At 37.5% G+C, this 48697-nt stretch carries 56 protein-coding genes and 1 pseudogene (1 of these 57 running past the window's edge); 54 read left to right on the forward strand and 3 right to left on the reverse strand.

Features of this window, described 5'->3' with window-relative positions:
* Positions 1 to 2537: the 3' portion of a DNA-directed RNA polymerase subunit beta gene (gene rpoB / locus ACOMA7_RS04050; RefSeq protein WP_034534412.1), read on the forward strand. The gene continues 1072 nt to the left of window position 1, outside the view; only the last 2537 of its 3609 coding nucleotides appear in the window; its start codon lies beyond the left edge, outside the window; the stop codon is at positions 2535 to 2537.
* Between the two features lie 17 nt (positions 2538 to 2554).
* On the forward strand, positions 2555 to 6217 hold the full coding sequence (gene rpoC / locus ACOMA7_RS04055) for a DNA-directed RNA polymerase subunit beta' (RefSeq protein WP_041152920.1): 3663 nt from the start codon (positions 2555 to 2557) through the stop codon (positions 6215 to 6217).
* Positions 6218 to 6255: 38 nt separating this feature from the next.
* On the opposite strand, the gene ACOMA7_RS04060 is transcribed toward rpoC, so the two are convergent.
* Both ACOMA7_RS04060 and ACOMA7_RS04065 read right to left on the reverse strand, forming a co-directional pair.
* The gene (locus ACOMA7_RS04060) at positions 6256 to 6495 is read right to left on the reverse strand and encodes a hypothetical protein (RefSeq protein WP_225349261.1); all 240 of its coding nucleotides are present in this window, start codon (positions 6493 to 6495) and stop codon (positions 6256 to 6258) included.
* A gap of 168 nt (positions 6496 to 6663) precedes the next feature.
* Positions 6664 to 6915, reverse strand: a pseudogene (locus ACOMA7_RS04065) (prepilin peptidase); the annotation flags it as partial.
* A gap of 172 nt (positions 6916 to 7087) precedes the next feature.
* Here ACOMA7_RS04065 and rpsL point away from each other — a divergent pair.
* From rpsL to ACOMA7_RS04260, 39 genes are all read left to right on the forward strand, one after another.
* On the forward strand, positions 7088 to 7501 hold the full coding sequence (gene rpsL, locus ACOMA7_RS04070) for a 30S ribosomal protein S12 (RefSeq protein WP_034531492.1): 414 nt from the start codon (positions 7088 to 7090) through the stop codon (positions 7499 to 7501).
* Between the two features lie 40 nt (positions 7502 to 7541).
* Positions 7542 to 8012 carry a 30S ribosomal protein S7 gene (gene rpsG, locus ACOMA7_RS04075; protein WP_034531493.1) on the forward strand — a complete coding sequence of 157 codons (471 nt, stop codon included), beginning with the start codon at positions 7542 to 7544 and terminating at the stop codon, positions 8010 to 8012.
* A gap of 108 nt (positions 8013 to 8120) precedes the next feature.
* The gene (gene fusA / locus ACOMA7_RS04080; protein ID WP_057198200.1) at positions 8121 to 10211 is read left to right on the forward strand and encodes an elongation factor G; all 2091 of its coding nucleotides are present in this window, start codon (positions 8121 to 8123) and stop codon (positions 10209 to 10211) included.
* 464 nt (positions 10212 to 10675) lie between these two features.
* Positions 10676 to 10984 (forward strand): 30S ribosomal protein S10, encoded by a 309-nt coding sequence (gene rpsJ / locus ACOMA7_RS04085; protein ID WP_034531495.1) that lies wholly within the window; start codon positions 10676 to 10678, stop codon positions 10982 to 10984.
* 34 nt (positions 10985 to 11018) lie between these two features.
* Positions 11019 to 11654 carry a 50S ribosomal protein L3 gene (gene rplC, locus ACOMA7_RS04090; RefSeq protein WP_034531496.1) on the forward strand — a complete coding sequence of 212 codons (636 nt, stop codon included), beginning with the start codon at positions 11019 to 11021 and terminating at the stop codon, positions 11652 to 11654.
* 17 nt (positions 11655 to 11671) lie between these two features.
* Positions 11672 to 12295: a 50S ribosomal protein L4 gene (rplD, locus tag ACOMA7_RS04095; protein ID WP_034531497.1), complete on the forward strand. Its 624-nt coding sequence runs from the start codon at positions 11672 to 11674 to the stop codon at positions 12293 to 12295.
* Complete coding sequence (rplW, locus tag ACOMA7_RS04100; RefSeq protein WP_034531498.1) at positions 12295 to 12582, forward strand: 50S ribosomal protein L23; 288 nt, start codon at positions 12295 to 12297, stop codon at positions 12580 to 12582. Before rplD ends, rplW begins: the two co-directional genes overlap by 1 nt.
* Before the next feature lie 25 nt (positions 12583 to 12607).
* Positions 12608 to 13447, forward strand: a complete 840-nt coding sequence (gene rplB, locus ACOMA7_RS04105; RefSeq protein ID WP_034531499.1) for a 50S ribosomal protein L2 — start codon at positions 12608 to 12610, stop codon at positions 13445 to 13447.
* Between the two features lie 63 nt (positions 13448 to 13510).
* On the forward strand, positions 13511 to 13786 hold the full coding sequence (rpsS, locus tag ACOMA7_RS04110; RefSeq protein WP_034531502.1) for a 30S ribosomal protein S19: 276 nt from the start codon (positions 13511 to 13513) through the stop codon (positions 13784 to 13786).
* A 16-nt stretch (positions 13787 to 13802) separates the two neighbouring features.
* A complete protein-coding gene (gene rplV, locus ACOMA7_RS04115; protein ID WP_034531503.1) occupies positions 13803 to 14150 on the forward strand; it encodes a 50S ribosomal protein L22 in 348 nt (115 codons plus the stop codon).
* A 12-nt stretch (positions 14151 to 14162) separates the two neighbouring features.
* Positions 14163 to 14834 (forward strand): 30S ribosomal protein S3, encoded by a 672-nt coding sequence (rpsC, locus tag ACOMA7_RS04120; protein WP_034531504.1) that lies wholly within the window; start codon positions 14163 to 14165, stop codon positions 14832 to 14834.
* Positions 14835 to 14836: 2 nt separating this feature from the next.
* Positions 14837 to 15271, forward strand: a complete 435-nt coding sequence (gene rplP, locus ACOMA7_RS04125; protein WP_034531505.1) for a 50S ribosomal protein L16 — start codon at positions 14837 to 14839, stop codon at positions 15269 to 15271.
* On the forward strand, positions 15261 to 15455 hold the full coding sequence (gene rpmC, locus ACOMA7_RS04130; RefSeq protein WP_034531506.1) for a 50S ribosomal protein L29: 195 nt from the start codon (positions 15261 to 15263) through the stop codon (positions 15453 to 15455). Before rplP ends, rpmC begins: the two co-directional genes overlap by 11 nt.
* Positions 15456 to 15479: 24 nt before the next feature.
* A complete protein-coding gene (gene rpsQ, locus ACOMA7_RS04135) occupies positions 15480 to 15740 on the forward strand; it encodes a 30S ribosomal protein S17 (protein WP_034531507.1) in 261 nt (86 codons plus the stop codon).
* A gap of 52 nt (positions 15741 to 15792) precedes the next feature.
* On the forward strand, positions 15793 to 16161 hold the full coding sequence (rplN, locus tag ACOMA7_RS04140) for a 50S ribosomal protein L14 (RefSeq protein WP_034531509.1): 369 nt from the start codon (positions 15793 to 15795) through the stop codon (positions 16159 to 16161).
* Between the two features lie 32 nt (positions 16162 to 16193).
* On the forward strand, positions 16194 to 16502 hold the full coding sequence (gene rplX, locus ACOMA7_RS04145) for a 50S ribosomal protein L24 (RefSeq protein WP_034531511.1): 309 nt from the start codon (positions 16194 to 16196) through the stop codon (positions 16500 to 16502).
* 28 nt (positions 16503 to 16530) lie between these two features.
* Positions 16531 to 17073 (forward strand): 50S ribosomal protein L5, encoded by a 543-nt coding sequence (rplE, locus tag ACOMA7_RS04150; RefSeq protein WP_034534416.1) that lies wholly within the window; start codon positions 16531 to 16533, stop codon positions 17071 to 17073.
* 18 nt (positions 17074 to 17091) lie between these two features.
* Entirely contained in the window at positions 17092 to 17277 is a 186-nt protein-coding gene (locus tag ACOMA7_RS04155) for a type Z 30S ribosomal protein S14 (RefSeq protein ID WP_034531514.1), read from the forward strand.
* A 33-nt stretch (positions 17278 to 17310) separates the two neighbouring features.
* The gene (gene rpsH / locus ACOMA7_RS04160) at positions 17311 to 17709 is read left to right on the forward strand and encodes a 30S ribosomal protein S8 (RefSeq protein WP_034531516.1); all 399 of its coding nucleotides are present in this window, start codon (positions 17311 to 17313) and stop codon (positions 17707 to 17709) included.
* A 31-nt stretch (positions 17710 to 17740) separates the two neighbouring features.
* Positions 17741 to 18280: a 50S ribosomal protein L6 gene (gene rplF, locus ACOMA7_RS04165; protein ID WP_054608320.1), complete on the forward strand. Its 540-nt coding sequence runs from the start codon at positions 17741 to 17743 to the stop codon at positions 18278 to 18280.
* A 54-nt stretch (positions 18281 to 18334) separates the two neighbouring features.
* Positions 18335 to 18691 carry a 50S ribosomal protein L18 gene (gene rplR / locus ACOMA7_RS04170; RefSeq protein WP_080695536.1) on the forward strand — a complete coding sequence of 119 codons (357 nt, stop codon included), beginning with the start codon at positions 18335 to 18337 and terminating at the stop codon, positions 18689 to 18691.
* Between the two features lie 20 nt (positions 18692 to 18711).
* Positions 18712 to 19215: a 30S ribosomal protein S5 gene (rpsE, locus tag ACOMA7_RS04175; RefSeq protein ID WP_034531520.1), complete on the forward strand. Its 504-nt coding sequence runs from the start codon at positions 18712 to 18714 to the stop codon at positions 19213 to 19215.
* Between the two features lie 14 nt (positions 19216 to 19229).
* Positions 19230 to 19412, forward strand: coding sequence for a 50S ribosomal protein L30 (gene rpmD / locus ACOMA7_RS04180; protein ID WP_034531522.1), 183 nt, complete (start codon positions 19230 to 19232; stop codon positions 19410 to 19412).
* A 25-nt stretch (positions 19413 to 19437) separates the two neighbouring features.
* Complete coding sequence (gene rplO / locus ACOMA7_RS04185; protein ID WP_034531523.1) at positions 19438 to 19869, forward strand: 50S ribosomal protein L15; 432 nt, start codon at positions 19438 to 19440, stop codon at positions 19867 to 19869.
* Positions 19870 to 21186: a preprotein translocase subunit SecY gene (gene secY / locus ACOMA7_RS04190; RefSeq protein ID WP_034531525.1), complete on the forward strand. Its 1317-nt coding sequence runs from the start codon at positions 19870 to 19872 to the stop codon at positions 21184 to 21186.
* Between the two features lie 30 nt (positions 21187 to 21216).
* Positions 21217 to 21867, forward strand: coding sequence for an adenylate kinase (locus ACOMA7_RS04195; RefSeq protein WP_277813699.1), 651 nt, complete (start codon positions 21217 to 21219; stop codon positions 21865 to 21867).
* A gap of 159 nt (positions 21868 to 22026) precedes the next feature.
* Positions 22027 to 22245: a translation initiation factor IF-1 gene (gene infA, locus ACOMA7_RS04200; protein WP_034531529.1), complete on the forward strand. Its 219-nt coding sequence runs from the start codon at positions 22027 to 22029 to the stop codon at positions 22243 to 22245.
* A gap of 33 nt (positions 22246 to 22278) precedes the next feature.
* A complete protein-coding gene (gene rpmJ / locus ACOMA7_RS04205; RefSeq protein ID WP_034531530.1) occupies positions 22279 to 22395 on the forward strand; it encodes a 50S ribosomal protein L36 in 117 nt (38 codons plus the stop codon).
* Positions 22396 to 22422: 27 nt separating this feature from the next.
* Positions 22423 to 22788, forward strand: coding sequence for a 30S ribosomal protein S13 (rpsM, locus tag ACOMA7_RS04210; protein ID WP_034531532.1), 366 nt, complete (start codon positions 22423 to 22425; stop codon positions 22786 to 22788).
* Between the two features lie 23 nt (positions 22789 to 22811).
* Positions 22812 to 23201, forward strand: coding sequence for a 30S ribosomal protein S11 (rpsK, locus tag ACOMA7_RS04215; protein WP_034531534.1), 390 nt, complete (start codon positions 22812 to 22814; stop codon positions 23199 to 23201).
* A gap of 73 nt (positions 23202 to 23274) precedes the next feature.
* A complete protein-coding gene (locus ACOMA7_RS04220) occupies positions 23275 to 24225 on the forward strand; it encodes a DNA-directed RNA polymerase subunit alpha (protein WP_034531535.1) in 951 nt (316 codons plus the stop codon).
* Positions 24226 to 24246: 21 nt separating this feature from the next.
* The gene (gene rplQ, locus ACOMA7_RS04225) at positions 24247 to 24630 is read left to right on the forward strand and encodes a 50S ribosomal protein L17 (RefSeq protein WP_034531537.1); all 384 of its coding nucleotides are present in this window, start codon (positions 24247 to 24249) and stop codon (positions 24628 to 24630) included.
* A 176-nt stretch (positions 24631 to 24806) separates the two neighbouring features.
* Complete coding sequence (locus tag ACOMA7_RS04230; protein WP_421392214.1) at positions 24807 to 25634, forward strand: energy-coupling factor transporter ATPase; 828 nt, start codon at positions 24807 to 24809, stop codon at positions 25632 to 25634.
* A complete protein-coding gene (locus ACOMA7_RS04235) occupies positions 25604 to 26479 on the forward strand; it encodes an energy-coupling factor transporter ATPase (RefSeq protein WP_421392163.1) in 876 nt (291 codons plus the stop codon). The genes ACOMA7_RS04230 and ACOMA7_RS04235 overlap by 31 nt, the downstream gene beginning before the upstream one ends.
* Positions 26472 to 27266: an energy-coupling factor transporter transmembrane component T family protein gene (locus ACOMA7_RS04240; RefSeq protein WP_421392166.1), complete on the forward strand. Its 795-nt coding sequence runs from the start codon at positions 26472 to 26474 to the stop codon at positions 27264 to 27266. The genes ACOMA7_RS04235 and ACOMA7_RS04240 overlap by 8 nt, the downstream gene beginning before the upstream one ends.
* A 9-nt stretch (positions 27267 to 27275) precedes the next feature.
* Positions 27276 to 28076, forward strand: a complete 801-nt coding sequence (truA, locus tag ACOMA7_RS04245) for a tRNA pseudouridine(38-40) synthase TruA (RefSeq protein WP_421392169.1) — start codon at positions 27276 to 27278, stop codon at positions 28074 to 28076.
* Between the two features lie 121 nt (positions 28077 to 28197).
* On the forward strand, positions 28198 to 28641 hold the full coding sequence (gene rplM / locus ACOMA7_RS04250; RefSeq protein ID WP_034534424.1) for a 50S ribosomal protein L13: 444 nt from the start codon (positions 28198 to 28200) through the stop codon (positions 28639 to 28641).
* 13 nt (positions 28642 to 28654) lie between these two features.
* Positions 28655 to 29047 (forward strand): 30S ribosomal protein S9, encoded by a 393-nt coding sequence (rpsI, locus tag ACOMA7_RS04255; protein ID WP_034531546.1) that lies wholly within the window; start codon positions 28655 to 28657, stop codon positions 29045 to 29047.
* A 140-nt stretch (positions 29048 to 29187) separates the two neighbouring features.
* Positions 29188 to 29787 carry an ECF transporter S component gene (locus ACOMA7_RS04260; protein ID WP_421392173.1) on the forward strand — a complete coding sequence of 200 codons (600 nt, stop codon included), beginning with the start codon at positions 29188 to 29190 and terminating at the stop codon, positions 29785 to 29787.
* Between the two features lie 19 nt (positions 29788 to 29806).
* Here the strand turns inward: ACOMA7_RS04260 and ACOMA7_RS04265 are convergent, their stop codons facing one another.
* Positions 29807 to 30085 carry a hypothetical protein gene (locus ACOMA7_RS04265; RefSeq protein WP_034531550.1) on the reverse strand — a complete coding sequence of 93 codons (279 nt, stop codon included), beginning with the start codon at positions 30083 to 30085 and terminating at the stop codon, positions 29807 to 29809.
* Positions 30086 to 30325: 240 nt separating this feature from the next.
* On the opposite strand from ACOMA7_RS04265, the gene ACOMA7_RS04270 reads away from it, so the two are divergent.
* The 13 genes from ACOMA7_RS04270 to ACOMA7_RS04330 all read left to right on the forward strand — a co-directional run.
* A complete protein-coding gene (locus ACOMA7_RS04270) occupies positions 30326 to 30892 on the forward strand; it encodes a glycoside hydrolase family 73 protein (protein WP_421392176.1) in 567 nt (188 codons plus the stop codon).
* Positions 30873 to 31448 (forward strand): xanthine phosphoribosyltransferase, encoded by a 576-nt coding sequence (locus ACOMA7_RS04275; protein ID WP_053796770.1) that lies wholly within the window; start codon positions 30873 to 30875, stop codon positions 31446 to 31448. Before ACOMA7_RS04270 ends, ACOMA7_RS04275 begins: the two co-directional genes overlap by 20 nt.
* 106 nt (positions 31449 to 31554) lie before the next feature.
* Positions 31555 to 33816, forward strand: coding sequence for a DNA helicase PcrA (gene pcrA / locus ACOMA7_RS04280; RefSeq protein WP_421392180.1), 2262 nt, complete (start codon positions 31555 to 31557; stop codon positions 33814 to 33816).
* Positions 33817 to 33827: 11 nt separating this feature from the next.
* The gene (gene ligA / locus ACOMA7_RS04285; protein WP_421392183.1) at positions 33828 to 35846 is read left to right on the forward strand and encodes an NAD-dependent DNA ligase LigA; all 2019 of its coding nucleotides are present in this window, start codon (positions 33828 to 33830) and stop codon (positions 35844 to 35846) included.
* 18 nt (positions 35847 to 35864) lie between these two features.
* The gene (locus ACOMA7_RS04290; protein WP_421392186.1) at positions 35865 to 36965 is read left to right on the forward strand and encodes a CamS family sex pheromone protein; all 1101 of its coding nucleotides are present in this window, start codon (positions 35865 to 35867) and stop codon (positions 36963 to 36965) included.
* 62 nt (positions 36966 to 37027) lie between these two features.
* Positions 37028 to 37333 (forward strand): Asp-tRNA(Asn)/Glu-tRNA(Gln) amidotransferase subunit GatC, encoded by a 306-nt coding sequence (gene gatC / locus ACOMA7_RS04295; protein ID WP_034531556.1) that lies wholly within the window; start codon positions 37028 to 37030, stop codon positions 37331 to 37333.
* 5 nt (positions 37334 to 37338) lie between these two features.
* On the forward strand, positions 37339 to 38799 hold the full coding sequence (gene gatA, locus ACOMA7_RS04300; protein ID WP_421392190.1) for an Asp-tRNA(Asn)/Glu-tRNA(Gln) amidotransferase subunit GatA: 1461 nt from the start codon (positions 37339 to 37341) through the stop codon (positions 38797 to 38799).
* Positions 38799 to 40220: an Asp-tRNA(Asn)/Glu-tRNA(Gln) amidotransferase subunit GatB gene (gene gatB / locus ACOMA7_RS04305; protein ID WP_421392193.1), complete on the forward strand. Its 1422-nt coding sequence runs from the start codon at positions 38799 to 38801 to the stop codon at positions 40218 to 40220. The genes gatA and gatB overlap by 1 nt, the downstream gene beginning before the upstream one ends.
* Before the next feature lie 19 nt (positions 40221 to 40239).
* A complete protein-coding gene (locus tag ACOMA7_RS04310) occupies positions 40240 to 41220 on the forward strand; it encodes a diacylglycerol kinase (RefSeq protein WP_054608309.1) in 981 nt (326 codons plus the stop codon).
* 84 nt (positions 41221 to 41304) lie between these two features.
* Positions 41305 to 42672: a 23S rRNA (uracil(1939)-C(5))-methyltransferase RlmD gene (gene rlmD, locus ACOMA7_RS04315; RefSeq protein WP_421392196.1), complete on the forward strand. Its 1368-nt coding sequence runs from the start codon at positions 41305 to 41307 to the stop codon at positions 42670 to 42672.
* 121 nt (positions 42673 to 42793) lie between these two features.
* Positions 42794 to 43579 (forward strand): hypothetical protein, encoded by a 786-nt coding sequence (locus tag ACOMA7_RS04320; RefSeq protein WP_421392198.1) that lies wholly within the window; start codon positions 42794 to 42796, stop codon positions 43577 to 43579.
* 156 nt (positions 43580 to 43735) lie between these two features.
* Entirely contained in the window at positions 43736 to 48469 is a 4734-nt protein-coding gene (locus ACOMA7_RS04325; protein WP_421392201.1) for a type ISP restriction/modification enzyme, read from the forward strand.
* A partial coding sequence (locus ACOMA7_RS04330; protein ID WP_421392203.1) for a helix-turn-helix domain-containing protein occupies positions 48462 to 48697 on the forward strand: 236 nt, incomplete at its 3' end. The genes ACOMA7_RS04325 and ACOMA7_RS04330, both read left to right, overlap by 8 nt.

A 48697-nucleotide genomic window follows, 5' to 3' on the forward strand; every position in this document is an offset into this window, starting at 1 on the left:
AAGTACAATCAGAAAAAGACCCAGATCATGTTGTTAACATGATTGGAAACGACAACATCTCATTGGATTACCATCACATCACTCCAGCAGATATCATTTCTGCTATCAACTACTTCTTCAACTTGCAAGAAGGAATTGGTGAACCTGATGATATTGACCATTTAGGTAACCGTCGTATCCGTTCTGTTGGTGAATTACTACAAAACCAATTCAGAATTGGTCTAGCAAGAATGGAACGTGTAGTAAGAGAACGTATGTCAATTCAAGACACTACTACTGTTACTCCACAACAATTAATCAACATTCGTCCTGTAGTAGCTTCAATTAAGGAATTCTTTGGTTCATCACAATTGTCACAATTCATGGACCAAACTAACCCATTGGGTGAATTAACTCATAAACGTCGTCTATCTGCATTGGGACCTGGTGGTTTGACCAGAGACCGTGCCGGATACGAAGTTCGTGACGTTCACTACACTCACTATGGTCGTATTTGTCCTATTGAAACTCCTGAAGGTCCTAACATTGGTTTGATTAACTCACTTTCAAGTTATTCTAAGGTTAACAAGTACGGTTTCGTGGAAACACCTTACCGTCGTGTATCATGGGATACTCACAAAGTAACTGATAAGATTGATTACTTATCAGCTGACGAAGAAGATAACTTCGTAGTTGCTCAAGCTAACTCTCCATTAAATGAAGACGGATCATTCAAGAACGATGTTGTTATGGCAAGATACAAGTCAAACAATATTGAAACTAAGATTGAAAACGTTGACTACATGGACGTTTCTCCTAAGCAAGTAGTTTCAGTTGCCACTGCATGTATTCCTTTCTTGGAAAACGATGACTCCAACCGTGCCTTGATGGGTGCCAACATGCAACGTCAAGCTGTTCCTTTGGTTAACCCACATGCACCACTAGTTGGTACTGGTATTGAATACAAGGCAGCTCATGACTCTGGTGTTGCTTTAATTTGTAAACACCCAGGTACTGTTGAATACGTTGACGCTGACGAAGTACGTGTTAGAAGAGAAGACGGTTCATTAGATACTTACAAGCTAATGAAGTTCCAACGTTCAAACGGTGGTAAGAACTACAACCAACGTCCAATCGTTCGTGTAAACGACAAGGTTGACGCTGATGAAATTCTAGCAGACGGTCCTTCAATGGAAAACGGAGAACTTGCTTTAGGTCAAAACCCAGTTGTTGCGTTCATGACTTGGCAAGGTTACAACTTCGAAGATGCCATTGGTATTTCAGAAAGATTAGTTCGAGAAGATGTATACACTTCAATTCATATTGAAGAATACGAATCAGAAACTAGAGATACCAAACTTGGACCTGAAGAAATGACTAGAGAAATTCCTAACGTTGGGGAAGACGCTTTAAGAAACCTTGACGAAGAAGGAACTATCAGAATTGGTGCTGAAGTACATGATGGTGACATCTTAGTTGGTAAGGTTACTCCTAAGGGTGTAACAGAATTATCAGCTGAAGAACGTTTACTACATGCTATCTTCGGTGAAAAGTCTAGAGAAGTCCGTGATACTTCACTACGTGTACCTCACGGTGGGGGCGGTATCGTTCAAGACGTTAAGGTCTTCACTAGAGAAAATGGTGATGAATTAGCACCAGGTGTAAACAAGATGGTTCGAGTTTACATTGCTCAAAAACGTAAGATCCAAGTAGGGGACAAGATGTCTGGTCGTCACGGTAACAAGGGTACTGTTTCCATTGTTATTCCTGAAGAAGATATGCCTTACTTACCAGATGGTACTCCAATTGATATCCTATTGAGTCCCATGGGTGTGCCTTCACGTATGAACATTGGACAAGTTCTTGAATTACACTTAGGTATGGCTGCTAAAAAACTAGGTATCCACGTAAGTACTCCGGTATTCGACGGTGCTCGTGATTCAGATATCTGGGACGCTGTTAAGGAAGCTGGTATGGCTTCAGACGGTAAGTCAGTTGTTTACGATGGTAGAACCGGTGAACCATTCGATAAACGTGTAGCAGTTGGTGTAATGCACTACTTGAAACTTGCTCACATGGTTGACGATAAGATCCATGCTCGTTCAATTGGACCTTACTCACTAGTTACTCAACAACCACTTGGTGGTAAAGCACAATTTGGTGGACAACGTTTTGGTGAAATGGAAGTTTGGGCCCTAGAAGCTTATGGTGCCGCATACACACTACAAGAAATCTTGACTTACAAGTCAGATGACGTTGTTGGTCGTGTTAAGACATACGAAGCTATTGTTAAGGGTGAACCAATTCCTAAGCCAGGTGTTCCTGAATCATTCCGTGTTCTTGTAAAAGAACTTCAAGCTCTAGGATTAGACATGAAGGTTCTTAACGAAGACAACCAAGAAATCGAACTTCGTGACTTAGACAGCGAAGAAGACGACGGTGTTGTTAACGTTGATGCTTTAAGCAAACTAGCTGAAAAGCAAAAGAAAGAACAAGAAGAAAAAGATGAAGAAAAGTCTGAACAAGACGATAAAGCAAACACCAACTTTAAGGAATAAAGAAAGGGGACTATCCATTGGTCGATGTAAACAAATTTTCAAGCATGCAAATTGGATTAGCTTCTTCTGATAAAATTCGTAGTTGGTCATTTGGTGAAGTTAAAAAGCCAGAAACTATCAACTACAGAACTTTAAAACCAGAAAAAGATGGTCTATTCGACGAAAGAATTTTCGGTCCTACAAAGGATTGGGAATGTGCTTGTGGTAAATATAAACGTATTAGATACAAGGGTATCGTCTGTGATCGTTGTGGAGTAGAAGTTACACGTGCTAAAGTACGTCGTGAACGTATGGGTCACATTGAATTAGCTGCTCCAGTAACTCACATTTGGTACTTCAAAGGAATTCCAAGTCGTATGGGTCTTGTGTTAGACATGAGCCCACGTGCTTTGGAAGAAATTATCTACTTTGCTTCATACGTTGTTACAGATCCTGGTGATACTCCACTAGAAAACAAGCAACTAATCTCAGAACAAGATTACCGTGAAAAGAAACTTGAATACGGTAACCGTTTCGAAGCTAAGATTGGTGCTGAAGCAATTAGAACTTTATTGAACAATGTTGATATCAATAAAGAAGTTGCTGAACTAAAAGATGAACTAAAGAAGGCTACTGGTCAAAAGCGTGTTAGAGCGGTTAGACGTCTAGATATTCTAGAAGCCTTCCTACAATCAGGTAATGACTTGTCATGGATGGTAATGGAAGCAATTCCAGTTATTCCACCTGACTTAAGACCAATGGTACAACTAGAAGGTGGCCGTTTCGCCACTTCTGACTTAAATGACTTGTACCGTCGTGTTATTAACAGAAATAACCGTCTAAAGAGATTATTAGATCTACATGCTCCTGGTATCATCGTTCAAAACGAAAAACGTATGCTACAAGAAGCTGTTGATGCTTTAATCGATAACGGTCGTCGTGGTCGTCCTGTTGCCGGTCCTGGTAACCGTCCACTTAAGTCACTATCACACATGCTTAAAGGTAAGCAAGGTCGTTTCAGACAAAACTTACTTGGTAAGCGTGTTGACTACTCTGGTCGTTCTGTTATTGATGTTGGACCATTCTTGAAGTTCAACCAAATGGGACTTCCAGTTCCAATGGCCATGGAATTATTCAAGCCTTTCATTATGAAAGAACTTGTAAAACGTGGTAGTGCTTCAAACATTAAGTCTGCTAAACGTCAAATCGAACGTAAAGATGAAGAAGTATTCGATGTATTGGATGACGTAATTAAGGAACATCCAGTATTACTTAACCGTGCGCCTACATTGCATAGATTAGGTATTCAAGCATTCGAACCAGTATTGGTTTCAGGTAAATCAATGCGTCTTCACCCATTAGCTTGTGAAGCTTACAACGCCGATTTTGATGGTGACCAAATGGCCATCCACGTTCCTTTATCAGACGAAGCACAAGCTGAATCAAGACTATTGATGCTAGCTGCTACTCATATTCTTGCCCCTCGTGATGGAAACCCAATCGTTGCTCCTTCTCAAGATATGGTTATCGGTAACTACTACCTAACTATGGAAGAAGAAGGCCGTGAAGGTGAAGGTATGATCTTCAACACACCTGAAGAAGCTAAACTTTCATACCAAAGTGGTTTAACTCACTGGCACACTCGTGTTGGTATTGCCGCTTCATCAATGAGCGAAAAGCCATTCACTGACGAACAAAAGGACAAGATTTTGGTAACAACTATTGGTAAGATTATCTTCAACGGTATTCTTCCAAAGACATTCCAATACTTGAACGAACCAACTGATACTAACCTACATGGTCACTTATCTGACAGTTTCTTCTTAGAACCTGGTGAAGATATCCATGAACACTTGAAGAATGCCCCTCTAAACGGTGCCTTCAAGAAAGGTTTCTTATCAGACATCATTGCTGAAGTTTACAAGCAATACAAGGTAACTGAAACTTCACAACTACTAGATAGAATGAAGGACTTAGGTTACAACGAATCAACTAAGTCAGGTTTAACTGTTGGTATCACTGATGTTACTGACCTTAAGTCAAAACCTCAAATTATTGCTGATTCACACAAAAAAGTTGAAAACGTTACAAAACAATTCCGTCGTGGTTTAATTACTGACCAAGAACGTTACGAAAGAGTTATCGGTATCTGGAGTGATGCTAAGGATGAAATTCAAAACGACTTGTTGAAGAACTTCGATCCTCAAAACCCTATCTTTATGATGAGTGACTCTGGTGCCCGTGGTAACATCTCTAACTTTACTCAATTAGCTGGTATGCGTGGTTTGATGGCCGCACCTAATGGTGAAATCATGGAACTACCTATCACTGCTAACTTCCGTGAAGGTCTATCAGTTCTTGAAATGTTCATTTCTACCCACGGTGCCCGTAAGGGTATGACTGATACTGCCTTGAAGACTGCCAACTCAGGTTACTTAACTCGTCGTCTAGTTGACGTGGCTCAAGACGTTATTATCAGAGAAGAAGATTGTAACACCGACCGTGGAGTTATCGTTGCTGCATTGAAGCAAGGTAATGAAATGATTGAACCTCTATACGACAGAATCATCGGTAGATATGCTATGAAGACAGTTAAGAACCCAGAAACTGGTGAAGTAATTGTTAAGCATAACCAAATGATTAACGAACCTGAAGCTGAAGCAATTGAAGCTGCTGGAATTGAAGAAGTTGAAATTCGTTCAGCATTCACTTGTAACACAGTTCACGGGGTTTGTGAAAAATGTTACGGTCGTAACTTAGCTACTGGTTCACCTGTAGAAGTTGGTGAAGCAGTTGGTACTGTTGCTGCTCAATCAATTGGTGAACCTGGTACTCAATTAACTATGCGTAACTTCCATACCGGTGGGGTTGCTGGTAACGCCGATATCACACAAGGTCTTCCTCGTGTTCAAGAAATCTTTGAAGCTAGAAACCCTAAAGGTAAAGCAGAAATTACTGAAGTTACAGGTACTGTATCTCTAATTGAAGAAAACCCTGCTGAAAGAGTGAAGGAAGTTACTGTTAAAGGTGACGCCGACACTAGAACTTACAAGGTTCCAATTAATGCTCGTATGAACGTGGCTGAAGGTGACTTCATCCGTCGTGGACAAGCTATTAATGAAGGTTCAATTGATCCTAAGGAACTTATCAAGGTTCGTGATTCACTATCAACTGAAGTATACTTGCTAAGTGAAGTTCAAAAGACTTACCGTATGCAAGGGGTAGAAGTTAGTGATAAGCATGCTGAAATCATGGTTCGTCAAATGCTACGTAAGGTAAGAATCATGGACTCAGGTGACACTGACGTTCTTCCAGGTACTTTAATGGATATTAATGACTTTAAGGAAGCTAATGCTGACGCAGTTATTTCTGGTAAGATTCCAGCAACTGCACGTCCAGTTATCTTAGGTATTACTAAGGCTGCCCTAGAAACTAACAGTTTCTTATCAGCTGCATCATTCCAAGAAACTACTCGTGTTCTAACAGATGCTGCTATCCGTGGAAAGAACGATCCATTAGTTGGTCTTAAGGAAAATGTTATTATTGGTAAGCTAATTCCAGCTGGTACTGGAATGAAGACTTACGGTGAAATCAACGCTAAAGTTGAAGAACAAGAATCACCAAAAGTTGATTCAAACGACGTTTACTCAATTAGCCAAATTGAAAAACGTATGAATGAAGAAGACGTAAATAACCAATAATTTACAACTTAAAAATAGCAATCGCTGAATAGCGGTTGCTATTTTTTTATACATAGAAACATCAAATAAGATAAATATATAAATGGAATAAACGGAATTTTACCACTGGCTTGTTTAATAAACGGATAGGCAACTAGTGCGAAGAGACTAGCAACAAAGATAATTAATAGAATGTGGTTACCGATTAATAGAAACAAAATCGCAAACAGATCAATATCTGCTTCACCGATAAAGTGATAGTTGTAGTTTAAAAGATAGAAGAAAAAATAAATCGGCATTAATATCAAAATTCTAGAGAAAGGGAGAGCAAAAATAAAAACAATTAATAGCAGTGAGTGTAGAATAATACTTGAAACCATTTGCTTGTGCATATCTTCTAGACTTAAGTAGAAAAGATAGACAATGATAAGCAATGGCAGCATACTTCTGGTTTCAATAAATATTAATGGAAAGATTGTGCCTAAGAACACTTCGTTTACAAACGAGAAACTCGAGTAGGTCTTATGACAGTACCTGCATCTACCATGATTGAGTAGATAAGAGAAGATAGGGATTAAATCAATCACCTCTAGTTGATGTTTGCAGACATCACAATGGGAGAATCCCAAGAGACTTTCTTGATGTTTTCGTCGATAGAATAGGGCAGTGAGAAATGATCCAAAGGAAGAACCTAGGATAAATAAAATGAATAAAAACATATTTAAAACCTCCAATATTATTTACGAAAGAATTCCTAAGTTTCATTGACACAAATTAGACGTCGTGATAATATTATTAAGTGCTTATTCATCCGGTGAACTTTTACATAAAAAAGAACCACCTGGATGTGTGGACTTAAAAATAAATTTTATTGGAAGGAGGAATTTTTAGATGCCTACTATTAACCAATTAGTACGTAAAGGTCGTCATTCTAGAAGTTCTAAATCAAAAGCCCCAGCTTTAAACCATGGGTACAACAGTTACAAGAAGAAGCAAACTAACAACCCTGCTCCTCAAAAACGTGGAGTAGCTACCCGTGTTGGTACTATGACTCCAAAGAAGCCTAACTCAGCTCTACGTAAGTACGCCCGTGTTAGACTTTCAAACTTGATTGAAGTTACTGCATACATTCCTGGTATTGGTCACAACCTTCAAGAACATAGTGTTGTTTTAATTCGTGGTGGTCGTGTTAAGGATTTACCTGGGGTACGTTACCACATCGTTCGTGGTGCTCTAGATACTGCCGGTGTTGCTGACCGTCGTCAAGGTCGTTCAAAATACGGTACTAAGAAGCCTAAAGACTAAAACATTTATTCCGCTATAAGAAAACAAGGAGGATTTTTAAATGCCAAGAAAAGGAAATGTTCAAAAACGTGAAGTTCTTCCTGATCCAATCTACAACTCAAAATTGGTTTCAAGCTTAATTAACCGTTTGATGTTAGATGGTAAGAGAGGAACTGCATCAGAAATTTTATATGGTGCATTTGATCTTATTAAGAAAGAAACTGGAAATGACCCAGTTGACGTATTCGAAGAAGCTATGAACAACGTTATGCCTGTACTAGAAGTTAAGGCTCGTCGTGTTGGTGGATCAAACTACCAAGTTCCTATCGAAGTACGTCCTGACCGTCGTGTTACTCTAGGTTTACGTTGGATCGTAAACTACGCACGTCTACGTGGTGAACACACAATGGTTGAACGCCTAGGTCGTGAACTTATGGATGCTGCTAACAACACAGGTGCTTCAGTTAAGAAACGTGAAGACACTCATAAGATGGCAGAAGCTAACCGTGCATTTGCTCACTACCGTTGGTAAAATAAACGTACAAACTTATTTGTACATTTAATTGAGTGGCTAATGTGTTATTATATTAGCCACTTTTTTACAAAAGAGATTTATTTTTGAGAGGAGAAACTTTTTATAATGGCTAACAAACGTGAATTCCCATTAGAAAAAACTCGTAATATCGGTATCACTGCTCATATTGATGCCGGTAAGACTACTGCTACTGAACGTATCTTGTACTACACTGGTAGAATCCACAAAATTGGTGAAACTCATGATGGTGCTTCACAAATGGACTGGATGGTACAAGAACAAGAACGTGGTATCACTATCACTTCAGCTGCTACTACTGCACGTTGGAAAGATACTCGTATCAACATCATCGATACTCCAGGACACGTGGACTTCACTGCCGAAGTTGAACGTTCACTACGTGTTCTAGATGGTTCAATTACTATCTTGGATGCTGCTGCTGGGGTTGAACCTCAAACAGAAACTGTTTGGCGTCAAGCTTCAGAATACGAAGTTCCTCGTATCGTATTCGCTAACAAGATGGATAAGCTAGGTGCTGACTTCGAAGCTTCTGTAGAATCTCTACACGAACGTCTAGATGCTAACGCACACGCTATCCAAATTCCTATCGGTAAGGAAGACACTTTCCAAGGTGTTATCGACCTAGTAGAAATGAAAGCATACATCTACGATCTAGATGAAAATGGTTCAAACTACGATATCGTTGATATTCCTGACGAATACAAAGAAAAAGCTGATGAAGCACGTGCTAACTTAATTGAATCACTTGCTGACATCAACGACGGAATCATGGAAAAATACCTTGAAGGTGAAGAAATTTCAGTTGATGAAATTAAAGCTGCCATTCGTCAAGGTACTCTTAACTTAGAATACTACCCAGTATTAGCTGGTTCAGCATTCAAGAACAAGGGTATCCAAATGTTAATGGACGCCGTATTGGACTTCTTACCATCACCACTTGATGTTCGTCCATACAAGGCTACTGATCCTGAATCAGGTGAAGATGTTGAACTTAAAGCTGATGACAACAAGCCATTTGCTGCCCTAGCATTTAAGGTTGCAACTGACCCATTCGTTGGTCGTTTAACTTTCATTCGTGTATACCAAGGTACTCTAGAATCAGGTTCATACGTTCTTAACGCAACTAAGGACAAACGTGAACGTGTTGGTCGTTTACTACAAATGCACTCAAATGATAGAACTGAAATCCCAGAAGTGTTCTCTGGTGATATCGCTGCCGCTATCGGTTTGAAGAACACCACTACTGGTGACTCACTAACTGATCAAAAGCACCCATTACACCTAGAATCAATGGTATTCCCAGATCCAGTTATTTCTGTGTCTGTTGAACCTAAGACTAAGGCTGACCAAGACAAGATGAACATTGCCCTACAAAAGCTATCAGAAGAAGATCCTACATTTAAGGCTGAAACTGATAACGAAACTGGTGAAACTATTATCGCCGGAATGGGTGAACTTCACTTGAACATCATCGTTGACCGTATGAAACGTGAATTCAAGGTTGAAGCTACTATTGGTCAACCACAAGTTGCCTACAGAGAAGCATTTACTAAGCCAACTAAGGCTCAAGGTAAATTCGTTCGTCAATCTGGTGGTAAAGGTCAATATGGTGACGTTTGGATTGAATTTACTCCAAATGAAACTGGTAAAGGTTTCGAATTCGAAAATGCTATCGTTGGTGGGGTTGTTCCTCGTGAATACATTCCTTCAGTTGAACAAGGTCTAAAAGAATCAATGGCAAACGGTGTTCTTGCTGGTTACCCATTGATTGACGTTAAGGCTAAGTTATATGATGGTAGTTACCATGATGTCGATTCATCAGAAGCTGCATTTAAGGTTGCTGCATCATTAGCATTAAGAAATGCTGCTAAGTCAGCTGGTCCAGTTATCCTAGAACCAATCATGAAAGTTGATATCGTGGTTCCAGAAGAATACATGGGTGATGTTATGGGACAAGTTACTGCACGTCGTGGTAACGTTGACGGTATGGAAGTTAGAAACAAAGCTCAACTAATCCATGCTATGGTTCCACTATCAGAAATGTTCGGTTACGCAACTACATTGCGTTCAGCATCTCAAGGTAGAGGTACTTTCTCAATGACATTCGATCACTACTCACCAGTTCCAGCCGCAGTTCAAGAAGAAATTATTGAAAAGAACGGTGGAAACAAGTAATTAATGTTTCTAAATTAAGAAGTGTTGATTAATTTCAATGCTTCTTTTTTTGTACATAAAAAAAATCATTTATAAAAATAGGGGAATTTTAACCATTAATATGTATAAAAAAGAAAAATTTTATAATTTATTGGTGTTTTTATATTTATTTAAATGATTTAGTTTTATGATCGAACAAATATAATATGGAAGAAAAAATAAAAAATTTCAAATTTTTTTGAAAAAAGTTGGAATAAAAAATTTAAAAATAATTTCAATAAAATGAGTGAAAACCCTTGAAACACCGCAGAAAATCTAGTATTATATACAAGTACCTGTTCGAGGGGTTAGTATGCTCTCAAGCAGATATGAGAAAAGCGTTGATGTGGGAGGTTGCGACACACCCGGCCACTTTGTCATGAAGGGTGCGCCGGTAATTTCCACGGAGTTAGTCGTATTTAAAATACAGACGAGGAGGGAAAATAATGGCAAAGCAAAAGATTCGTATCCGTTTAAAGGCATATGAACATCGTACTTTAGATCAATCAGCTGAAAAGATTGTGGCTACTGCGCAAAGAACTGGTGCTAGTGTTTCTGGTCCAATTCCATTGCCAACAGATAGAACTGTTTATACTGTTCTAGCTTCACCACATAAGTTTAAGAAGTCACGTGAACAATTTGAAATGTTGACTCACAAACGTCTTATCGACATCTTAAACCCAACACCAAAAACAGTTGATTCACTAATGAAGCTTGATTTACCAAGCGGTGTTGATATCGAAATTAAACTATAATTAATCAAAATTACAATATATCGGAGGTGTACTCATGACCAGAAAAGGAATCTTAGGTAGAAAAGTCGGAATGACTCAAGTTTTCACTGAAAACGGTGAATTAGTACCAGTTACTGTTGTAGATGTAACTCCAAACGTTGTTCTACAAACAAAATCAACTGAAACTGATGGATACAACGCTATCCAACTTGGTTACGAAGACAAACGTGATGTTTTAAGTAACAAACCAGAAAAAGGTCATGTAGCAAAAGCAAATACAAATCCTAAGCGCTTCATTAAAGAAATCAGAGATGTTGAGCTTAGCGATTACAATGTAGCAGACGAAATCAAGGCAGACATTTTTGAAGCCGGTGACATCGTAGATGTAACAGGTATCACAAAGGGTCATGGTTACCAAGGTAACATTCATAAGGATGGTCAAGCTAGAGGTCCTGAAACTCACGGTTCTAGATACCACCGTCGTCCTGGTTCACTTGGTGTAATTATCAACCGTGTTACTAAGGGTATGAAATTACCAGGTAGAATGGGTAACAAACAAGTTACTATTCAAAATCTTGAAGTAGTTAAGGCTGACGTTGACAACAACGTAATCCTAATTAAGGGTAACGTTCCTGGTGCCAACAAGTCATTCCTAACTGTTAAATCTGCAGCTCGCGGATCACAAAAATAAGAAAGGAGGAACCATAAATGACAAGCGTAGCATTATACAAACAAGATGGTAGCAAGAACGGAAACGTTGAATTAAACGATGAAATCTTTGCTATCGAACAAAACGACAGTGTTGTATTTGACGTTGTTTTGATGCAAAGAGCATCAATGCGCCAAGGTACACATGCTGTAAAGAACAGAAGCGCTGTTAGAGGTGGTGGTAAGAAGCCATGGCGTCAAAAGGGTACTGGACGTGCTCGTCAAGGTTCAATCCGTTCACCACAATGGCGTGGGGGTGGAATTGTCTTCGGACCAACTCCTCGTTCATACAGCTACCACTTACCAAAGAAGGTTAGCCGTCTAGCTATCAAGTCTGTTCTATCAGAAAAGGTTGCTAACGACAACTTCGTAGTTGTTGACTCATTAAGCTTCGATGCTCCTAAGACTAAAGACTTCTCAGAAGCACTAAACAAGCTAAATGCTTCAACTAAGACATTAGTAGTCTTGGAAGAAGACAACAAGAACGCTGTATTATCAGCTCGTAACCTAAAGAACGTTGAAATCGTTTCAGCTAAAGGTTTAAACACATTGAGCGTTGTAAACAGTGACAAGATTGTCATCACAAAGGCTGCTCTTTCTCAAGTAGAGGAGGTGCTCGCATAATGGAATCACGTGATATTATCCTACGTCCCGTTATTACAGAACAATCAACTGCTATGATGGACGAAAAGAAATACACTTTTGATGTTGACTTACGAGCAACTAAAACACAAGTGAAGAACGCAATTCAAGACATCTTTGATGTTAAAGTTGCAAATGTAAATATTATGAATCTTAAAGGTAAGCTAAAGCGCCAAGGTCGTTTCTCTGGTTACACTAAGAAGCGTCGTAAAGCGATCGTTACTTTATCAAACGATTCAAAAGAAATTAACTTATTTAGCAATAAATAAAATATCAATTTAGGAGGAAAACACCGTGGCTATTAAAAAATACAAGGCAACCAGTAATGGTCGTCGTAACATGACTAGCATTGACTACAGTGTTTTGACTACTTCAAAACCTGAAAAGTCATTATTGGCTCCTAAGTCACACACTGCTGGTCGTAACAACTATGGTCATATGACTGTTCGTCACCGTGGTGGTGGTAACAAGAATCAATACCGTATTATTGATTTCAAGCGTAACCATGACGACGTTGATGGTATCGTTAAGACTATCGAATACGATCCAAACCGTACTGCTAACATTGCGTTAGTTGTTTACACTGACGGTATCAAGTCATACATTCTAGCACCTAAGGGTCTAAAAGTTGGCGACAAGGTTCAATCAGGACCAAACGCTGATATCAAACCAGGTAATGCATTAGCATTGAAGGATATCCCTGTAGGTACAGTTATTCACAATATCGAATTAAAACCAGGTAAGGGTGGACAATTAGTTCGTTCTGCTGGTACTTCAGCTCAACTATTGGGTAAGGAAGGAAAATACGTACTAGTTCGTCTAGCATCAGGTGAAGTTCGTATGATTCTTTCAGTTAACCGTGCAACTATTGGTAGCATTGGTAACGAAGAACACTCATTAGTTAACATTGGTAAAGCTGGTCGTAACCGTTACAAGGGCCAACGTCCACACGTTCGTGGTTCTGTAATGAACCCTAACGATCACCCTCATGGTGGTGGTGAAGGTAAAGCTCCAGTTGGTTACCCATCACCATTATCACCATGGCACAAGAAGACTGTTGGTAAGAAGACTCGTAGTAAGAAGGCTCGTTCCAACAAGTTCATCGTTCGCCGTCGTAAGGGATCAAAGATGTAATAAACTAAGTTATACCTTCGGGTATACACTTCCCTATACTGATTTTGAAGAGGAGGTTTCATAATGTCTCGTAGTTTAAAAAAGGGACCTTTTGCCGATAAGCATCTTTTAAAGAAAATCGATGCTCAAAAAGACCAAGACAAGAAAGACGTAATCAAGACATGGTCACGTCGTTCAACAATCTTCCCTAGTTTCATTGGCTACACTATCGCTGTTTATGATGGAAGAAAGAACGTTCCAGTTTATATTCAAGAAGATATGGTAGGTCACAAACTAGGTGAATTCGTACCAACTCGTACTTTCCATGGACATGGAAACGACGATAAGAAAACTGTTTAAGCAAGGAGGATAACAAATGGCTGAACAAGTTACATCAGCAAAAGCTACTGCTAGAACTGTTCGCATTGCCGCACGTAAGGTCCGCCTTGTAGTTGATCTTATTAGAGGTAAAAGCGTTTCAGAAGCAGCTGCAATCTTGAAGTTCACTCCAAGAGGAGCTTCACCAGTTGTTTCAAAAGTTTTAATGTCAGCTGTAGCAAATGCAGAAAATAATTTTGATTTAGATCGTGAAGACTTGGTAGTAAGCGAAGTTTTTGTTAACGAAGGACCAACTTTAAAACGTTTCCGTCCAAGAGCAAAAGGTTCTGCTTCTCCAATCAACAAACGTACTAGTCATATCACAGTTGTAGTATCAGAAAAATAGGAGGGATTAGCCGTGGGTCAAAAAGTAAATCCTACTGGATTACGTGTCGGAGTTATTCGCGATTGGGACGCAAAATGGTACGCTGAAAAAGCTGATTTTGCTAACGATTTAAACGAAGACCTAAAAATCCGTGAATACATTAGTAAGAGACTCGCTGACGCTTCCGTATCAAGAGTTGTTATCGAACGTGCTGCAAAGCGTGTTAACGTTTCAATTCACACTGCTAAACCAGGTATGGTTATCGGTAAAGGCGGATCAGAAGTCGAAAATCTTCGTAAAGAATTAAACAATTTAACAGGTAAGAGAGTTCACATCAACATCATCGAAATCAAGAAACCTGATTTAGATGCAAAACTTGTTGGTGAAAACATTGCTCGTCAATTGGAAGGCCGTGTAGCATTCCGTCGTGCAATGCGTCAATCAATGCAACGCTCTCGTCGTGCCGGTGCTAAGGGTATCAAAACTCAAGTTGCTGGTCGTCTAAATGGTGCAGATATGTCACGTGTGGAAGCATACGCTGAAGGAACTGTTCCATTGCATACACTAAGAGCAGACATCGATTACGCTTGGGAAGAAGCTCACACTACTTACGGATCAATTGGTGTAAAAACTTGGATCTACCGTGGTGAAGTTTTACCACAAGCAGTTAACGATGCTCAAGAAAACGATAAAGGAGGGAAATAAACATGCTAGTACCAAAACGTGTTAAGTTCCGTCGTGAACACCGTGGTAAGTTACGTGGTCATTCAAAGGGTGGAAACACTGTTTCATTCGGTGAATTTGGTTTACAATCAATCGATTCACATTGGATCACTAACCGTCAAATCGAAGCTTGTCGTATTGCTATGACAAGACATATGAAGCGTGGTGGGAAAGTTTGGATTAAGATTTTCCCTCACAAGTCATACACTGAAAAAGGTGTAGGGGTTCGTATGGGTAATGGTAAAGGTTCTCCAGCAGGATGGGTTGCTCCAGTTAAACGTGGAAAAGTCCTATTCGAAGTTGGTGGAGTTTCTGAAGAAGTTGCTCTAGAAGCTTTACGTTTAGCTTCAGCTAAACTTCCTGTTCGAACAAAGATTATTAAACGTGAGGAAGTAGGTGGCGAATCAAATGAAGGCTAAAGAAATTAATGAACTAACCACTGCTCAAATGCATGAAAAAGAACAAAGCTACAAAGAAGAACTATTCAACCTTCGTTTTCAATTAGCTACTGGTCAATTGGAAAACACTGCAAGATTGAAGCAAGTTCGTAAGAACATTGCACGTATCAAAACTGCTTTGCGTCAACAAGAACTAAACAAATAGAATACGATAGGAGGTCAATGTAATATGGAACGTAATATGCGTAAGGTCTACAGAGGCCGTGTTGTTTCAGACAAGATGGACAAAACCATCACTGTTGTTGTTGAAACTTACAAAACACATCCTACTTACGGAAAACGTGTTAAGTACTCAAAGAAGTACAAGGCTCATGATGAAAACAATGAAGCTAAAATGGGCGATGTTGTAGAAATTATGGAAACACGTAAGCTATCAGCTACTAAGAATTTCCGTCTAGTTAATATCGTTGAAAAAGCTGTTATTATCTAACATAAGAATTTTATCGTATTCTGAGTAAATACCGGAAGGAGGGTATTAGCTAATGATTCAACAAGAAAGTCGTTTGAAAGTTGCTGATAACTCAGGTGCTCGTGAACTTTTAACTATTAAAGTTTTAGGTGGATCAAGCAGAAGATATGCAGGTATCGGTGATATCATTGTTGCTACTGTTAAACAAGCAACACCAGGTGGCGTTGTCAAAAAGGGTGACGTTGTTAAGGCTGTAATCGTAAGAACTAAGTCAGTATCACGTCGTGCAGATGGTTCATACATCCGTTTCGATGAAAATGCTGCCGTACTTGTTCAAGATGATAAAAGTCCAAAGGGAACTCGTATTTTCGGACCAGTTGCACGTGAACTACGTGACAACGAATTCATGAAGATCGTTTCTCTAGCCCCTGAAGTACTTTAATTAATCAATGTCAACCAAGGAGGTGCCAAGAAATGTTTATTAAAACCGGTGACAAAGTTCGCGTTATTAGTGGTAAGGATAAAGGTAAAGAAGGTACTGTTACCAAGACTATCGCTTCAAAAGATCGCGTAATCGTTGAAGGCATTAACATTGTTAAGAAACATCAAAAAGCTTCACAAGCTAACCCACAAGGTGGCATTAATGAAGTTGAAGCTCCTATTCATGTTTCAAACGTTATGTTAATTGACCCATCAACTAACGAACCAACTAAGGTTGGATTCAAAATTGAAAATGGTAAGAAAGTTCGTATTTCTAAAAAATCAAACAAATCAATCGATTAAAATTTAATTGAAAGGAGGATACCTTTCCATGTCAAACCGTTTACAAGAAAAGTACAAAAATGAAATTACAAAAGCATTAGTTGAAAAGTTTAACTACTCTTCAGTTATGCAAGCTCCAAAAATTGAAAAGATCGTTCTAAACATGGGTGTTGGTGACGCTGTTACTAACGCTAAGAACTTAGACGAAGCTGTTTCAGAATTAACTCTAATTTCTGGTCAAAAACCTCTAGTAACTAAGGCTAAGAAATCAATCGCCGGCTTCCGTTTACGTGAAGGTATGTCAATTGGTGCCAAAGTTACTCTACGTGGTGAACGTATGTATGACTTCTTAGACAAGTTAGTTAACGTTTCATTACCACGTGTTCGTGATTTCCATGGTGTTAACAACCGTTCATTCGACGGTCGTGGTAACTACACTCTAGGTATTCGTGAACAATTAATTTTCCCAGAAATTAACTACGATAACGTTAACCGTGTACGTGGATTAGACATCGTTATTGTTACAACTGCTAACACTGACGAAGAATCCAAAGAATTGTTAACTCAATTCGGTATGCCATTTGCAAAATAATAGGAGGGTATAAATAATATGGCTAGAAAAGCATTAGTTGTAAAAAGTGAACGTCCTGCTAAATTCTCAACAAGAAATTACACTCGTTGCGAACGCTGTGGTAGACCTCATTCAGTTTACAAGAAGTTTCATTTATGCCGTCTATGCATCAGAGATCTTGCGCACAAAGGCCAAATCCCTGGTATGAAGAAGGCAAGTTGGTAAAATTAACTATAATTAGATAGGAGGTCTACGTTAATGTCCATGACAGATCCAATCGCTGACTTATTAACTAGAATTCGTAACGCCAACATGGCTCGTCACGATTCAGTTGAAGTTCCAGCTTCAAAAATCAAAAACAACATTGCTGAAATCTTAAAACGTGAAGGTTTCGTTCGCGATGTTGAATACGTTGAAGACGACAAACAAGGCGTTATCCGCGTATTCCTAAAATATGGTAAGAACAATGAACGTGTTATCACTGGTTTGAAGCGTATTTCAAAACCTGGTCTACGTTCATACGTAAAATCTGATTCAATTCCTAAGGTATTAAATGGTTTAGGTATTGCAATTATCTCAACTTCTGAAGGTGTTATCACTGATAAAGAAGCTCGTGCTAAAAAAATTGGTGGAGAAGTATTAGCTTACATTTGGTAATACTTTTTGCTTGAATTGGAGGTGTAATGAAATGAGTCGTATTGGTTACAGAAAGATTGTTTTACCTGAAGGTGTTGAATTATCAACTGAAGGTAACAACGTAACTGTTAAAGGTGCTAAGGGTTCACTAACTCGTGAATTCTCACCAATTATCAAGATGAACGTTAATGATAACGTTGTAACTTTTGAACCAGCAGTTAGATACGATAACAAGACCCGTGCAATGCACGGTACTATGCGTGCTAACTTAAACAACATGGTTGAAGGTGTATCAAATGGTTTTACTAAGACACTTAAGCTAGTCGGTGTTGGTTACCGTGCTCAAGCTAAAGGTTCTGTCCTAGAATTAAACGTTGGTTACTCCAACCCTGTTGAAATGCAAATCAATGATGATCTTAAGGTTGAAACTCCAGATAGTTTAACTATTACTATCAGCGGTATCAACAAAGAACACGTTGGTGACTTTGCAGCTCGTGTTCGTGCTGTTCGTTCACCTGAACCTTACAAGGGTAAAGGTATTCGTTACGAAAACGAAGTTGTACGTCGTAAGGAAGGTAAGACAGGTAAGTAATGAGTTAGATCTCATTGCTTAACTATTTTAATTAATATTTAAGAGGTGACTATTTTGATTAATAAACCAGATAAAAACAAGACACGTCAACGTCGTCACTTGCGTGTCCGTAACAAAATCTCTGGTACTGCTGTGTGCCCACGTTTGAACGTTTACCGTTCTAACAAAAACATCTACGCTCAAGTTATTGATGACGTAGCGGGTGTTACGCTTGCTAGTGCCTCAACTCTAGACAAAGAAGTTAACGGTTCAAACAAGACTGAACAAGCATCATCTGTTGGTGCTTTAGTTGCCAAACGTGCCGTTGAAAAAAATGTTAAAAATGTTGTTTTCGACCGTGGTGGTTACTTATACCATGGACGTGTACAAGCTCTTGCTGAAGCTGCACGTGAAAACGGACTAGAATTTTAATAAAAGGAGGAATAACCGCAATGGCTGAATTTATTGATCCAAATAAATTAGAACTTGAAGATACTGTCGTATCAATCAACCGTATTACTAAGGTTGTTAAAGGTGGACGTCGTCTACGTTTTGCTGCTTTAGTTGTTGTTGGTGATAGAAATGGTCACGTCGGATTCGGTACTGGTAAAGCTCAAGAAGTTCCAGATGCTATCCGTAAGGCTGTTGAAGATGGTCGTAAGAACTTAATTAGTGTTCCTAAGGTTGGTACTACTATTCCTCATGAAATTATCGGTACTTATGGTGGTGGTAAGATCATGTTAAAACCTGCTGAAGAAGGTTCTGGTGTTGCCGCTGGTGGTGCCGTTCGTTCAGTTATGGAATTAGCTGGTATTGACGATGTTACAAGTAAGCGTTTAGGTTCAGATACTCCAATCAATGCTATTCGTGCTACTTTTGAAGGACTAAAAGCATTGAAGAGTGCAGAAAAAGTTGCTACTTTACGTGGCGTTTCTGCTCAACATTTAGCAGAATAAGGAGGGGTTAGAAGATGGCTCAATTAAAGATTACTTTAACTCACAGTGCAGAACACCGTCTCCCCAAACAACGTAAAATTGTTAAGGCGCTAGGTTTAGGTCGTATTAACAGTACTGTTGTTAAACCTGACAACGAAGCAACTCGTGGAGCATTGTTCCATATCGCACACTTAGTTAAAGTTGAACAAGTTAAGTAATAAATAACAAGGAGGTGCACTTCAAATGAAATTACATGAATTAAAAGCTGCCGAAGGTTCACGTTCATCAAGACAACGTCTAGGTCGTGGATTAGGAAGTAAAGGTAAGACTTCTGGTCGTGGACAAAAGGGTCAAAAGGCTCGTAGTAAGACACGTGTTGGATTCGAAGGGGGCCAAATGCCTTTCTACCGTAGAATTCCTAAGCGTGGTTTCACTAACATTAACCGTAAGGAATACGCTATCGTTAACTTATCTACTTTAGATCAATTTGACGACGGTGTTGAAGTTACACCAGAAACTTTAATGGAAGCTGGTATCGTTAAGAGTGCCAAGGATGGAATTAAGATTCTAGGTAACGGTGAACTTAACAAGAAGCTAACTGTTAAGGCTAACAAATTTTCTGATGCTGCTAAATCAGCCATCGAAAATGCTGGCGGTAAGATCGAGGTGATCTAAATGCTATCAGCCTTGAAAAACGCTTTTAAGGTAAAAGATATTAGAAATAAAATCATGTTTACTTTGGGAGTATTGATTGTTTTTAGATTAGGTGCTTATATTACAGTTCCTGGTATAAATGCTAAAGCACTCCAAAGCGTTGCTTCATCTGGCTTGGTTAGCATTTTAAACACCTTTAGTGGTGGTGGATTAACTAACTATTCACTATTTGCTATGGGTGTTTCACCATATATTACTGCGCAAATCATCGTTCAACTATTACAAATGGACATCGTTCCTCGTTTTGTTGAATGGAGCAAACAAGGTGACGTGGGTAGACGTAAGTTGAACCAAGTTACCAGAATACTTACAGTATTTCTTGCTTTCGTGCAGTCTATTGGAATTACAGCCGGATTTAACACTTTAAGCAGTTTGAACCTTGTTCAAAATCCTGGTCCTGCTACTTATTTGAGTATCGGTTTAATTTTAACCGGTGGTTCAATGTTAACAACTTGGATGGGTGACATGATTACTGATCGTGGTATCGGTCAAGGTGTTTCAATGATCATCTTCGCCGGTATTATCGCAAGAATTCCTACAGGAGTTCAACAATTATATAAGGAATACATCGTTGGAGATACTTCTTCACAATTATGGCCTTCTATCTTATTCTTAGCTGCGCTATTCGTTGTAATTCTAATAATTGTTACTTTTGTTACCTGGTTCCAACAAGCTGAACGTAGGATTCCAATTCAATATACTAGAAGAGAAACAGGCGCGGGTGACAATAGTTACCTACCTTTAAAGGTTAACGTTGCCGGTGTTATCCCTGTTATCTTCGCCAGTTCGTTTATCTCAACACCACAAGCAATCTTGCTTTTCTTTGCAGGTAAACATTCTGGTGATGGTTGGTACCAAGTATTGAGTAACGTATTTAATATGCAAACTCTTTCAGGTGCTACCTTATACACTGTATTAATTGTTGTCTTTACATTCTTTTACGCTTTTGTTCAAGTTAACCCTGAAAAACTTTCAGAAAACTTGCAAAAACAAGGAAGCTATATTCCAGGTGTTTGGCCAGGAAATGGAACTCAAACTTACGTATCAAAAGTCTTAATGAGACTTAGCGTAGTTGGAGCCCTATTCCTAGGAATTGTTGCTTTAATTCCTTTAATTGCACAAAACGTTTGGAGCTTAGACGAATCCATCGGTTTAGGTGGTACTAGTTTACTAATTGTTGTTGGTGTTGCCATCGAAACAATTAGACAAATTCGTGGTTTAATGATGAAACAAGAATATGTTGGATTCATTCAATCACCTCGTCCAAATGATTTATAAAAGTGTGAATGGAGGTAATTAAATATGTCAATGAACTTAATCTTAATGGGGCTTCCTGGAGCTGGTAAAGGTACACAAGCTGAATCCATTATTGAAAATTATGGTATTCCACATATCTCTACTGGAGATATCTTTCGTGCCGCTATAAAAGACCAAACTGAAATGGGATTAAAGGCAAAACAATATATTGACAAAGGGAACTTGGTTCCTGATGATGTAACATGTGGAATTGTTAAAGATCGTCTTGCACAAGATGATACTAAAAAAGGATATATGTTAGACGGTTTTCCTAGAACTATCGAACAAGCAAATGCTTTACAAGAAATTTGTAAAGAGCTTGATCGTCCATTGGATGCTGTTATAAATATTGACGTTGACCCTAAAGTTCTTGTTGATCGACTTTCTGGTAGATTTATTTGTAAGAACTGTGGTGCCACTTACCACAAGCTATACAAAATGCCAAAAGTTGAAGATACTTGTGATATTTGTGGTGGCCATGAATTTTATCAACGTAGTGATGACAAGCCTGAAACAGTTAAGAATCGTTTAGATGTAAACATCAAGATGAATACACCATTAATTGATTTTTACAAAGAACGTGATTTATTATTCACTGTTGATGGTGGTCAAGATATTGATGATGTTACTAAAGACATTGACAAAATACTTAAGCAATTCTAGTAATTGCTTCTGCGGCTAGCATTTGTTGCTGGAAGTATGTTTGTGTGATAAACTAACCCATGTGTATTTGCGATTAGCTACATGGCGGTCTTTGTCGATAATATCTTGGCATTTGGCTACCTTTATGTAGTAATCGTATTTTTCGAGGAGGAAAATTCTTTGTCTAAAGATAATGTTATTGAAATTGAAGGTAAGGTTAGCGAAACCTTACCAAATGCTATGTTTCGTGTTGAACTAGAAAATGGTCACGAAATTTTAGCTCACGTTTCCGGTAAGATTAGAATGCATTACATTCGTATTTTACCTGGTGATCGTGTCACAGTTGAAATGTCACCATATGATTTAAGCAAGGGACGTATTACTTACCGTTATAAGTAAGGATACTGTCTTGAAGTATAGGAGGGTTATATAATGAAGGTTCGTCCATCAGTAAAACCAATGTGTGAAAATTGTAAAGTAATTAAGAGAAAAGGCCGTGTTATGGTCATTTGCTCAAATCCAAAACATAAACAAAGACAAGGTAAGTAATTTTATATAAACAGGAGGTGTGTTTGAATGGCTCGTATCGCCGGAATTGATTTACCACGTGATAAGCGTATCGTTATTGGTCTAACTAGCATCTTTGGAATCGGTCAAAGCAGAGCTGCTGAAATCCTTTCAAAGGCTGGCGTTTCAGAAGATGTTCGTGTTCGTGATCTAACTCCAGACCAAGAAGATAAAATCCGTGAAGTTGTTGACAATTACAAAATTGAAGGTGACTTACGTCGTGAAGTAAGAATGAATATCAAGAAGCTTCAAGAAATTGGTTCTTACCGTGGAATGCGTCACCGTCGTGGTTTACCTGTTAGAGGTCAACACACAAAGAACAACGCCCGTACTCGTAAGGGTAAAAAAGTAACTATTGCTGGTAAGAAAAAATAATAAATAAAGGAGGTTAGTAAATCATGGTTCAAAAGAAAGGTTCTCGTAAGCGTAGAGTAAAGAAGAACATCGAATCTGGTGTTGCTCACATTCACTCTACTTTTAATAACACATTAGTTATGATTACCGACATGCAAGGTAATGCAATTGCTTGGTCATCTGCTGGTGCTTTAGGATTCCGTGGAAGTCGTAAATCAACTCCATTTGCTGCACAAATGGCTTCAGAAGCCGCTGCTAAGACAGCTATGGAACATGGTATGAAGACTGTTGAAGTTGCTGTTAAAGGTCCTGGTTCAGGTCGTGAATCAGCTATCCGTGCACTTCAATCAACTGGTTTAGAAGTTGCTGCTATTCGTGATGTTACTCCAGTTCCACATAATGGATCTCGTCCTCCAAAGCGTCGTAGAGTTTAATTTATTCTCATCTCTGTATGATGGACTAATTAATATTTAACTCAGAGCGTTTTGAAAGGGGTAGAAGATAAGAATGATTGAATTTGAAAAACCTAATATTCATAAGATTGATGAAACTGATAATTATGGAGAAGTTGTTGTTGAACCACTAGAACGTGGATACGGAACAACTCTTGGAAACTCGTTGCGTAGAATTTTACTTTCATCTTTACCTGGTGCAGCCGTAACTAGCATTCAAATTGATGATGTTTTACATGAATTTTCTACAGTACCTGGTGTTGTAGAAGACGTAACTCAAATTATTTTAAATGTTAAGAAGATTTCATTGAAGTTGGATGCCGAAGATGGCGAAGACAAAGAAATGGAAATCAATGTTACAGGTCCAGCTCAAGTAACTGCTGGAGACATTCAGGCTGATGGTGATGTAACTGTCTTAAATCCAGACTTACACATCGCTACAGTTGCTGAAGGTTCTACATTCCACATGAGAATGACTGCAAACAAGGGTCGCGGATATGTTTCTGCTGATGAGAATAAGGCTCGTAATGATGGAATGCCAATCGGTGTCTTACCAGTTGATTCCATTTATACCCCAATCGAACGTGTTAATTATCAAGTTGAAAACGCACGTGTTGGTCAAAGATCTGACTTTGATAAGCTAACTCTTGACGTTTGGACTGATGGTTCCATCACTCCTAGTGAAGCAATTAGTTTAGCAGCCAAGATTCTAAACGACCATCTTGCTATGTTTGTTGATCTTACCGATGAAGCCAAGAACACTGAAGTTATGGTTGAAAAGGAAGAAACACACAAAGAAAAGATGCTTGAAATGACAATTGAAGAATTGGACTTATCAGTTCGTTCATACAACTGTTTGAAGCGTGCAGGAATCAACACTGTTCAAGAATTAACCAACAAAAGCGAAGCAGACATGATGAAGGTTCGTAACTTAGGACGTAAGTCACTTGTTGAAGTAAAGAATAAGTTAGAAGCCCTTGGATTGTCATTGCGTAAAGAAGATTAGTATAAAGGAGGATATCCATTTATGAGTTACCGTAAATTACAACGTACTAGTGCACACCGTCGTTCATTACTACGTAACCTAACTACTGACTTGTTAGTAAACGGTGAAATTAAGACCACTGAAGCTCGTGCTAAAGAAGTACGCTCAACTGCTGAAAAGATGATTACTCTTGGTAAGCGTGGAGATCTTCATGCTCGTCGTCAAGCTGCAGCATTCCTACAAAACGTAGTTGCTGACGCTAAAGAAGATGGTGATGACGTAACTGTTACTACTGCATTACAAAAGCTATTTGATGAAATTGCTCCTAAGTATGCAGAACGTAACGGTGGTTACACTCGTATTCTAAAGACTATGCCTCGTCGTGGTGACGGTGCATCAATGGTTATTTTACAATTAGTTGATTAATTAATCGTAAACTTAATTAAATAGTAACAACAAATCACTAGGGCTATTGATATAAAGCGTTATGATGATGGGCAAGCCCCAAGTCTAGCTTGAATGGAGCTTTGCTTCGCATCAATAGCCTATTAGTGATTTTTTTATACATAATTTTAAACGGGGTGAATGAAGTGTCTAGTAAGATTATCAATGTATCAAACCTAAAATTTAAATATACTGATTCAACCAACTTTGCTGTAAATGATTTATCCTTTGATATTAATGAAGGTGAATGGGTATCCATTATCGGAAAAAACGGTAGTGGAAAATCGACACTAATTAGCTTACTAGATGGTTTATTAAAGGCCCAAAGCGGTAGTATCAAAGTTGATGGAATTGAATTAAACGAAGATACTGTTAATGACATAAGAGATAGAATTGGGATTGTTTTCCAAGATCCTAACAACCAGTTTGTGGCATCAACGGTGCAAGATGATATCGCATTTGGTTTAGAAAACAGAAACATGCCACAGGATAAGATGAAGGCTGCGGTTGAAAAGGCGTTAACTGACGTTGATATGTTGGACTATGCTGAAAAGGACCCAACAAGATTGTCAGGTGGACAAAAGCAACGTGTTGCCATTGCGGGGATTCTAGCCATGAATCCAAAGATTATTATCTTGGATGAAGCCACTAGCATGTTAGATCCAAAAGCAAAATACTTAATAACAAATTTGATTAATGAGGTTAGAACAAAGTATAATCTAACTGTATTATCGATTTCACACGATATTAACGAAATCGAAAAATCAGATCGTACAATTCTAATTCGTGACGGTAAGATGGTATTAGATACCACTCCACAAAAGCTATTCACTGAATTAGACAATGTCGAGAAATATGGTTTGAAGCTACCTTTCTCAGAACAACTACGTTTGAGATTAAAGGAAGAGGGCTTTGATATTTCTGATGACTATTTGAATGACGAGGAGATTGTAGAATGGATAACGCAATATTATTCAAAAATGTAAGCCACGTATATCAAGAAAACACGCCATTAGAATTTTATGCTCTAGAAGATGTCTCATTGAAGATAAAGAGTGGTTTTTTTGTTTCAATTATCGGTAAGACTGGTAGTGGAAAATCGACATTGATTAAACACATCAATGCATTATTAAAGCCAACTAGTGGTAGTGTCACAATTGGTGATAAGGAAATCACAAGTCGTACTAATAACAAGCACCTAAAGCCACTCCGTAAAAAGATTGGCATGGTATTCCAGTTTCCAGAACAACAACTGTTTGCGGAAACAGTGGAAGAAGACATTGCTTTTGGCCCTAGCAACTTCGGTGTCGAAGGTGAAGAACTAAACGATACTGTCATGCATGCGGCTGACCTGGTTCATTTAGACCACGACCTATTGAAGAAGTCGCCATTTGATTTATCGGGTGGTCAAAAGAGAAGGGTAGCAATCGCTGGAGTCCTAGCAATGAACCCAGAAATTCTTGTGTTGGATGAACCAACCGCTGGTTTAGATTTAGAGGGACAACAATACATTCTCGACTTAATTAGAAGACTTAATCGAGAAGAAAACATGACAATCGTTTTAGTCAGTCACCAAATGGATGACGTCGCTAAGTACTCTGATCGAGTAGTCGTGATGAGTGGCGGTAAGGTTGTAAAAAAATGTTATCCGGACGAACTATTCACTGATGTGGATTTCTTGAACAAGTATGATTTGCAAGTACCTGAGACTGTTAAGATTACCAAGGATATGGCTGATAAAGGTGTAACACTAGATAAGTTATCTTTAGACGCGGACGAATTAATTAACGGCATCATTAATAAATTAAGGAATGAAGATAAGGATGAATAACTTTATATTTGGAAGATACCTTCCTGGTAGCTCACTAATTCATAAAATGAATCCAGCCGCCAAGATGTTAATAGCATTTGCCTATATCATCATGGTTTTCTTTGCCAACAATTTAATTACATACGTCGTGATGGCAGCCACTGTGTTGTTATTCGTCTTGTTATCAAAGTGTTCCTTTGGATACTTCATCAAGGGATTAATGCCAATGCTGTGGGTGATTATCTTCACAGTCATGATTCAGGTATTCTTTGGATCAGGTGGCCACGTTTACTTTTCATGGGGAATTGTTAAACTAACAAGTTATGGAATTTTAAACGCAGTCGTATTAACGATTCGTTTTATGCTAATTATTGCGATGTCGACTGTGTTGACACTAACAACATCACCACTTGAAATTTCACAAGGTATTAGTGCGCTATTAAAGCCACTAAAGCGATTTAAATTCCCAGTTGAAACTTTCTCTTTGATGATTTCAATCTCATTGAGATTTGTGCCAACCTTAACGGATGAAACTAAATTAATCATGGATGCACAACGTTCTCGTGGTGTCGACTTCGGTGATGGGGGATTAATCAAACGTGTTAAGGCGTTTGTCCCATTATTGATACCTTTGTTTGTCAGTGCATTCAAGCATGCTGATGATTTAAGTATTGCGATGGAAGCAAGGGGATATCAAACTAACAAGGAACGTTCTCACTTCCATACATTTAAATGGAAACCAAATGATTTTGTATGCATGCTATTAATTTTAGTCATGGCGATAGTTATATTTATATATAGGAGTTAGATAATAGAAATGTCATATCGTTATAAAATCACGATGGCTTATGATGGGACCGATTTTTACGGGTTTCAACGTCAGCCAAAGAAAAGAACCATCGAAGGAATATTAACCAAGATTGTTAATAATATGGCCAAAAATCCGGAGCCAGCAATTACCGTTTATGGATCCGGTAGAACAGACGCAGGGGTTCATGCATTAGGACAGGTCGCTCATTTTGACTTTCCATACGACCTGCCTGAAGAAAACATGCTAAAGGCATTGAACAGTATGCTACCTTTGGATGTTCAAATTAAAAAGGTAGAAAAGGTCCCAAGCGACTTTCATGCCAGATACGATGTATCAGGGAAGCGATACATGTATCGAATGGATATGGGTGAATTCCGTAATCCATTCAAACGCAGGTATACAGCTCAATGGAGATTCCCGGTTGATATCGACAAGATTAACATTGCGCTAAAAGACCTGATTGGTGAACATGACTTTACTAGTTTTGTTGCCTCAGGTTCATCAGCTAGAACCAATGTCAGAACCATCTACGAAGCAAAATGTCGAATTGATGAAAAAGAAAATGAATTGATATTCGAATTTTACGGTAATGGTTTCCTATATAACATGGTCAGAATCATGGTAGGGGTCTTAGTTGAAATTGGTTCAGGTTCAAGGGATGTACATGATATTTTAAGACTATACGAAGTTAAGGATCGTACTGAAGCAAGAAGAACGGTTCCCGCTAGCGGACTATACTTAAAACATGTATACTATGAGGGAGATGATCCTGCTCATCCTACAAAACTACCTCATCATCAAAGATGATTTTAGGTTGACTTTATAATTAAAAAATTGTAGTATAAAGCATGGTATTGTTTGCCCCACAATAAGCCCCGGAAACTTATATTGGTGTCGAACAAACACAGAAACATGGAGGAAGATTAAAGTGCGTACAACATATATGGCAAAACCAGGTGAAGTAGAACGCAAGTGGTACATCATTGACGCAACTGATATCAGTTTAGGTCGTCTATCAACTGTCGTTGCTTCTATTTTACGAGGAAAAAACAAGCCAACATTTACACCTCATGTAGATACTGGCGATAACGTTATTGTTATTAATGCTTCAAAAGTTGCATTAACAGGTCGTAAAGCTAGCGATAAGCTATACTCCCACCACACAGGTTATTTAGGTGGTCTAAAACAAAAAACTGCTGGTCAAATGTTAAATGATACTCCAGACAAGTTAGTTGAAACATCAGTTAAAGGTATGCTACCAAGTGGTACATTAGCTCACAAGCAATTACTACACTTACACGTATACGCTGATGCTAACCATGCTCACCAAGCACAAAACCCTGAAGTATTAGACATTAATAACCTAATTTAAGGAGGAAACTTAATTGGCTCAAGTACAATATCGCGGCACAGGCCGTCGTAAAGACTCAGTAGCCCGAGTAATTTTAGTACCCGGTACTGGTAAAGTTGTTATGAACAAAAAGGATATTGAAGATTACATTCCATTCCCTAACTTAAGAGCAGTGGTAATGCAACCATTCAATGTTACTGAAACATCAGGTAACTACGATGCTTTAATCAATGTTAACGGTGGTGGTTTCTCAGGACAAGCTGGTGCAGCTCGTCACGGAATCGCTCGTGCATTGCTAGAAGTAGATCCTGACTTCCGTGCTTCATTAAAGAGTGCCGGTTTATTAACTCGTGACGCTCGTATGAAAGAACGTAAGAAACCAGGTCTTAAGAAAGCTCGTAAAGCTGGTCAATTCTCAAAACGTTAAGATACACTTATCTTTATGTTTTCAAAAGGACTTCCCGTGTGGAAGTTCTTTTTTTATACATAAGTGGACTTATTAATTAAAATAGTGTTTAATATTCAATGTCGTTTTATATGAAAGTAAAAAATCTCAAAGAGGAGATGATGATCATTAGAAATAAGGCTTACAAGATGAACATCTTATCCGTGTTTATCGCAATAATTATCATACAAACAAGTATTCCTGGATTGGGAAACATTCCAATTGGACCACTTAGCGTTACTATTATTCCAATTACAGTTGTACTAGCTGCGATTCTTCTTGGAACCAAAGATGGAGCAATTGTTGGTGGTATTTGGGGATTAATCACCTTTATCCGAGCATTCTGGTGGCCAACTAGTCCGTTAGCAATTTACGTATTTACTAACCCAATAGTTTCTATTCTACCTAGAATCTTGGTTGGATTAGTGGCAGGACTTATTTTTACGCATCTATACAAGCATAACAAGCCATATCGTATGTACATGGCAATAACTGGATTTGTTAGTTCACTAGTTAACACAGTCGTGTTATTAGGCTTGGTCTATGTATTCTATCGTGGGGATGCATTTAACATTTATCACATTAACGTTGATCAACTGCTACCATACTTATTATTTGTAGCTGCAACTAATGGTTTAATTGAAGCAATTCTATCAGCAGCATTGGTACCGGTAATAGGTTCACCATTATTAAGAATACGAAAAAAAAGCACCGATGACTAATGTCATCAGTGCTTTTTTATTATTTTTCTTCGTCTTCAGTGGCTTCACTATCTTTGTTTTTACCCTTGGAGTTGTGAGGTCCTTCTTTTACCATGGTGATGTTCTTGTTGTTAATAACGATCTTTCCGTGGTATTTGTCCTCTAATGCAGGATCGGTAGTTTGAAAACCAATCATGTATGAGTTGTTGTATCCTTTTTCAATGATTCCTTGGAATTTCTTCTTTTCTAGCATGAATGAAACTTGGTCACCAACATCGAATGGTGATTTGTCATTGCTTGTTAATTTATCTTTTACCAAAAGCATACATCTCCTAACTTATACCTTAAAATTACAGAAAAATGAGTCATTTGTCAATTAAACAATATTTAAGTTAAAATTTGATTTTCTTTTTTTAGCGAATAGTTTAGAATATTAAATAATATAAGGAGAGATTCTGTGAGTAAAAGAAGATATCGAAGAAGAAGAAAGAAGAAAACATCTAACTTTGGATGTCTTATTTTTATTTTAATCGTTGGCGTACTCTTATTCGCAGGCGGGATGAAGATATTTGAGCGCATTTACACGTATGATTCATATACACAACAGAATGTGTTAAAGAAACATCGTAAGTTCATCAATGCTTTATTACCGGCCGCAAATGACGTACAAAGACGTTACAACATCCTAGTTAGTATCAGTTTGGCCCAAGCAATCCTTGAGTCAGACTGGGGAACTAGTCAATTATCTAGTCAATATAATAACTTATACGGTGTTAAAGCGTCAGGAAACCAACCATCTGTGAATCTTTCTACCCAAGAGTTCGTAAACGGCCAATTTATCACCATCACGGGTCGTTTTAGAGTCTATAACAGTTGGTCCGAGTCAGTTGAAAGCCACGCGCTATTGCTCGTAAATGGGACTGATTGGAACCCAAATCAGTATAAGGATGTAATTGACTCAGATAATTACGTTGCTGCTGCAAAAGGGCTACAAGTTGACGGATATGCGACAGATCCAACATATCGCAATAAGATTATTGAAATCATCCGTAAATACAAGCTATATCAATATGATAAACAAACTACCACTACAGGAGGAACATCAAATGAAACTACTGGAAGATAAGATTAAAGAAGTCGGACGTGTATTACCTGGGGATGTATTAAAAGTTGATGCATTTCTAAACCATCAGGTTGATCCTAAATTGATGGCTGAAATGGGTAAGGAATTTGCCAGACTATTTAAGGACGACAACATTACTAGAATCGTAACTGTTGAATCTTCCGGAATTGCTCCTGCAGTAATGGCTGGATTGTACATGGATGTCCCAGTTGTCTTTGCTAGAAAACACAAAAGTTTAACACTAACAGATGACGTATATACTAGTGAGGTATATTCATACACTAAACAAACCAGCAACCAAATTAGTATAGATAAAAGATTCATTCAACCAAATGACCGTCTATTGATCATTGATGATTTCTTAGCCAATGGCCAAGCCGTTCAAGGATTATTGGACGTAGCTAAGCAAGCTAATGTATCAGTTAATGGAATTGGTATCGTAATTGAAAAGTCATACCAAAAGGGCCACGAGTTGATTGAAAAGACAGGGATTCATCTAGAATCTCTTGCGAAAATTAAATCACTAGATAACGACAAAGTCACTTTTGTAGAAGATTAAAAAGCGTCGGCATAATTTGCCGACTTTTTTATTTGGTGCTAAATGAAAATATGCCCAGCTATGATATAATTAAGCTATATATAAATTTGAGAGGATTGTGTTTTTTGTGCCAGTAAACGATTTAATTTCAGGAATGAATGATAAACAAAAAGAAGCAGTATTATGTACCGAAGGTCCTCTATTGATAATGGCCGGTGCAGGTAGTGGTAAGACCCGTGTCTTAACTCATCGCATTGCTTACTTAATCGAAGAAAAAAACGTATTGCCATGGAATATCCTAGCAATTACTTTTACCAATAAAGCAGCTCGTGAAATGAAAGAACGTGTTTCTAACCTACTAGATTACGGTGGAAACGACGTTTGGATTTCTACTTTCCATGCTCTATGTGTCAGAATTTTAAGAAGACACATTGATAAGATTGGTTTTAACCGTGCATTTACCATTGCCGGTAGTAGTGAACAAAGAACCTTGGTAAAGAGAATTCTAAAGGATTTTGATATTGATCCTAAGAAGAATGATCCAAGAGCAATTCTTTCAGCTATTTCAAATGCTAAAAATGATTTATTAGACCCAATTCAATACAGTGAATCAATTGACCACAACAGTCCATTTGAAGAAACTGTATCAAAGGTTTATGACGAATACCAAAAACGTCTTCACGGAAACCAAGCATTGGACTTTGATGATTTAATCATGTTAACTATTCAATTGTTTGAATCTGACAAGGAAACATTGGAATACTATCAAAACAAATTCCAATACATTCACGTCGATGAATACCAAGATACCAATGAAGCTCAATACAAACTAGTTACTATGCTTGCTAAGAAGTACAAAAACATCTGTGTTGTTGGGGATTCTGATCAAAGTATCTACGGTTGGCGTGGTGCCAACATGAACAACATCTTGAACTTCCAAGATGACTACAATGATGCTCACACAACATTGCTTGAACAAAACTACCGTTCAACTAAGAACATCCTAAGTGCTGCTAACGACGTTATTCAAAATAACGTTGCTAGAAAGGCCAAGAACCTTTGGACCGAAAACAAAGAAGGGGACAAGGTTTCATACTACCGTGGCCAAAGCGAAATTGATGAAGCACGTTTCGCAGTTACCCAAATTCAAAAGATCATGGATGAAAAGCATTACTCATACAATGATTTTGCTATCCTATACCGTACCAACGCTCAATCACGTATCATTGAAGAAACACTTCTAAAATCAAACATTCCATACAACATTGTTGGTGGACACAAGTTCTACGACCGAAAGGAAATCCAAGACATCTTGGCTTACCTAACACTAGTCGCTAACCCAAGTGATTCAATGAGTTTAGAACGTATCATCAATGAACCTAAACGTGGAATTGGTGCATCAAGTGTTGATAAACTAAGAATTTTCGCCGGTGAAAACGGCTGGTCAATGCTAGAAGCTGCCAAGAACGTTGATTTAAACAACACACTTTCAAGTCGTGCTAGAAAATCAATCGCTGACTTTGCCAACGTAATGACTAAGATTCAAAAGGTTGCCAAAGAAGGTAGCGTAACCGATGTTGCCGAACACGTATTGGATGACACTGGTTACCTAGCAGAACTAAAGAAGACCAACTCACTTGAAAACAAAGCTAGAATTGAAAATATTGAAGAATTTATTTCAGTAACTCAACAATTCGATACCAACAGAAGTGAAGAAGACAACGAAGATGGTAATAAACCATTAACCGACTTCTTAGCAGATCTAGCCTTAGTTTCCGCACAAGACGATGTCGAAGAAAACTCTCCACAAGTTACCCTAATGACACTTCATGCTGCCAAGGGGCTAGAATTCCCAGTCGTATTCTTAATGGGAATGGAAGAAGGAATCTTCCCACTAGGTCGTTCAATGGAAAACGAAAAGGAACTAGAAGAAGAACGTCGTTTAGCATACGTGGGAATTACCCGTGCGCAAGAAAAACTATTCTTAACTAACGCGTTCTCAAGAATGTTATATGGTCGTCGTCAAACTAATCCTGAATCTCGTTTTGTAAATGAAATTTCACCAGAATTGATTGAATCAGAAAATAACTTTGCACAAAGCAGTACAGTAAAGACACCATTTGATTCAAACAGAAGCCAACGTAATGCGCGCTTTGCACAACAACGTGCTTACAAGCAACCAGCTAAGAAGGTTCAAAAACCTGAAGGGACTGGTGCTGACAAGAAGGCATGGACCGTTGGTGACAAGGTTGAACATAAGGCCTGGGGAACAGGTACTGTTGTTAAAGTTAACGGTACTGGCGAAGATATGGAACTAGATATTGCCTTCCCAGACAAGGGATTAAAGAGACTATTAGCTGCATTCGCACCAATTCAAAAAGTTCAATAGAGGTGAGCTAATTGACTGATCAAATTAACGATATTCAAACTGAATACAATAAATTAAAAGACCAACTAAAGACATGGAGTCGTCAATACTATCAAGAAGATAGTCCAAGTGTAGAGGATCATGTTTATGATATGAGCTACCGTCGACTTCAAGAAATCGAAGCTAGTCATCCAGATTTAATCGCTAGTGATTCACCAACCCAAAACGTTGGGGGCCAAACCTTACCCGGTTTCAATAAGGTCAATCATGAAATTCCAATGCTTTCTTTAGGGGATGTCTTCTCTGAAGAAGAACTAAAGGACTTCATCGACCGATTGGATAAGAACTATCCAGAAATCAACGAGTACAACTGTGAATTAAAGATTGATGGTTTAGCAATTTCACTTCGCTATGAAAACGGGATTTTAGTTCAAGGTTCAACTCGTGGAAACGGAACAATTGGTGAAGACATCACCAACAACCTAAAGACGATTGAATCAATTCCACAAAAGTTAACTCGTCCAATCGACATCGAGGTGCGTGGCGAATGCTACATGCCTAAGTCATCTTTTGTGAAATTAAATGAACAACGTGAAAAAGATGGTGAATCAGTTTTTGCTAATCCACGTAATGCGGCAGCCGGAAGTCTAAGACAATTAGACTCAAAGGTTACCGCTCATCGTAAACTAAGTACCTTTATGTACAACGTTGCTAACTATGATGATCTAGAAACTAATACCCAAGCTGGATTGTTGGAAGAACTAAAGGATTTAGGTTTCACCATTAATCCCACATACCGTGTGATTAAAAATATGGATGATGTCCATGACTACATCGAATATTACACACAACGTCGTGATGAACTAAGCTATGGTATCGATGGAATTGTTATTAAGGAAAATGATTTATCCTTACAAGAACAAATCGGAACTACTGTGAAAGTGCCAAAGTGGGCAATTGCTTACAAGTTCCCACCAGAAGAAGTTGAAACTAAGCTATTAGATATCGAATGGACCGTTGGTAGAACCGGTGTGGTTACACCAACTGCCATCATGAACGAAGTTCAACTAGCAGGGACTAAGGTTTCCAAGGCATCATTGCACAACCCCGATTACTTAGAAGAAAAGGGTGTCCGCATTGGTGACACTGTTAAGTTGCACAAGGCCGGCGATATCATTCCAGAAATTTCTGAATATATTCCAAGTAAACGTCCAGCTGACAGTGAAGAGTATGTCATTCCAACCACTTGTCCATCATGTGGTGACAAGCTAGTTCACTTGGATGATGAAGTTGCTTTGAGATGTATTAATCCAAAGTGTCCAGCTCAATTGAGTGAACAAATTAATCACTTTGCTTCCAGAAATGCGATGAACATTGATGGATTGGGGCCAAGAATTGTTCAACAACTATTCGATCGTCACATGTTAGATGATGCGGCTAGTTTGTACAAGCTAACTCAAGAAGAACTTGAAACCCTAGATAAGTTTGGTAGCAAGTCAGCAACAAACTTATTATCTGCAATTGATAATAGCCGTAGTAATTCAGTTGAAAGATTACTATTTGGTCTAGGAATCAGACATGTTGGTGCTAAGGCCGCTAGAATAATCTCTGAACACTTCGGTGACATGGATAAACTAATGGCAGCCAGTGCTGAAGACATTGCTGAGATTAACGGAATGGGTCAAACAATCGCTGATAGCATTGTGACTTACTTCGAGAATCCGGAAGCACAAAAACTAATTGATGAATTCAAAACAGTTGGCGTGAACATGCAATATCTAGGAGCTACCCAAGAGGATATTGATACTTCTGATTCACCAGTTGCCGGAAAGACAATGGTCTTAACTGGAAAGCTTTCAGAATGGACACGTCCAAAGGCCAGCGAATGGTTGGAAAACCATGGTGCAAAGGTTACCGGAAGCGTTTCTAAGAAGACCGATGTTTTAATCGCCGGTGAAGATGCCGGAAGTAAGTTAACAAAGGCCCAAAGCCTCGGCGTAGATGTATGGACCGAACAAGATTTTATTGCTGTAGTTAATGAAACTAAGTAATTTGTGGAGGAAAGCAAGTTGAAAAAATTAAACGTTTTATTTGTAGCACTACTAAGTGCATTAGTGTTAGCAGCTTGTGGAAGCAACGATAACAGTAGCAGTTCATCTGGTACTCAAGTTATTTCCCAAACTAATAGCAATTATTATCAAGGTGTAATTAAGAATGGTCACTACTTAACAAGTAAATCCAGAGGGGTTTCTGTTCAACAAAATGATAACCAATTAAACCTAAAAGGGTTTGAAAATGGTTTACTAAGTATCTCAAAGGATCAATTCCCAACAGATACATACATCCTACAAGAAGGCCAATACATCGACACTAGTACTGCCGAAGATTGGTTGGGTCGTAAGAGTAAGAACAACCCTGAAGGTTTAAACCCAGCAGGTAGTGATACCAAGGAACCACTTTACTTACAACAAATGGACGAACAAGATTTCATGGAACAAAGTCATGGCTCTCTAAAGATTAAGGGAATGACCGTTGGTCTTGGAATTAACTCCGTTTACTACTACCGTAAGGAAGCTTATGGTGCCGTTTACCAAAAGAAATTAAGCGATAGTGATATTGAAAAACAAGGTAAGGAAATTGCCGATAAAGTACTACAACGCTTAAGAAAACAAAAAGATCTAAAGAACATTCCAATCGTGATTGCTTTATACAAACAAGCATCTAACGATAGTTTAGTCGGTGGTAACTTCTACTCATACTCAGTTAATAAGGCCGGATCAACCAGTGTTGATAACTGGAAATCACTAGATATTAAGAACTATGTCCTACCAGATAGTTCAACTAGTGAAGTTAACAGTAATGACGAAGATGCTTTTGAAAACTTCAAGAACCAAGTACAAAAGTTCTTCCCTAACCTAAGTGGTGTTACTGCTCAAGCCCATTACGTTGATGGAAGCTTACGTGGTCTACACGTTAACATCACCACTCAATTCTATGGTCAAAGTGAAATCATTAGTTTCACTCAATACGTCGCTTCTACAGCTAAGAAGTACTTACCAAACAACATTCCAATTGATATCCAAGTTAGTTCTTCAGAAGGAATTCAAAGCTTCTTATCAAGAAAAACTGGATCAAAGAATTTCTATACTCACGTTTTTACCAGTTACTAATGTGAATGTGTTAAAATACTGATAGCAGTATTATCAATATATATAAGAAAGAGGGAACAACGATGTCTGAAAAAATTAGTAAAGAGACAGTAAGTCACGTTGCATCATTGGCTAAGCTAGAATTAACCGATGAACAACTACCATACTTTACTGACCAATTAGGTAGTATCATGGGAATTTTTGATTCCTTAAATGATGTAGATACTAGCAATGTCGAACCAACATTTAGTGTTACAGATCAAATTAACGTTATGAGAGAAGATGTTGCTGATAATTGGGGACAAAGGGATGCATTACTAGATAACGCACCAGATGTTTCCGACGGATTAATTAGAACACCTACAATCATTGATGAAAGCGGGGACTAGTGAAGATGGACTATTTAGGAAAAGATATTTTTAGCATTCACGAAAGCCTAGTTAATGGTGATATTACCGCCGAAGAATTAACAAGACAAACAATTGAAAATGCTAAGAAGAACGATGAAGATATTAACGCTTTCGTCGTTTTCGATGAAGAAAATGCAATTAAGCAAGCCCAAGAAATTGATAAGGCCGGAATTGACCCAGATAACGTATTATCAGGTATTCCAGTTGCTATGAAAGATAACATGTTAACCAAGGGTGTATTAACATCTGCAGGTTCAAAGATGCTATCAAACTTCAAACCAATCATTGATGGTACAGCCGTTTCTAAGATGAAAGAAGCAGGTACTATCAACATTGGTAAGACCAACATGGATGAATTCGCCATGGGTGGTTCAACTGAAACTTCATTCCATGGTAAGACTAAGAACCCATGGAACTTAGACAAGGTACCTGGTGGATCATCAGGTGGTGCCGCTGCTGCAGTTGCTGCAGGGGATGTCTTAGTATCACTAGGTTCAGATACCGGTGGTTCAATCAGACAACCAGCATCATTTAACGGTATCGTTGGTATGAAACCAACATACGGTCGTGTATCTAGATGGGGATTAATTGCATTCGCATCAAGTTTAGACCAAATTGGTCCATTGACTAGAACTGTTAAGGACAACGCCGTAGTTCTAAATGCCATTGCCGGTAAAGATGAACATGATATGACAAGTTCAAACAAGGAAGTTCCTGACTTTACTGCAAACATTGATAAAGGTGTTAAGGGTATGAAGATTGCTTTACCTAAGGAATACTTAGGTGAAGGTGTCGACAAGGATGTTCAAGACGCTATTTTAGCCGCTGCTGACAAGTACCGTGAATTAGGTGCAACTGTTGAAGAAGTATCTCTTCCAAACAGTAAGTACGGTGTAGCAGCTTACTACATCATTGCTCCTTCAGAAGCATCATCAAACTTACAACGTTTCGATGGAATTCGTTACGGTTACAGAGCGCAAGATGCTAAGAACCTAGAAGAACTATACGTTAAGAGTCGTTCACAAGGTTTTGGTGACGAAGTTAAGCGTCGTATCATGGTTGGTACTTACTCACTATCAGCTGGTTTCTTTGATGCTTACTTCAAGAAGGCCGCTGAAGTACGTACTTTAATCATTGACGACTTCAAGAAGGTTTTCCAAGATTACGATGTGATCTTAACTCCAACAGCTCCTACTCCAGCTTACAGCTTGAAGGATGAAAAAGACCCAATCACTATGTACATGAATGATATTCTAACCATTCCTGTTAACATGGCAGGTCTTCCAGGAATGTCAGTTCCTGCAGGTTTCTCAGATGGATTACCAATTGGTATGCAATTAATCGGTAAGCCATTTGATGAATCAACTCTATACCAAGCTGCTTACGCTTTCGAACAAAACACTGATTTCCATAAGCAAGATCCAAAGATGGGGGGAGCACAATAATGAACTTTGAAACTACAATTGGACTAGAAGTCCACGTTGAATTAAAGACTAACTCTAAGATTTTCAGTCCATCTCCCGTACAATACGGGGTTGACCCTAACTTAAACACCAACGTAATTGATTGGGGATACCCTGGGGTATTACCATCAACCAACAAAGGTGTTGTTAAATCAGGTATTATGGCTGCTTTAGCTCTACACGCTGAAGTTGAAAAACACCCTCACTTTGATCGTAAGAACTACTTCTACCCAGATAATCCAAAGGCTTACCAAATCACACAAAAGGATACTCCTGATGCGCATGATGGTTGGATTGAAATCGAAGTAGACGGTAAGAAGAAGAAAATCGGTATCGAAGAAATGCACATTGAAGAAGATGCCGGTAAGAATACCCACGGAAACAAGTTCTCTTACGTTGACTTGAACCGTCAAGGGACTCCACTTATCGAAATTGTTTCAAAACCAGATATCGCTTCACCTGATGAAGCATATGCTTACCTAGAAGCTTTACGTGAAAGAATCCTATTTACAGGAATTTCTGACGTTAAGATGGAAGAAGGTTCAATGCGTGTGGACGTTAACGTTTCAATCCGCCCATACGGTCAAAAAGAATTCGGTACTAAGGTCGAATTAAAGAACTTGAACTCATTTAACTACGTAAGAAAAGGTCTTGCATACGAAGAAAAACGTCAACAACGTGTAATCATGGCTGGTGGCGAAATTCAACAAGAAACTAGACGTTTCGATGAAACAACTGGTAAGACTGTCCTAATGCGTGTTAAGGAAGGTGCGGATGATTACAGATACTTCCCAGAACCTGACCTACCAGCACTAGACATAACAGATGCATGGATCAACGAAATTAACGATTCAATGCCTGAAATGCCAGCTAGTCGTCGTCAACGTTACGTTAACGACTTTGGTTTGAAGGACTACGATGCAATGGTTCTTACTCAAACTAAGGAAATGGCTGACTTCTTCGACGCCATGATTAAATTAGGTGCAGATCCTAAGATGGCATCTAACTACCTACAAGTTAACGTTAACGCTTACTTGAATGATGAACAAAAAGACCTATCTGAAACTGAAATTACACCAGAAAACTTAGCTACAATGATTAAGCTAATTGAAGACGGCACTATTTCATCTAAGATGGCTAAGAAAGTCTTCAAGGGTATTACTGAAGGTAAAGAACCTAAGAAGTTCGTTGAAGACAACGGAATGGTTCAATTATCAGACCCAGCACAATTACAACCAATTATTGATGAAGTGCTATTAAACAACCCACAATCTGTGGAAGACTTCCATAATGGTAAAGACCGTGCTATTGGTTTCTTAGTTGGTCAAATTATGAAACAAACTCGTGGTAAAGCTAACCCACAAGTTGTTAACAAGTTATTAATGGCATCCATTAATAAATAAAGTTTAGGAGAATTTGGAAATGCAAAAAAGGGCACGTGTAATATACAATCCAACATCTGGCCGTGAGGCTTTGAAACGCAACCTGATTGATATTCTCGCTGTTTTCGAAGAAGCTGGTTATGAAACTAGTGCATACGCAACCACTCCTAAACCTAACTCAGCACGCGATGAAGCCAAGAGAGCATCATTAGATGGTTTTGACTTGATCGTAGCTGCTGGTGGGGATGGAACTATTAACGAAGTAGTTAATGGGATTGCACCACTAGAAAAACGTCCTAAGCTAGCAATTATTCCAGCTGGGACTACCAATGACTTTGCCCGTGCATTGCATATTCCAAGAGAAAATCCAATTGAGGCGGCCAAAGTTGTTTTGAAAGGTCAAACTTTCAACATGGACATTGGTAAAGCTGGAGAAAAATACTTCATGAATATCGCTGGTGGAGGTTTGTTAACCGAATTAACCTACGATGTTCCTTCAGATTTAAAGACCATTTTTGGTTACTTGGCTTATCTAGTTCGTGGAGCTGAATTGCTTCCAAGAATTAAGCCAATTGAAATGGATCTTGAATATGATGGTGGAGAATTCAAAGGTAAAGCTTCAATGTTTTTACTTGCTATGACTAACTCAATCGGTGGCTTGGAACAAATCGTTCCTGACGCCAAGTTAGATGATGGTAAGTTTACAATGATTATTGTTAAGACCAGTAACATCGTTGAAATTGTTCAACTACTTGCTAAAGTCTTAAGTGGTGGTCGCCATATCAATGACCCTCGAATCATTTACAAGAAGACCAGCAAGTTAGTCGCTAATCCTGTCGAAGACAAGATGCAAATTAATTTGGATGGTGAATATGGTGGCGACGCACCAATGACGTTTATTGACTTAAAGCAACACATCGAAATGTTTGCTAATGTCGATGAAATGCCAAAGAAGTCTATCAGTTTTGATGCTGAAAAGGCCGAAAGAGAATTCGTCGATAAAGTTGATAAATTATCATAGTAGAATTTAAAAACGAAAAGTTTTGTTGTATGATTATTTTAGAAGATTACAACAAAACTTTTTTGTTTAGAAAAAGGGGTAAATATGAAATTTAAAGCACCAGTTACAAAGAACGAAGAATATGAAGTCGATATTGTCGACTTGACTTACCAAGGCTTGGGAGTAGCCAAGATTGAGGATTATCCTTTGTTTATTGAAGACACTGTTCCAGGCGAAAAAGCTTTGATTAAGGTAATCAAAGTTAACCAAAACTTTGGTTTCGCAAAGTTAGAAAAGTTACTAACTAAATCACCAGATCGTGTAGAAAACATCGACAGAAACTACACTCGTACAGGAATCGCTCCATTACAACATCTAAAATACGATGCACAATTGGAATTCAAACAACACCAAATCCAAGAACTTTTCGATAAGTCCAAGATGGATGTTGAAGTATTGCCAACTATTGGGATGGATAACCCAACTCATTACAGAAATAAGGCCCAAATTCCAGTTCGCTCAATTAATGGAAAACTACAAACTGGTTTCTTCCGTAAGCATTCACATGACCTAGTAACCATTGAAGATTTCTACATCCAAGATCCTGAAATCGACAAGGCTATCGTAGTAGTTAGAGACATCCTACGTAAGTACCACATCGAACCATACAATGAAACTAAGCACAGTGGTGTGATTAGAAACATCATGGTTAGAAGAGGTCACTACACTAACGAAATGATGATTGGTTTGATTACTCGTACCAAGAAGATTCCTATGGTTGATATCATTGTTCGTGAAATCAAGGAAGCCTTAACAGAAGTAACAAGTATTATGCAAAACATCAACTTGTCAGATGGTAACGGATTATTAGGTAAGAGTACTGTTTGCCTTGATGGTAAGAAGTACATCGAAGATAAGTTACTTGGCTTGAAGTTCGCTATTTCATTGAACTCATTCTACCAAGTTAACCCAGAACAAACTGAAAAGCTTTACTCTCTAGCAATCGAAAAGGCACAACTAGATGGTACTCAAACTGTAATCGACGCATACTGTGGTATCGGTACTATCTCACTAGCCGTTGCTGAACACGCTAAGAAGGTTTACGGTGTGGAAATCGTTAAGGAAGCCATCGAAGATGCTAAGATTAACGCGCAAAAGAACCACATCAACAACACTACTTTCGTAACAGGTAGTGCTGAAGACCAAATGGAAAAATGGCAAGCACAAGGATTGAAACCAGATGTTATCATGGTTGATCCTCCACGTAAGGGACTTGCATCATCATTCATCGACAGTGCTGCTCAAGTAGCACCTAAGAAGATTGTTTATGTATCATGTAACCCATCAACATTAGTACGTGATGCTCGTCGTCTAGCTGAATACGGTTATGAAATTACTCAACCAGTTCAACCGGTTGACCAATTCCCACAAACTGTTCACGTTGAATCAGTGACCGTATTTGAAAAGAAATAGATAGAAAAAAGACACCCTGAAGAGGGGGTCTTTTTTTGGTTACAAGCACATTTTTAACATGTTTTTTATAAATTTATTGAAGTATAATATTAGTTATAAATTAGGGAACTGGAGTATACTTATGGATTTGAGAAAATTTTATATGAAACATGTTAAAGAAAATGAATTTCATTATTTTTTCTATGATTTCATTAAGAACATTAATATTAAGCCTAAAGGAACATTTGGATATATTGAACTAGATGATTATGATTTTGAAATTTTTGATGATGAATCAGCAATAGCTAAGTTTAAGGAATTGTGCCAGCCAGAAATGAAATTTAACAATTCTGATGATGTTTGTTGGTTTTATTTAATAACTTATTATTTATACAAAAGAGGATATGAAATAAAAGAATTTCCACGTATATTAGCACGTCCATATTCTGATCCAATTAAATTTACATACAATGAAATTAGAAGTAAAATCCTATCAAATGGTGGCGGATTTAATGGAACCGTTCCATTTAGAGATAGAAGAGCATTAATAAATGATTTAACATTTCAACAAAAAAATTTATCGTTAGAGTTAGATGATTCTATAGAGAAACTTTTTGTTGCAATATCCAATAGGCAGGCTTTTTTTAACGATATGAGTACAAATGAAAAACTTGCATCGATATCAAATTTAATAGAGAACATGTTAAAAGTGGACGGAAAATTTATTAAACTCGATTATTCAAAAATTTGCTTTGATTATATTTCTGATGATGATATAAAAAGGTATAGAAAAAAACTTAACTGCTTTAGACATGGATCCAATGAATCAATAAATGAAAGGAAAACTTACTCAGATGAGCAAAAAAAGTTTTTAATTGATTATGGATTAATAATAGTTAAAACTATTCGTTATTTAACTAAACAGTAGTTTAAATGTTCAAAAAAGAACACCTTATATGGTGTTCTTTTTTGAAAACATAAATTTAGAACATAGCTAATTATAATCTAATTGGAAACAGTACCGATTTAAATGGTAAAATGCTTATATACATATAGATGTAAATAAGTTACATCTTTTGAGGGGATGACGATTTTGAGTTCAAAAACATTTAATGAATTAATTAATGAAATAAATGAACATTTAACAAATGATAGAGATCGTGGAACTGCTTTTGAAAAGATGGTAGTTGCGTATTTAAAAAATGAACCTATTTATAAAAAGAAGTATTCAGATGTCTGGATGCTAAGTGACGTTCCAACAAACCTTGGAATCTCACGTATTGATACTGGTGTTGATATTGTGGCTAAAGATTTTAATGGCCAATTAACTGCTGTTCAAGCTAAATTTTATAAAGGTAAGGTCGGTAAAGATGCAATTAATTCTTTTGTTGCTGAGACAGGTAAAGATTGTTATTCAGCTGGAATTATTGTTTCAACTACTGATGAATGGAATAAAAATGCTGAATCAACATTAAAGAACACTTCAAAACCATTTTCAATTATTGGTTTAACACAATTGAAGAACTCAAGTGTTGATTGGGGTAAATTCTCATTTTCTGAAGATAATGACTTATCAATTAAAAAGCCAAAAAAGCTTAGAGGATACCAAGAAGAAGCAATAAAAAATGCGATTGAATATTTTAAGAGCAATGAAGAGTACCATGACCGCGGAAAATTAATCATGGCTCCAGGAACCGGAAAGACTTTTACTAGTTTAAAAATTACTGAAGCCCTTATGAAGGACCAAGTAAAGAGTAAGTTTAATGTTTTATACTTAGTACCAAGCATTCAATTGTTATCACAAACATTATTTAATTGGAACGATGACGTCAGTGAAGATATTCATATGACCTCTTTTTCTGTTGTCTCTGACCGTAAAGCAACAAAAAAGGGTAAAGAAAGTGACGATGATTTAAGTTCTAAAGATATTGGCTTCCCGGCAACAACGGATGTTAATGAATTAATTAAAAACTACGAGTATGTAAAAGAGTTAGACACTGGACGTGAAATGACGGTAGTATTCTCAACTTACCAATCTATTGATGTTATTAAGCAAGCTCAAGAAATGGGTTACCCAGAATTTGATTTAATTATTGCTGATGAAGCGCATAGAACAACTGGTGCGAATAAATTAAATGAAGATAGTATGTTTACTGAAGTTCATTCTAATTCAAATGTTAAAGGTAAACTTAGACTTTACCAAACTGCTACTCCAAAGATTTATGATCAAAATGCTAAGAAAAAAGCCGAAGAAAATAGTATCGTTGTTTCTTCAATGGATGATCCTGCAAAATATGGACACGAAATCTTTCGTTTAGGCTTTGGTGATGCGGTTGCTCAAGGATATTTAACAGATTATAAAGTTTCTGTTTTGGCTGTAAGTGAGTCTTATATAAATAAAGATATGCAACAAATAATGGCTGCTGATAATCAACTAAAAGTTGATGATATCGGTAAAATTATTGGTGTTTGGAATGCTATGGTAAAACGTAATGGTATTACAGGTGAAGTTACTGGTGCCCCAATGAAGCGAGCGATTGCATTCTCAGATACTATTAAGCATTCAAAGGCGATTTCTAAAGAATTCTCTTCTGTTGTTAATGAATACCTAGATACACAATCTAGCGAAAGTTTTATGGTTGATGTGCACCACGTAGATGGTGGACTTAATGCACTTCAAAAGACTGAACAAATTGATTGGCTTGGTGACGAACATATTGAAGAGAATCGAGCTAGAATTCTTTCTAATGTTCGATTCTTAACGGAAGGTATTGATGTTCCAAATCTTGATGCTATTATTTTCTTTAGCCCTAAGAAGTCACAAGTTGATATTGTTCAAGCTGTTGGACGAATCATGAGAAAAGCACAAAATAAGGAATATGGATACATTATTCTACCAATTGTTGTATCAGAGGGTGTAGATCCAAGCTCTGCATTGGATAACGACAGTAAGTATAAAGAAATATGGCAAGTATTAAATGCATTGCGTTCAACAGATGATCGTTTTGATGCGGAAGTAAATAAGATTGATTTAAACAAGAAGAAACCAGATAACCTTGAACTTATTGGGGTTAATAGTAGTCCTGATTCAAATGTTACTGAAGAAGACGGATTAAAGGCTGAACAAGAAAACGTTACTGAACAACTTGAATTACCACTTGATTGGCAAGAGATGCGTAATGCATTCTACGGTAAGGTAGTACAAAAAGTTGGTGACAGAAGATATCTTGAAGATTGGTCTAAGGACGTTGCAAATATCGCTAAGAGACATATAACCAGAATTAGTGACATTATTGAATCAAACGATGGTGCCAAAATGGCGTTTGATAATTTCTTAAACAGTTTGCATTACAACATTAATAACAGCATTGGAAAGGAACAGGCAGTTGAAATGCTTGCTCAACATTTGATTACTGAACCGATTTTTGAAGCACTATTCGGTGAGTACTCATTTGTAAGAAATAATGCTGTATCAAAGGCCATGAATGACGTTGTTGGGGCCTTCAGTTTATTTGGATTTGATAAAGAGCAGGTGGAATTAAAACCATTCTATGATTCTATTAAGTTAAGAGCAACTGGAATTGATAATGCAGCTGGAAAACAAAAACTTATCTTAACCTTATACGATAAATTTTTTAGAACTGGTTTTAAGAAAACTACTGAACAATTAGGTATTGTGTTTACACCGGTAGAAGTAGTTGATTTTATTGTTAATTCAGTTGACGATTCACTAAGAAAATATTTCGATAAATCTTTAATCGATAAAAATGTTCACATTTTAGATCCTTTCACAGGTACTGGGACATTCATGACAAGATTGCTTTATCATTTTAAAGAACAACTTGATAGAGGTGAAATAACATTTGATGATATCTTATCAAAGTACATGCATGATATGCATGCAAATGAAATTGTTTTATTAAGTTATTATATTGCTGCAATCAATATTGAATCAACATTTGAAGAAATCAATAATGAATATGGTAATGAAAAAGAAAATTATAAGCAGTTCGAAGGAATAGTTTTAACTGATACATTTGCAAGTACAGAAAATAAAGATACTTTAGATGATAAGATATTTGGTGAAAATGATGAAAGACTAAAGAAGGAACAAGAGACTCCTATTACTGTAATTGTGGGTAATCCACCTTATTCTGTTGGTCAAAGTAGTGTAAATGATTCTAACGAAAATACAGATTATCCTAACTTAAATAAAAAAATAGAAAATACTTATGCTAAGAACTCTAAAGCAAACCTAAAAAAATCTTTATATGACTCATATATCAAAGCATTACGATGGTCATCAGATAGAATAAAAACAAATGGTATCATTGGATTTGTAAGTAATGGCTCATTTATAGACAGTCAAAGTACTGACGGATTAAGGAAATCATTGTATGACGAATTTAATCAATTGTTTATTTTTAATCTTAGAGGTGATGCTAGAACACAAGGTGAAGTAAGAAGAAAAGAGAGTGGAAATGTGTTTGGTTCGGGAAGTAGAACCCCTATCGCAATCTCTATTTTAGTTAAAGATGGTAGTAATAATCATGAGATTCATTATCATGATATAGGCGATTATTTGAGTCGTGAAAATAAATTAAAAATATTACGAGATAATGATTCAATTAGTCTAATTGATTGGAAAAATATTAATCCTGATAAAAATAATGATTGGATTAATCAGAGAGATGAAAAGTATGAATCATATATACCAATGTTTGATAAAAATAATGTTAATGATTCTGTTTATTCTGATCAATTAACTGGAGTTAATTCTGCAAGAGATGCATGGGTGACTGGATTTTCAAGGAAAAAGTCTATAGAAAATGCAAAAAGATTAGTTGAAAACTATAATTATGAAATGCAAAGGCTCTCAAAAGTTAATGATTCCAATGATCGTATTAAAAAAGTAAATAAAAACGAGGATTTTATATCTTGGACAAGAGGATTAACCCAAAGATTTGCAAAGAATCAAGGAGTAGAATTTGAATCTGATAGAGTACAACTGTTTATGCATAGACCATTCACTAAGAAGTGGATAATTTATGACAGACAGTTAATGGAAATGCCAAGTCGTTATTATGATATTGTTGATAAAACAGGAATGAATATATATATTCAAGGTCAGGGTATGCATAGACCATTTTCAGCAATAATCACTAATATTCTTCCCAGCTTCCAATTTAACGGTAATGGTAAAGGATTCCCAATGTATAAAGGAGAAGATTCTTTCGGATTAATTGATAATATTTCTGATTCATTCAAGAATAAAATAGGACTTACGTCTGAAGATGTTGTGTATTACGTGTATGCGGTATTAAATAGCAAAACATATTTAGATAAATATGCTAGTGATTTGAATAAAGCATTTCCTCGTATTCCAATCTTAAAACATAAAGAAAAGTATGTTGAGATTGGAAAAGAACTAACTGAATTACATCTTAACTACGAAAATCAAGATAAAATTGACGAAATCAAGATTGAATTTTTAAATGATAATCCTAGTTATTTAGTTGAAAAGATGAAGCACCCTAAGCGAGGAACTTTGGATACAATTGTCTATAATAATGATATTAAAATAACTAATATTCCTGAAAGAGCATACGAATATGTAGTTAACGGTAGACCAGCAATTGAATGGATTATTGATCAATACAGAATTAAAACTGATAAAAAATCAGGTATTACAGATGATCCTAATGAATTTAGTTATGATCCTAAGTACATCTTGAATTTATTACTTTCTGTGATAACAGTAAGCATGAAGACTCTTGATTTGATAGACGAATTACCACCTTTCGAAATTGATGAATAATAAAAAAGACACCCTTGCACTGCACCCCAAAGTTTGTACAAAACTTTGGGGTGTTTTTGTGTCTAAATATAAAGTAGAAGATAAATTAAATGTAATTAACGCATACCTAAACGGTATGGGATCTCAAATGGTAGCTAGAAAATTTGGGATTAAAAGTAGAAATACTGTTTTATGTTGGGTTAAGAGTTACAAAAAATATGGTCTAGATGGTCTGAAAAAAAGTAATAA

Source organism: Apilactobacillus intestinapis, assembly GCF_049166695.1.
GTDB classification, from domain to species: domain Bacteria; phylum Bacillota; class Bacilli; order Lactobacillales; family Lactobacillaceae; genus Apilactobacillus; species Apilactobacillus kunkeei_C.

Excerpts from the sequence above, each read along its gene's own strand:
- ACOMA7_RS04060 (WP_225349261.1), bottom strand. The coding sequence starts at position 6,495 with ATGCCGATTTATTTTTTCTTCTATCTTTTAAACTACAACTATCACTTT.
- rpsL (WP_034531492.1), top strand. The coding sequence starts at position 7,088 with ATGCCTACTATTAACCAATTAGTACGTAAAGGTCGTCATTCTAGAAGT.
- rpsG (WP_034531493.1), top strand. The coding sequence starts at position 7,542 with ATGCCAAGAAAAGGAAATGTTCAAAAACGTGAAGTTCTTCCTGATCCA.
- fusA (WP_057198200.1), top strand. The coding sequence starts at position 8,121 with ATGGCTAACAAACGTGAATTCCCATTAGAAAAAACTCGTAATATCGGT.
- rpsJ (WP_034531495.1), top strand. The coding sequence starts at position 10,676 with ATGGCAAAGCAAAAGATTCGTATCCGTTTAAAGGCATATGAACATCGT.
- rplC (WP_034531496.1), top strand. The coding sequence starts at position 11,019 with ATGACCAGAAAAGGAATCTTAGGTAGAAAAGTCGGAATGACTCAAGTT.
- rplD (WP_034531497.1), top strand. The coding sequence starts at position 11,672 with ATGACAAGCGTAGCATTATACAAACAAGATGGTAGCAAGAACGGAAAC.
- rplW (WP_034531498.1), top strand. The coding sequence starts at position 12,295 with ATGGAATCACGTGATATTATCCTACGTCCCGTTATTACAGAACAATCA.
- rpsS (WP_034531502.1), top strand. The coding sequence starts at position 13,511 with ATGTCTCGTAGTTTAAAAAAGGGACCTTTTGCCGATAAGCATCTTTTA.
- rplV (WP_034531503.1), top strand. The coding sequence starts at position 13,803 with ATGGCTGAACAAGTTACATCAGCAAAAGCTACTGCTAGAACTGTTCGC.
- rplP (WP_034531505.1), top strand. The coding sequence starts at position 14,837 with ATGCTAGTACCAAAACGTGTTAAGTTCCGTCGTGAACACCGTGGTAAG.
- rpmC (WP_034531506.1), top strand. The coding sequence starts at position 15,261 with ATGAAGGCTAAAGAAATTAATGAACTAACCACTGCTCAAATGCATGAA.
- rpsQ (WP_034531507.1), top strand. The coding sequence starts at position 15,480 with ATGGAACGTAATATGCGTAAGGTCTACAGAGGCCGTGTTGTTTCAGAC.
- rplN (WP_034531509.1), top strand. The coding sequence starts at position 15,793 with ATGATTCAACAAGAAAGTCGTTTGAAAGTTGCTGATAACTCAGGTGCT.
- rplX (WP_034531511.1), top strand. The coding sequence starts at position 16,194 with ATGTTTATTAAAACCGGTGACAAAGTTCGCGTTATTAGTGGTAAGGAT.
- rplE (WP_034534416.1), top strand. The coding sequence starts at position 16,531 with ATGTCAAACCGTTTACAAGAAAAGTACAAAAATGAAATTACAAAAGCA.
- ACOMA7_RS04155 (WP_034531514.1), top strand. The coding sequence starts at position 17,092 with ATGGCTAGAAAAGCATTAGTTGTAAAAAGTGAACGTCCTGCTAAATTC.
- rpsH (WP_034531516.1), top strand. The coding sequence starts at position 17,311 with ATGTCCATGACAGATCCAATCGCTGACTTATTAACTAGAATTCGTAAC.
- rplF (WP_054608320.1), top strand. The coding sequence starts at position 17,741 with ATGAGTCGTATTGGTTACAGAAAGATTGTTTTACCTGAAGGTGTTGAA.
- rpsE (WP_034531520.1), top strand. The coding sequence starts at position 18,712 with ATGGCTGAATTTATTGATCCAAATAAATTAGAACTTGAAGATACTGTC.
- rpmD (WP_034531522.1), top strand. The coding sequence starts at position 19,230 with ATGGCTCAATTAAAGATTACTTTAACTCACAGTGCAGAACACCGTCTC.
- rplO (WP_034531523.1), top strand. The coding sequence starts at position 19,438 with ATGAAATTACATGAATTAAAAGCTGCCGAAGGTTCACGTTCATCAAGA.
- secY (WP_034531525.1), top strand. The coding sequence starts at position 19,870 with ATGCTATCAGCCTTGAAAAACGCTTTTAAGGTAAAAGATATTAGAAAT.
- ACOMA7_RS04195 (WP_277813699.1), top strand. The coding sequence starts at position 21,217 with ATGAACTTAATCTTAATGGGGCTTCCTGGAGCTGGTAAAGGTACACAA.
- rpmJ (WP_034531530.1), top strand. The coding sequence starts at position 22,279 with ATGAAGGTTCGTCCATCAGTAAAACCAATGTGTGAAAATTGTAAAGTA.
- rpsM (WP_034531532.1), top strand. The coding sequence starts at position 22,423 with ATGGCTCGTATCGCCGGAATTGATTTACCACGTGATAAGCGTATCGTT.
- rpsK (WP_034531534.1), top strand. The coding sequence starts at position 22,812 with ATGGTTCAAAAGAAAGGTTCTCGTAAGCGTAGAGTAAAGAAGAACATC.
- ACOMA7_RS04220 (WP_034531535.1), top strand. The coding sequence starts at position 23,275 with ATGATTGAATTTGAAAAACCTAATATTCATAAGATTGATGAAACTGAT.
- rplQ (WP_034531537.1), top strand. The coding sequence starts at position 24,247 with ATGAGTTACCGTAAATTACAACGTACTAGTGCACACCGTCGTTCATTA.
- ACOMA7_RS04235 (WP_421392163.1), top strand. The coding sequence starts at position 25,604 with ATGGATAACGCAATATTATTCAAAAATGTAAGCCACGTATATCAAGAA.
- ACOMA7_RS04240 (WP_421392166.1), top strand. The coding sequence starts at position 26,472 with ATGAATAACTTTATATTTGGAAGATACCTTCCTGGTAGCTCACTAATT.
- truA (WP_421392169.1), top strand. The coding sequence starts at position 27,276 with ATGTCATATCGTTATAAAATCACGATGGCTTATGATGGGACCGATTTT.
- ACOMA7_RS04260 (WP_421392173.1), top strand. The coding sequence starts at position 29,188 with ATGATCATTAGAAATAAGGCTTACAAGATGAACATCTTATCCGTGTTT.
- ACOMA7_RS04270 (WP_421392176.1), top strand. The coding sequence starts at position 30,326 with ATGAAGATATTTGAGCGCATTTACACGTATGATTCATATACACAACAG.
- ACOMA7_RS04275 (WP_053796770.1), top strand. The coding sequence starts at position 30,873 with ATGAAACTACTGGAAGATAAGATTAAAGAAGTCGGACGTGTATTACCT.
- gatC (WP_034531556.1), top strand. The coding sequence starts at position 37,028 with ATGTCTGAAAAAATTAGTAAAGAGACAGTAAGTCACGTTGCATCATTG.
- gatA (WP_421392190.1), top strand. The coding sequence starts at position 37,339 with ATGGACTATTTAGGAAAAGATATTTTTAGCATTCACGAAAGCCTAGTT.
- gatB (WP_421392193.1), top strand. The coding sequence starts at position 38,799 with ATGAACTTTGAAACTACAATTGGACTAGAAGTCCACGTTGAATTAAAG.
- ACOMA7_RS04310 (WP_054608309.1), top strand. The coding sequence starts at position 40,240 with ATGCAAAAAAGGGCACGTGTAATATACAATCCAACATCTGGCCGTGAG.
- rlmD (WP_421392196.1), top strand. The coding sequence starts at position 41,305 with ATGAAATTTAAAGCACCAGTTACAAAGAACGAAGAATATGAAGTCGAT.
- ACOMA7_RS04320 (WP_421392198.1), top strand. The coding sequence starts at position 42,794 with ATGGATTTGAGAAAATTTTATATGAAACATGTTAAAGAAAATGAATTT.
- ACOMA7_RS04325 (WP_421392201.1), top strand. The coding sequence starts at position 43,736 with ATGACGATTTTGAGTTCAAAAACATTTAATGAATTAATTAATGAAATA.